At 67.8% G+C, this 57671-nt stretch carries 44 protein-coding genes (2 of these 44 cut by a window edge); 24 read left to right on the top strand and 20 right to left on the bottom strand.

Going from position 1 to position 57671, the window contains the following annotated elements:
- Positions 1-1194, top strand: partial view of an efflux transporter outer membrane subunit gene (locus AC07OX_RS26175; protein ID WP_495260315.1) — the 3' portion only. 306 nt of this gene lie to the left of the window's left edge; 1194 of the gene's 1500 nt are visible here — the last part of the coding sequence; its start codon lies off the left edge, out of view; the stop codon is at positions 1192-1194.
- Positions 1195-1325: 131 nt separating this feature from the next.
- Here the strand turns inward: AC07OX_RS26175 and AC07OX_RS26170 are convergent, their stop codons facing one another.
- Positions 1326-1691, bottom strand: coding sequence for an SPW repeat protein (locus tag AC07OX_RS26170; RefSeq protein WP_062474873.1), 366 nt, complete (start codon positions 1689-1691; stop codon positions 1326-1328).
- Between the two features lie 169 nt (positions 1692-1860).
- Here AC07OX_RS26170 and AC07OX_RS26165 point away from each other — a divergent pair, with 169 nt between their 5' ends.
- The 4 genes from AC07OX_RS26165 to AC07OX_RS26150 all read left to right on the top strand — a co-directional run bounded on the left by AC07OX_RS26165 (position 1861) and on the right by AC07OX_RS26150 (position 6165).
- Complete coding sequence (locus AC07OX_RS26165) at positions 1861-2445, top strand: TetR/AcrR family transcriptional regulator (RefSeq protein WP_495260314.1); 585 nt, start codon at positions 1861-1863, stop codon at positions 2443-2445.
- Between the two features lie 51 nt (positions 2446-2496).
- The gene (locus AC07OX_RS26160) at positions 2497-4776 is read left to right on the top strand and encodes a xanthine dehydrogenase family protein molybdopterin-binding subunit (protein ID WP_495260313.1); all 2280 of its coding nucleotides are present in this window, start codon (positions 2497-2499) and stop codon (positions 4774-4776) included.
- Positions 4777-4804: 28 nt separating this feature from the next.
- The gene (locus AC07OX_RS26155; RefSeq protein WP_495260312.1) at positions 4805-5269 is read left to right on the top strand and encodes a (2Fe-2S)-binding protein; all 465 of its coding nucleotides are present in this window, start codon (positions 4805-4807) and stop codon (positions 5267-5269) included.
- Positions 5270-5433: 164 nt separating this feature from the next.
- Positions 5434-6165 carry a GntR family transcriptional regulator gene (locus AC07OX_RS26150; RefSeq protein ID WP_487848311.1) on the top strand — a complete coding sequence of 244 codons (732 nt, stop codon included), beginning with the start codon at positions 5434-5436 and terminating at the stop codon, positions 6163-6165.
- A 9-nt stretch (positions 6166-6174) separates the two neighbouring features.
- Here AC07OX_RS26150 and AC07OX_RS26145 read toward each other — a convergent pair whose 3' ends face one another.
- Complete coding sequence (locus AC07OX_RS26145; RefSeq protein WP_095746150.1) at positions 6175-7041, bottom strand: MurR/RpiR family transcriptional regulator; 867 nt, start codon at positions 7039-7041, stop codon at positions 6175-6177.
- A 139-nt stretch (positions 7042-7180) separates the two neighbouring features.
- Between AC07OX_RS26145 and AC07OX_RS26140 the strand changes: the two genes are divergently transcribed.
- Genes AC07OX_RS26140 through AC07OX_RS26130 form a run of 3 tightly spaced genes read left to right on the top strand, consistent with a single transcriptional unit; the run spans position 7181 to position 10148 of the window.
- Positions 7181-8515 carry an aspartate aminotransferase family protein gene (locus AC07OX_RS26140; RefSeq protein ID WP_495260311.1) on the top strand — a complete coding sequence of 445 codons (1335 nt, stop codon included), beginning with the start codon at positions 7181-7183 and terminating at the stop codon, positions 8513-8515.
- A gap of 50 nt (positions 8516-8565) precedes the next feature.
- Positions 8566-9483, top strand: coding sequence for a transporter substrate-binding domain-containing protein (locus AC07OX_RS26135; RefSeq protein ID WP_307637586.1), 918 nt, complete (start codon positions 8566-8568; stop codon positions 9481-9483).
- A gap of 14 nt (positions 9484-9497) precedes the next feature.
- Positions 9498-10148: an aspartate/glutamate racemase family protein gene (locus AC07OX_RS26130; protein WP_307637585.1), complete on the top strand. Its 651-nt coding sequence runs from the start codon at positions 9498-9500 to the stop codon at positions 10146-10148.
- Here AC07OX_RS26130 and AC07OX_RS26125 read toward each other — a convergent pair.
- Positions 10140-10997 carry a hypothetical protein gene (locus tag AC07OX_RS26125; RefSeq protein ID WP_495260310.1) on the bottom strand — a complete coding sequence of 286 codons (858 nt, stop codon included), beginning with the start codon at positions 10995-10997 and terminating at the stop codon, positions 10140-10142. The two genes, AC07OX_RS26130 and AC07OX_RS26125, sit on opposite strands and share 9 nt — an antisense overlap.
- Before the next feature lie 182 nt (positions 10998-11179).
- On the opposite strand from AC07OX_RS26125, the gene AC07OX_RS26120 reads away from it, so the two are divergent.
- The gene (locus AC07OX_RS26120) at positions 11180-12004 is read left to right on the top strand and encodes an undecaprenyl-diphosphate phosphatase (RefSeq protein WP_062474913.1); all 825 of its coding nucleotides are present in this window, start codon (positions 11180-11182) and stop codon (positions 12002-12004) included.
- Between the two features lie 10 nt (positions 12005-12014).
- Here AC07OX_RS26120 and AC07OX_RS26115 read toward each other — a convergent pair whose 3' ends face one another.
- Positions 12015-12824: an IclR family transcriptional regulator gene (locus AC07OX_RS26115; RefSeq protein WP_062474916.1), complete on the bottom strand. Its 810-nt coding sequence runs from the start codon at positions 12822-12824 to the stop codon at positions 12015-12017.
- 113 nt (positions 12825-12937) lie between these two features.
- On the opposite strand from AC07OX_RS26115, the gene AC07OX_RS26110 reads away from it, so the two are divergent.
- The 3 genes from AC07OX_RS26110 (at position 12938) to azu (ending at position 16831) form a co-directional block, all read left to right on the top strand.
- On the top strand, positions 12938-13921 hold the full coding sequence (locus tag AC07OX_RS26110; RefSeq protein ID WP_495260309.1) for a Bug family tripartite tricarboxylate transporter substrate binding protein: 984 nt from the start codon (positions 12938-12940) through the stop codon (positions 13919-13921).
- 10 nt (positions 13922-13931) lie between these two features.
- Positions 13932-16280 carry a cytochrome P450/oxidoreductase gene (locus tag AC07OX_RS26105; RefSeq protein ID WP_495260308.1) on the top strand — a complete coding sequence of 783 codons (2349 nt, stop codon included), beginning with the start codon at positions 13932-13934 and terminating at the stop codon, positions 16278-16280.
- Between the two features lie 98 nt (positions 16281-16378).
- Entirely contained in the window at positions 16379-16831 is a 453-nt protein-coding gene (gene azu / locus AC07OX_RS26100) for an azurin (RefSeq protein WP_495260307.1), read from the top strand.
- Here the strand turns inward: azu and AC07OX_RS26095 are convergent.
- The 5 genes from AC07OX_RS26095 to AC07OX_RS26075 form a co-directional block, all read right to left on the bottom strand.
- Complete coding sequence (locus AC07OX_RS26095) at positions 16824-18590, bottom strand: sensor histidine kinase (RefSeq protein ID WP_495260306.1); 1767 nt, start codon at positions 18588-18590, stop codon at positions 16824-16826. The genes azu and AC07OX_RS26095 overlap by 8 nt on opposite strands.
- Positions 18591-18664: 74 nt before the next feature.
- Entirely contained in the window at positions 18665-19378 is a 714-nt protein-coding gene (locus tag AC07OX_RS26090; protein ID WP_095948901.1) for a response regulator transcription factor, read from the bottom strand.
- A 113-nt stretch (positions 19379-19491) separates the two neighbouring features.
- Entirely contained in the window at positions 19492-20304 is an 813-nt protein-coding gene (locus tag AC07OX_RS26085; protein WP_495260305.1) for an SDR family NAD(P)-dependent oxidoreductase, read from the bottom strand.
- A 100-nt stretch (positions 20305-20404) separates the two neighbouring features.
- Positions 20405-20785 (bottom strand): YciI family protein, encoded by a 381-nt coding sequence (locus AC07OX_RS26080; protein ID WP_070062632.1) that lies wholly within the window; start codon positions 20783-20785, stop codon positions 20405-20407.
- Positions 20767-22056: an RNA polymerase sigma factor gene (locus tag AC07OX_RS26075; protein ID WP_495260304.1), complete on the bottom strand. Its 1290-nt coding sequence runs from the start codon at positions 22054-22056 to the stop codon at positions 20767-20769. Before AC07OX_RS26075 ends, AC07OX_RS26080 begins: the two co-directional genes overlap by 19 nt.
- Before the next feature lie 113 nt (positions 22057-22169).
- On the opposite strand from AC07OX_RS26075, the gene AC07OX_RS26070 reads away from it, so the two are divergent.
- A complete protein-coding gene (locus AC07OX_RS26070) occupies positions 22170-22682 on the top strand; it encodes an MOSC domain-containing protein (protein ID WP_495260303.1) in 513 nt (170 codons plus the stop codon).
- A gap of 7 nt (positions 22683-22689) precedes the next feature.
- On the opposite strand, the gene AC07OX_RS26065 is transcribed toward AC07OX_RS26070, so the two are convergent.
- From AC07OX_RS26065 to mutS, 3 genes are all read right to left on the bottom strand, one after another.
- The gene (locus AC07OX_RS26065; protein ID WP_062474937.1) at positions 22690-23490 is read right to left on the bottom strand and encodes an alpha/beta fold hydrolase; all 801 of its coding nucleotides are present in this window, start codon (positions 23488-23490) and stop codon (positions 22690-22692) included.
- A gap of 95 nt (positions 23491-23585) precedes the next feature.
- Positions 23586-24425, bottom strand: coding sequence for a proteasome-type protease (locus AC07OX_RS26060; protein WP_062474940.1), 840 nt, complete (start codon positions 24423-24425; stop codon positions 23586-23588).
- Between the two features lie 28 nt (positions 24426-24453).
- Positions 24454-27120: a DNA mismatch repair protein MutS gene (gene mutS, locus AC07OX_RS26055; protein WP_495260302.1), complete on the bottom strand. Its 2667-nt coding sequence runs from the start codon at positions 27118-27120 to the stop codon at positions 24454-24456.
- 253 nt (positions 27121-27373) lie between these two features.
- Here mutS and AC07OX_RS26050 point away from each other — a divergent pair, with 253 nt between their 5' ends.
- From AC07OX_RS26050 to corA, 3 genes are all read left to right on the top strand, one after another.
- Positions 27374-27562 carry a polysaccharide deacetylase gene (locus AC07OX_RS26050; RefSeq protein WP_354344848.1) on the top strand — a complete coding sequence of 63 codons (189 nt, stop codon included), beginning with the start codon at positions 27374-27376 and terminating at the stop codon, positions 27560-27562.
- A gap of 133 nt (positions 27563-27695) precedes the next feature.
- On the top strand, positions 27696-28265 hold the full coding sequence (locus AC07OX_RS26045) for a hypothetical protein (protein ID WP_260684885.1): 570 nt from the start codon (positions 27696-27698) through the stop codon (positions 28263-28265).
- A 33-nt stretch (positions 28266-28298) separates the two neighbouring features.
- On the top strand, positions 28299-29282 hold the full coding sequence (gene corA / locus AC07OX_RS26040; protein WP_139704480.1) for a magnesium/cobalt transporter CorA: 984 nt from the start codon (positions 28299-28301) through the stop codon (positions 29280-29282).
- 43 nt (positions 29283-29325) lie between these two features.
- Here corA and AC07OX_RS26035 read toward each other — a convergent pair whose 3' ends face one another.
- The 4 genes from AC07OX_RS26035 to AC07OX_RS26020 form a co-directional block, all read right to left on the bottom strand.
- Positions 29326-30168 (bottom strand): siderophore-interacting protein, encoded by an 843-nt coding sequence (locus AC07OX_RS26035; RefSeq protein ID WP_495260301.1) that lies wholly within the window; start codon positions 30166-30168, stop codon positions 29326-29328.
- An 11-nt stretch (positions 30169-30179) separates the two neighbouring features.
- Positions 30180-30767 (bottom strand): PadR family transcriptional regulator, encoded by a 588-nt coding sequence (locus AC07OX_RS26030; RefSeq protein ID WP_495260300.1) that lies wholly within the window; start codon positions 30765-30767, stop codon positions 30180-30182.
- A gap of 129 nt (positions 30768-30896) precedes the next feature.
- The gene (locus tag AC07OX_RS26025) at positions 30897-33209 is read right to left on the bottom strand and encodes a sensor histidine kinase (protein WP_495260299.1); all 2313 of its coding nucleotides are present in this window, start codon (positions 33207-33209) and stop codon (positions 30897-30899) included.
- A gap of 15 nt (positions 33210-33224) precedes the next feature.
- Positions 33225-34052 carry a response regulator transcription factor gene (locus AC07OX_RS26020; protein ID WP_487863370.1) on the bottom strand — a complete coding sequence of 276 codons (828 nt, stop codon included), beginning with the start codon at positions 34050-34052 and terminating at the stop codon, positions 33225-33227.
- A gap of 621 nt (positions 34053-34673) precedes the next feature.
- On the opposite strand from AC07OX_RS26020, the gene AC07OX_RS26015 reads away from it, so the two are divergent.
- The 8 genes from AC07OX_RS26015 to AC07OX_RS25980 all read left to right on the top strand — a co-directional run bounded on the left by AC07OX_RS26015 (position 34674) and on the right by AC07OX_RS25980 (position 50525).
- Positions 34674-41774 carry a tandem-95 repeat protein gene (locus AC07OX_RS26015; protein WP_495260298.1) on the top strand — a complete coding sequence of 2367 codons (7101 nt, stop codon included), beginning with the start codon at positions 34674-34676 and terminating at the stop codon, positions 41772-41774.
- Between the two features lie 61 nt (positions 41775-41835).
- The gene (locus tag AC07OX_RS26010) at positions 41836-43170 is read left to right on the top strand and encodes a TolC family outer membrane protein (RefSeq protein ID WP_495260297.1); all 1335 of its coding nucleotides are present in this window, start codon (positions 41836-41838) and stop codon (positions 43168-43170) included.
- Positions 43167-45359 carry a type I secretion system permease/ATPase gene (locus tag AC07OX_RS26005; protein ID WP_495260296.1) on the top strand — a complete coding sequence of 731 codons (2193 nt, stop codon included), beginning with the start codon at positions 43167-43169 and terminating at the stop codon, positions 45357-45359. The genes AC07OX_RS26010 and AC07OX_RS26005 overlap by 4 nt, the downstream gene beginning before the upstream one ends.
- Complete coding sequence (locus AC07OX_RS26000; protein WP_495260295.1) at positions 45356-46603, top strand: beta-barrel domain-containing protein; 1248 nt, start codon at positions 45356-45358, stop codon at positions 46601-46603. Before AC07OX_RS26005 ends, AC07OX_RS26000 begins: the two co-directional genes overlap by 4 nt.
- Before the next feature lie 65 nt (positions 46604-46668).
- Positions 46669-47112, top strand: a complete 444-nt coding sequence (gene bamE / locus AC07OX_RS25995; RefSeq protein WP_062479197.1) for an outer membrane protein assembly factor BamE domain-containing protein — start codon at positions 46669-46671, stop codon at positions 47110-47112.
- A gap of 23 nt (positions 47113-47135) precedes the next feature.
- Positions 47136-47525, top strand: a complete 390-nt coding sequence (locus AC07OX_RS25990) for a hypothetical protein (RefSeq protein ID WP_143599085.1) — start codon at positions 47136-47138, stop codon at positions 47523-47525.
- A gap of 105 nt (positions 47526-47630) precedes the next feature.
- On the top strand, positions 47631-47801 hold the full coding sequence (locus AC07OX_RS25985) for a hypothetical protein (protein ID WP_495260294.1): 171 nt from the start codon (positions 47631-47633) through the stop codon (positions 47799-47801).
- Positions 47802-48800: 999 nt separating this feature from the next.
- Positions 48801-50525 (top strand): hypothetical protein, encoded by a 1725-nt coding sequence (locus tag AC07OX_RS25980; RefSeq protein ID WP_495260293.1) that lies wholly within the window; start codon positions 48801-48803, stop codon positions 50523-50525.
- A 254-nt stretch (positions 50526-50779) separates the two neighbouring features.
- On the opposite strand, the gene AC07OX_RS25975 is transcribed toward AC07OX_RS25980, so the two are convergent.
- From AC07OX_RS25975 to AC07OX_RS25960, 4 genes are all read right to left on the bottom strand, one after another.
- The gene (locus AC07OX_RS25975; RefSeq protein WP_495260292.1) at positions 50780-53236 is read right to left on the bottom strand and encodes a phospholipase D-like domain-containing protein; all 2457 of its coding nucleotides are present in this window, start codon (positions 53234-53236) and stop codon (positions 50780-50782) included.
- Complete coding sequence (locus tag AC07OX_RS25970; protein ID WP_495260291.1) at positions 53233-54726, bottom strand: hypothetical protein; 1494 nt, start codon at positions 54724-54726, stop codon at positions 53233-53235. Before AC07OX_RS25970 ends, AC07OX_RS25975 begins: the two co-directional genes overlap by 4 nt.
- A gap of 710 nt (positions 54727-55436) precedes the next feature.
- Complete coding sequence (locus tag AC07OX_RS25965; protein ID WP_495260290.1) at positions 55437-56768, bottom strand: sulfatase family protein; 1332 nt, start codon at positions 56766-56768, stop codon at positions 55437-55439.
- A 20-nt stretch (positions 56769-56788) separates the two neighbouring features.
- Positions 56789-57671, bottom strand: the 3' portion of a protein-coding gene (locus AC07OX_RS25960) for a Bug family tripartite tricarboxylate transporter substrate binding protein (protein ID WP_495260409.1). It continues 71 nt past the right edge of the window; the window shows 883 of its 954 coding nt (coding positions 72-954); its start codon lies beyond the right edge, outside the window; it ends in the stop codon at positions 56789-56791.

The following is a 57671-nucleotide window of genomic DNA, read 5'->3' as shown; positions in this document are numbered from 1 at the left end:
CAGGCGCTGGTGCGCGAGCAGCGCGCGGGGCTGTTCCCGTCGGTGTCCTTCGACGGCAGCGGCAAGCGCTCGGGCACGGTGGGTGGCAATGCCTCGGCCAGCCCGTCGAACACCTTCGGCGCCACGCTGGGCGCGAGCTGGACGCCCGACGTGTGGGGCCGCCTGCGCGAGGCCGTGAACAGCGCGCAGGCCAACGCGCAGGCCAGCGAGGCCGACCTGGCCTCGGCGCGGCTGTCGGCCGTCGGCGACCTGGCGACCCACTACTTCTCGCTGCGCGAGGCCGACGCCGAGATCGTGCTGCTCGACGAAACCATCCTCGGCTACCAGCGCGCGTTCGAGATCACGAGCAACCGCTACGCCGCCGGCATTGCCGCGCAGACCGACGTGCTGCAGGCGCAGACCCAGCTGGTGAACGCCAAGGCCGACCGCGTGGGCCTGCAGCGCACGCGCGCCACGCTGGAGCACGCCATCGCGATGCTGGTGGGCGTGGCGCCGGCCGACTTCAGCCTGCCGCCCGCGCGCTGGACGCCCACGGTGCCCGGCGTGCCGACCGGGGTGCCCTCGACGCTGCTGCAGCGCCGGCCCGACATCGCGGCGGCGGAGCGCGTGGTGGCCGCGGCCAATGCGCAGATCGGCGTGGCGCGCTCGGCCTACTACCCGAACATCTCGCTCACGGCCTCGGTCGGCAGCAACGCCAGCCGCGTGAGAGACCTCTTCGGCGCGGCCAACACGCTGTGGGGGCTGGGCCTGTCGGTGGCGCAGGTGGTGTTCGACGCGGGCGCCATCAGCGCCAGCGTCGATGCCGCCAAGGCCGGCCACGAGGCCAGCGTGGCGCGCTACCGGCAGACCGTGCTGGCCGCGTTCCAGGCCGTGGAAGACCAGCTGACCACCGGCGCCACGCTGGCGCAGCAGGAAGGCTTGCGCCGCGAGGCCACGGCAGCGGCCGACAAGACCGAGCAGCAACTGCTCAACCGGTATCGCGCGGGGCAGGTGAGCTACACCGATGTGGTGCAGGCGCAGGCCGCCGCACTGAGCGCGCGGCGCGCGCTCGTGCAGCTTCAGGTCAATCGCCAGGCCGCGGCAATCGCGCTGATCCAGGCCATGGGCGGCGGTTGGCAGGCCGACTGGATGGGGGCGACCCGCCCGGCCGGCAACAGCCCTTCAAACAACAACGCCGCTTCCCGCACACCGTAAGGGGCGGGTGTTGCGGGCGGGCATGGGAACCTGCCTGGCCCGTCGGCCCGACCGGCGCGAACACCGGAACGGGCGTCGTCGCTTCGCGGCGGTGGTCACCGCTCGGCGCTCACAGGATCGCTCTCTCCCCATCAGTGCGCTGGTCGGTCGAGGGCCTCGCCCAGGTAGTCCTTGTCTGTCACCAGGACCCAGAGGGCGAGCACCATGATCACCGCAGCCACGAGGACTGCATTGACCAGCGCCGGCTCGACCATGCGGAAGTCGAGCAACCAGGGCGACACCGCCAGCCAGGCTGCCAGCGCCACTTCGGTCCACTCTTCCCACTGGTGCGGCACGAAGGTCGCGCCCAAGGCCACGGCGCCCAGCACGATGCCGGTCGCCACCATGGTCCACATGGCGAGCGAATTGCCCTGAAAGCCCAGTACCCATGGCGAGACGATCAGCCACACGCCGGCGACGGCGTTGACGGGGTCCTGCCAATGCTTCACATGCTTCATGGTCGTACCTCCTGTCGCAGCACGACGCCACGACACTGGTTGGACTGCCGCGCCGCGCCGTGGTTCCGCCATGCGGCATGGCGCGGGCCGCGCGGGGCTTGCGGATCGGCGCCGCCTTCCTATACTTGAGTGCGCACTCAATTAAACGAACGATGGAGACCGTCCGCGCATGGCCCGACCCCGCAGTGTCGACAAGCACAACGCCATCCTCGAGGCGGCGCTGGTCGAGTTCGGCCGGCGCGGCGTGTGGGCCACGCCGACCTCGGCGATCTCGCGCACCGCGGGCGTGGCCGAGGGCACGCTGTTCACCTACTTCGCGAGCAAGGCGCTGCTGACCGACGCGCTGTACCGCGTGCTGAAGACCGAGCTGGCCGGCGTGATGCTGGCCGACTGGCCCGAAGCGGCCGATCCGCGCACCCAGTTCCACCACATCTGGGACCGCTACGTGCAATGGGGCGTGGCGCACCCCGGCAAGCTGCGCGTGCTGGCGCAGCTCAAGGTGTCGGACGAACTGAGCGACGAGAGCCGTGCCGCCGGCATGGCGCCGTTCGCGCGCCTGGAAGCGGTGGCGCAAGACTGCATGCGGCGCGGCGAAGTCGTCGAGCGGCCGATGGAATTCCTGGGCGCGATGTTGACCGCCATGGCCGAGACCACCGTCGGCTACATCGCGCAGGCTGGTGATGAACAAGAGGCCTTCGACTACGCCGAAGCCGGCTTCGAGATTTTCTGGCGAGGCATCGCCGTGCCGTCCTGACGACGACCACACCTCTGAACGACAAGACCCCCACCGAAGAAAGACCACGCCATGCCCACACTCAAACGCCGCCACTTCGTGCTCGGCACCCTCGGGGCCGCCGGCGCCCTGGTCGTCGGCTGGGCCGTCACGCCGGCGGCGTCGCGCCTCGTGCCGGGCAATCCACTGCCGGCTGGCAACGGGCAGGTCGCGCTCAACGGCTGGGTCAAGGTGGGCAGCGATGACACCGTCACGCTGGTGATGACGCAGTCGGAAATGGGGCAGGGCACCCACACCGGCCTGGCGATGCTGCTGGCCGAAGAAATGGACGCTTCGGTGTCGCAGGTGCGGCTCGAGCAGGCCGGCTTCGACGCCATCTACAACAACCAGGCCATGATCCTCGACGCGCTGCCCTTCAAGCCCGGCGACGAGGGCTTCGGCAAGCGCGCGGCGCACCAGGTCGTGGGCAAGCTGCTGCGCACGATCCCGGGGCTCTCGGGCACGGGCGGCTCGTCAAGCGTCACCGACCAGTGGGGCCCGGTGCGCGAGGCCGGCGCGTCGGCGCGCCTCATGCTGGTGGGCGCGGCGGCGGCGCAGTGGCAGGTGCCCGCCAGCGAATGCCGCACCGAGGCCGGCCGCGTGCTGCACCCGGCCTCCAACCGCAGCGCCCGCTTCGGTGAGCTGGCCGCGAAGGCCGCGCAGCAGCCGCTGCCCACGGCGGTGAAGCTCAAGGCGCAAGCCGACTTCCGCGTCATCGGCCAGCCGCAGCGGCGCATCGACAACGCCGGCAAGCTCGACGGCACCGCCACCTACGGCATCGACGTGCTGCCGCCGGGCCTGCTGTACGCCAGCATCGCCATGTGCCCGACGCTGGCCGGCCGCGTCGCGCGCTTCGATGCCAAGGCCGCCGAGGCGCTGCCCGGCGTGCGCAAGGTGATGGCGCTGGAACCGGTGGCCGCGAGCCTCGTGGGCACCGGCAGCACGGCGGGCGGCGTGGCGGTGATCGCCGACACGCCGTACCACGCGATGCGCGCGCTGAAGCAGGTCGACATCGAATGGGACCACGGCCCGGCCGCGAGCCTGTCGAGCGCCGAGATGATCGACCGCCTCGCGCGCACGCTCGACGCCGATGCGGGCAATGCGCGCCTGGATACCGGCGGCGTGGCGGCGGCGCTGAAGTCCGCCGCGCGCACGATCGAGGTCGAGTACCGCGTGCCCTTCCTGGCGCACGCCACCATGGAGCCGATGAACTGCACCGTGCAGTTCAAGGACGGCGCCGCCACCGTCTGGGCGCCCACGCAGGCGCCGGGCTTCGCGCGCGCGGCGGTCGCCAAGGCGCTGGGCATCGATGCCGACAAGGTCACGCTGCACGTCACCTACCTGGGCGGCGGTTTCGGACGGCGCTACTTCATCGACTTTCTGGTGCAGGCTGCGCAGCTCGCGCGCGAGGCCGGCGGCGCGCCGGTGCAACTGATCTGGTCGCGCGAGGAAGACATGACGCACGACTTCTACCGCCCGGCCTACGTGGCGCTGTGCAAGGCCGGCTTCGACGCGGCGGGCGCGCTGGTCGCGTGGCAGACCACCAGCGCCGGCTCCAGCCTGGGTGCGCCGTCGTTCATGGACAACTCGACCGACGGCGCCTGGAACACCGCCTACGATTTCCCGCAGGCCCGCGTGGCGCACGTGCCGGTCGAATCGGCCGTCACCACCGGCATCTGGCGCTCGGTGGCGCATTCGCAGAACGGCTTCTTCGTCGAGAGCTTCATCGACGAATGCGCCGTGGCTGCCGGCAAGGACCCGGTGGCCTTCCGCGCCGGCCTGTTCGCCAAGGACGCGCGCCACCTGGCCGTGCTGAAGCGCGTGGCCGAACTCTCGAAGTGGGGCGAGCCGCTGGCCGACGGACCCGACGGCACGAAGCGCGCGCGCGGCGTGGCCATTCACCGCGCCTTCGGCAGCATCGTGGCGCAGGTGGCCGAGGTGTCGGTGACGCCCGAGCGGCAGATCCGCGTGCACCGCGTGGTGTGCGTGATCGACTGCGGCCTGCCGGTCAATCCGAACCTGATCCGCCAGCAGATGGAAGGCGGCATCGTGTTCGGCCTGTCGGCGGCGCTGCGCGGCGAGATCACCGTGGCGCGCGGCCAGGTGCAGCAGAGCAACTTCCACGACTACACGCCGCTGCGCATCGACGAGTGCCCGGCCATCGAGGTCGACATCCTCGCCGGCACCGGCGCCGAGGTGCCGCCCGGCGGTGTCGGCGAGCCGGGCACGCCGCCCATCGCGCCCGCCGTGGCCAACGCCGTGTTCGCGCTGACCGGCCAGCGCCTGCGCAGCCTGCCTTTGCGGCTGGCCTGACCCCCGAGAACAGCAAGAAAGACACCCCATGACCACCACCACGCTGAAGATCAACGGCCAGACCGCCACCGTGAGCGCCGAGCCCGACACCCCGCTGTTGTGGGTGCTGCGCGGCGAGATGAAGCTCGTCGGCACCAAGTTCGGCTGCGGCAAGGCGCTGTGCGGCGCCTGCACCGTGCACCTGGATGGCCAGGCCGTGCGTTCCTGCGTCACCCCGCTCGAGGCCGTGGGCGCCCGCGAGGTCACCACCATCGAGGGCCTGAAAGGCCGGGAGGCCGACGCCCTGCGCCAGGCCTGGACCGAGGTCGACGTGGTGCAGTGCGGCTATTGCCAGAGCGGCCAGCTCATGTCGGCCTGCGCGCTGCTCAAAGCCACGCCCAAACCCAGCGACGACCAGGTCTCGGATGCCATGCGCGGCAACATTTGCCGCTGCGGCACCTACCCCCGGATTCGCGCCGCGATCCACCTGGCGGCAGAAACAGCGGGGCGGTAACGCAGAAACCGGGGTGGTTGTTTACAGAAGTTAATAATTTTTCCGTAATTCTCGAAAAAGTCGCCAGAACGGTATTTTTACGGAAATTGGGGATATGAAGCTTCGATACGCCGCCGTACCATCCGCGCGGCCCGCTTCCGGCCGTCCCCTGTTTCCGACTTTCGATGACCCCCCCAGATCCCTCGCGGACGCGCGTTCTGTCCGTGGCCGACACGCTGCGCACCCGCATCTTCGACGGTGCGATCGCCCCCGGCGCCCACCTGATGGAGATTTCGCTCGCCAACGAGCTTGGCGTGTCGCGCACCCCTGTGCGCGGCGCCATGGCGCGTCTGGCCGACGAGGGGTTGCTGGTCTACCACCCGCAGCGGGGTTTCCAGGTGCGCCGCTTCGACGCCAAGGACGTGTTCGACGCCTTCAGCGTGCGCGCCACGCTCGAAGGCATGGGCTGCCGCCTGCTCAGCGAGCGCGGCTTGGACGACGAGGCGCTGGCCGAACTGACGGCCATGGTCGACGAGCAGCATGCGCTGCTGCACGACTGCGGCGAATGGACCGACGAGCGGGCCGACCAGTGGCAGGACCTGAACCAGGCCTTCCACCACAAGCTGCTGTCGCTGGCCGACAACCGCTGGCTCAGCGAGGCCGTGCAGCGCGCCTGCCAGCTGCCGGTGATCTTCGACAGCCGCTCGCGCCCGCACAGGCACGACGCCGCGATGCTGCTGTACCGCCACAGCCAGGCCCTGCAGGCGCTCGAAGAGCACCGCTGCATCGTCGAGGCGCTGGGCCGACAGGAGGCCTCGGGCGCCGAAGCCGCGATGCGCGAGCACATCAACGCCAACCGTGACCTGCTGGTGCTCTACCTGCGCCAGAGCGCCGGCCGCACCCGCGCGCTGGCCTGATCCTTTTCCCTATCCGCCGCGCGCCACCGGCGCCATGAGGTAGGCCCCCGACTCGAACAGCTGCGCCTCGGCCTGGTCGATGCGCCGGATCACCGGCTTGCCCGCGCGGCTCGCGAGCAGCTCGACCAGCGCTTCCGTCACGGCCACGCCGGCGGCGACCGAGGGGAAGAACGAGGGGCTGTGGATGGTGAAGAGCAGCGTCTCGTCCGCCAGCAGCGACAGCGGCGAGGTCACGCTGTCGGTGATCGCCACGATGCGGCAACCCGCCGCCTTCGCCGCCTCGGCCACCTGCAAAGCCTCGCGCGAGTAGGGCGCAAAGCTCGCCACCACCAGCGCGTCGCCCTTGGCGAAGGCGCGTTGCTGCATCTCGAGCGAGCCGCCCTGGCCGTCCACCAGGTGCACGCTGGTGCGAAAGAGCCGGTACACGTACACGAACGAGAACGCGATCGGAAAGCAGGCGCGAAAGCCCGCCGCGTGCACGGCCGGCGCCTTCTCCAGCAGCGCGCAGGCCTTGAGCAGCGCCGGCCCGCTCTGCTGGTGCGTGAGCTCCAGGTTGCGCCGCTGCACCTCGAACATCTCGCCCGCCAGGCCCTGGTCGGCGACGCGGCCCACCAGCTGCTTGGCGCGCCCGCCGTAGGTCTCGGTGCCCAGGCCCATGTCGGCGGCGAAGGCCTCCTTCAGCTGCGGCCAGCCCTCGAAGCCCAGGTGCTGGGCGAAGCGCACCAGCGTGGCCGGCGTGCTCTGCGCGCGCGTGCCGACGTTGCGCATCGAGCCCGTGACCACTTCGTTCGGGTGGTCGAGCACGTAGCGCGCGACCTGCTGCAGGGCGGGGCTCAGTTCGTTGAAACGCTGGCGGATCAGTTCTTTGGCGCCCATGGCGGTGTCTCTTTTCGTGCGGTGTCTGGAACGAATGTACCGGAGCAGGGAAATCCCGGGAGTTGACGGAACAAATGTTCCAAACAATAATTCGGCCGAAACGTTAGTTCCAAACACAGGCCCCCGCTTTCCTCCCGCCATGACGCACGTCTTCCACCGCCACCTTCGCCAGACCCCGCCCGTTGCCGCCAGCGCGCAGGGCATGTTCATCCGCGACGCCGAAGGGCGCGAATACCTCGATGCCTCGGGCGGCGCGGCCGTGTCTTCGCTCGGCCATGGCCATCCCGAGGTCATGGCGGCCATGCACGCGCAGATCGACACACTGGCCTACGCCCACACCAGCTTCTTCACGAGCGAGGTGGCCGAGCAGCTGGCCGACGAGCTCATCGGTGGCGCCCCCGAAGGCATGAGCCACGTGTACCTCGTGAGCGGCGGTTCCGAGGCGGTGGAGTCGGCGCTGAAGATGGCGCGCCAGTACTTCGTGGAGATCGGCCAGCCGCAGCGCACGCACTTCATCGCGCGCCGCCAGAGCTACCACGGCAACACGCTGGGCGCGCTCGCGGTGGGCGGCAACGCCTGGCGGCGCGAGCCCTTCGCGCCGATCCTCGTGCCGGCGACGCACGTCGCGCCGTGCTACCCGTACCGCGAGCAGCGCGCCGATGAAAGCGCGGAGCAGTACGGCCTGCGCCTGGCGGCCGAGCTCGAAGCGGCCATCGTCGCGCAGGGCGCCGACCGCGTGATCGCTTTCGTGGCCGAGACCGTGGGCGGCGCCACCGCCGGCGTGCTCACGCCGGTGCCGGGCTATTTCAAGGCCGTGCGTGCCGTGTGCGACAAGTACGGCGTGCTGCTGATCCTCGACGAGGTGATGTGCGGCATGGGCCGCACCGGCTCGCTGCATGCCTGCGAGCAGGAGGGCGTGGGGCCCGACCTGATGACCATCGCCAAGGGCCTGGGCGGCGGCTACCAGCCGATCGGCGCGGTGCTGGCGCAGCGCCGCATCGTCGAGGCCATGTCCAAGGGCAGCGGCTTCTTCCAGCACGGCCACACCTACCTGGGCCATCCGATGGCCTGCGCGGCGGCGCTTGCGGTGCAGCAGGTGATCCGCCGTGACGGCCTGGTCGCCAAGGTGCGCGACGACGGCATGGCCTTCGGCGCGATGCTGGCCGAGGCGCTGGGCGATCACCCGCACGTGGGCGACATCCGCGGGCGCGGCTTCTTCTGGGGTGTCGAGCTGGTGGCCGACTGCGCGAGCAAGCAGCCCTTCGATCCGGCCCTGGCCGTCAACGCGCGCCTCAAGAAGGACGCGATGGCGCGCGGCCTGCTGTGCTACCCCTTCGGCGGCACGGTGGACGGGCGCCAGGGCGATCACGTGCTGCTGGCGCCGCCGTACATCGCGACACGCGACCACCTGCACGAAATCGTCGCGCGGCTCACGGCCTCGGTCGACGCGGTCACGCGCGGCGTGACGCGCTGAGCGTTCGAGCCGTTCCCTTTTTCTTCAACCGCCGTTCCGAGGAGCGTTCCATGCCCCAGCTTCGCCCGTCGCTTTCCATCGCCGCCGCCGCCTTCGCGCTGGCCCTTGCCGCCCTGGCACCGACCGCTCCCGCGCAGGCGCAGCCCGCCAACGACACGCTCGCCAAGATCAAGGCCAGCGGCGCCATCACCTTCGGCTACCGCGAGGCCTCGTTCGGCTTCTCGTACCTGGACGCCAACCTCAAGCCCGTGGGCTACAGCATCGAGATCTGCAATCGCATCGTCGACGCGGTGAAGACCGAGCTGAAGCTGCCGGCCCTCGACATCAAGTACCAGGCCGTGACCTCGGCCAACCGCATTCCGCTGGTGCAGAACGGCACGGTGGACATCGAGTGCGGCTCCACCACCAACCTGGTCGAGCGCCAGTCGCAGGTGGCCTTTTCGCCGGACATCTTCCGCTACAACGTGCGCACCTTGGTGAAGGCCGATTCGGGCATCAAGAGCATCGCCGACCTGCAGGGCAAGACGGTGGTCACCACCGCCGGCACCACGTCGTTCCGCCTGCTGCGCGCGGCCGACAAGGGCCGCAGCCTCGAGGTGAACCAGCTCTCGGGCAAGGACCACACCGACTCGTTCCTGCTGGTCGAGAGCGGCCGCGCGCAGGCCTTCGTGCTCGACGACATCCTGCTCGCGGGCCAGATCGCCAACGCGCGCAACCCGAAGGACTTCGTCATCACCGGCGAGAGCCTGCGCACCGAGAACCAGTCGCTGATGTTCCGCAAGGACGACCCGGCCTTCAAGGCGCTGGTGGACCGCGTGGTGTCGGGCATGATGAAGTCCGGCGAGATGGAAAAGCTCTACAGCAAGTGGTTCATGTCGCCGATTCCGCCCAAGGGCATCAACATCAACTACCCGCTCAATGCCGAGACGAAGGAGGCCTTTGCCAACCCGTCGTCCAAGGGCATCTGATCTCACCTGACTTCATGACACGCATCGCCCTCATCCACGCGCTCTCGCACTCCGTCGCGCCCATCAACGAAGCCTTCGCACGCGACTGGCCCGAGGCCGTGCGCATGAACCTGCTGGACGACAGCCTGTCGGCCGACCTCGCGCGCGACGGCAAGGGGCTCGACGCAGCGATGCACGAGCGCTTCCAGCGCCTGGCGCAGTACGCGGTGGACACGGGCGCGCGCGGCATCCTCTTCACCTGCTCGGCCTTCGGGCCGTGCATCGAGGCGGTGGCGCAGCGGCACGCGGGCATTCCGGTGCTCAAGCCCAACGAGGCCATGATCGAGGAGGCTGTGCAGGGCGAAGGCCGGCTGGGCCTGATCGCGACCTTCGCGCGCACGCTGGAATCGATGCCGCCGGAGTTTCCTGCGGGCATGGCGCTCGAACTCGCACTGGCCGAGGGCGCGCTGGCCGCGCTCGATGCGGGCGACACGCAGCGCCACGACGCACTCATCGCCGAACAGGCCGCGGCGCTGCGTGCGCGCGGCTGCACGCGCATCGCCCTGGCTCAGTTCAGCATGGCGCGGGCACGTGGTGCCTGCGAAGCGGCCAGCGGCCTGCCGGTGCTGACGACGGTCGACAGCGCGGTGCGCGCGCTGCGCCGGCGTGCTTCAGCTTCAGTGTGAGCCGCCGTTGCCGACGACCGTGACCAGCGTGGTCATCGCCACCTGCGCGGCCTCGCCGCGTGCGAGCGGGCGGCCCGGGCCGGCGTTGCCGCTGTCGGTTTCCAGGCCCTGTGCCAGGCGGCGGTAGATGTCCGACGAGGGCATGGTCGCCGCCGTGCCGAGTGCGTCGCAGTAGGTGTCGGTGAGCACGGAGGCCAGCCGTTCGCGCTCGGCGTCGCACAGCACGGGCGCCTCGGCGGCGAAGACCGACGCCACGCAGTGCATCAGGTAGGCCTGGGTCTCGAGCGAGAAGGCCTGCTGGCGCACGTAGTCTTCCACTGCGTGCCAGAAGAGGGTGTCGGAGGTGCGGCGCCAGCTTTCGAGCACCTTGCGCGACTTGGCGACCAGGTCGGCGTGCGCGTCGTGCGGCTCGCTCGGGCGTAGCGCCAGGCCCTGCAGCGTGAGCGCGGCCACCGGGCCGGCCGCGCCGAGCAGGAAGCTCCAGAACTTCCAGCGCGCGAACCATTTCTTGTCATGGGCCGGGCCCAGCGGCTCCAGCAGGCGGAAGTCGATGCACAGGGCGGCGTTGGCCTGCAGGCCGGAGGCCATGCGGTCGGCCTCCACATGGCCCTGCGCGACGATGCAGGCGCTGGCGCCGCAGCGGTCGATGTCGGCCAGGCGTTGCGTCAGCTGGCGCAGCTCGTGGGCCGAGGCGCCGGTGGCTTCGGCCACGCGCAGCATGCCGTGGCACTGCTCCCGCTCCAGTTGGCAGGGGCTCTTGAGACGGTCTTCGACATGGTCGTCGAGCGTCGAGGGGCGTTCTTCTGCGACGCAGTCCTCGAGTTCACTCCCGCTGGTGAACGTTGACATGGATGCTCCTTCGGGCGCAGATGAATAACTGTTATCAATATGTATTAACGCGCCGAGGTCGAACATCACCTGAACTAGGTATTTCCGTGGGCGGGCTGCCTTGTGTTCCACCGGCGGAACGGCGCCTGAACAGGGCCTGACCGATGGCCTCGCCATAATTGCCGCTCTTTCAAGGAGTACGCGTGGATATCGTTTTGCTGGTCAAGGCCGCTGTCATGGGCATCGTGGAGGGTCTGACCGAATTCCTGCCGATCTCGTCGACCGGCCACCTCATTCTTGCGGGCTCGCTGCTGGGCTTCGACGACGCCAAGGCCAAGGTGTTCGACATCGCCATCCAGACCGGCGCGATCTTCGCGGTGATCCTGGTCTACTGGCAGAAGATCCATTCGACCGTGGTGGCGCTGCCGCGCCAGCCCAAGGCGCGCCGGCTGGCGCTGAACATCGTCATCGGCTTCCTGCCCGCGGTGGTGCTGGGCCTCTTGTTCGGCAAGATGATCAAGGCGCACCTGTTCATTCCGACCGTGGTGGCCAGCACCTTCATCATCGGCGGCTTCATCATCCTGTGGGCCGAGAAGCGCCCGCCCGGTTCGGTGCGCGTCGAGCACGTGGACGACATGACGCCCTGGGACGCGCTCAAGGTCGGCCTGGTGCAATGCTTCGCGATGATCCCCGGCACCAGCCGCAGCGGCTCGACCATCATCGGCGGCATGCTGCTGGGCCTGTCGCGCCAGGCAGCGACCGATTTCTCGTTCTTCCTGGCGATTCCGACGCTGATCGGCGCGGGCGCCTACAGCCTCTACAAGGAGCGCGCGCTGCTGTCGGTGGCCGACATTCCGATGTTCACGGTGGGTCTGGCCTTCTCGTTCATCAGCGCATGGCTGTGCGTGCGCTGGCTGCTGAAGTACATCAGCACCCACAACTTCATTCCGTTCGCGTGGTATCGCATCGCCTTCGGCATCGTGGTGCTGGCCACGGCGTGGACCGGCGCCGTGGTCTGGGCGGAATAAGCCAGCAGCCTCAGGCCGCCGCGCCCAGCAGCGCGCCGGCGGCCTTCGCCTCCCGCCGCACGGCGATGGCGATCGGCCCGTCGATCGACGGGTCGAACCCGCCCGTGGCACCCAGCGCGGTGATCACGGCGCACACCCTTCCCGCGTAGTCGTACACCGGCGCCGCCACGGCGCTGATGCCGCGCAGGTAGGTGTCCCGCACGATGGCGCAGTGCGCCTGCTGCACCTCGCGGCGCAACGCGCCGATGGGGTCGTCGGCATCGAGCAGCGCGCGCATGTCCTCGGTGGCGTCGGCCAGTTCCTGCTCGGCCAGCGCCACCACGCGCGACTCGTCGAGCAGGCCCAGGAAGGCGCGCCCGGTGGCCGACCACAGCATCGACATCACCGAGCCGGCGCGCACGTTCACCGTCACCGGCAGGCCCGGCTCCTCGAAGCGCACGATGGTCGGGCCCTTGTTACCCATCACCGCGACGAAGCAGGTCACCTCCAACGATTCGCGCAGGCGGATCAGGCAGGGCTCGGCCGCGCGGATCGGGTCGGCCTGGCGCATGGCGGCCAGGCCGATCTGGATCGCCTCGGGGCCCAGGTAGTAATGCTGCGAGGCGGTGTCCTGGCGCACCAGGCTTTCTTCCATCAGGCTCGCGAGGTAGCGGTGCACCTTGGCCGGGCTCTCGCCCACATGGGTGGCCAGGGCGGTGAGGCTGCTGCGCCCGCCCAGGTGCGCCAGGCCCTTGAGCACGGCCATGCCGGTCTCGGCGGACTGCACGCGCTGGCGGCGCTCGCGGGGAGGGGAAGAGGGTGCTTCGGCGGGGGAGGTCATGTCGTCCTCATCTTAGGTGGCGGCCTCGGTGGCCGGGTAAACCCGTGGTCTAGTGATTACGCAATGCGTATGATAATTACGCAATACACAATTTTTACCCCGGAGACACCCCGATGAAGAAGCACTTCGCCCGCGGCCTTGCGGTCCTGTCCCTGGCTGCCCTGGCCTCCGCCGCCAGCGCCCAGACCACACCCAGTGCCTTCCCCGCCAAGCCGATCCGCTGGCTCGTGCCCTACGCAGCGGGCGGCGGCTCCGACTTCCTCGCGCGCACCGTCGCCCAGACGCTGTCGACGCAGGTCGGCCAGCCGGTGCTGGTGGACAACAAGCCGGGCGGCAACACCGCGCTGGCCGCCGCCGAAACCGCGCGCGCCCCGGCCGACGGCTACACCGTGCTCTCGGCCGACAACGGCACGCTGGTGTTCAACCCGGCGCTGTACAAGTCGCTGAGCTACAGCCCCACCAAGGACCTGGCGCCCGTCACGCTGATGGGCAAGTTCCCGATGATCCTGGTGGTTGGCGCCAACTCGGGCTTTGCCACCGCCAAGGACTTCATCGCCCAGGCCAAGGCCAAGCCGGGCGGCATCAACTACGCCTCGGCCGGCGCGGGCAGCCCGCACCACCTGGCGATGGAACTGCTGAAGGTCGAGGCCAAGCTCTTCATGGTCCACGTGCCGTACCGCGGCGCGGCGCCCGCGCTGGCCGACGTGGTCGGCGGGCAGCTGCCGGCCATGATGGTCGACATGGCCGCCGGCGCCGGCTTCATCAAGGGCGGCAAGGTGCGCGCGCTGGCCGTGGCCAACCCCACGCGCCTGCCGCAGCTGCCCGACGTGCCCACCTTCGCCGAGCTCGGCTACAAGAACGTCGAGGCCGCCGCGCTGGTCGGCGTGGTGGTGCCCGCGGCCACGCCGGCCGACGTGGTGAACACGCTCAACCGCCAGCTGGTGGCCGCCATCCACGAGCCCTCGGTGAACAAGCGCATGGTCGACTTCGGCGTCGAGCCCGTGGGCAACACGCCCGCGCAGTACACCGAGCTGCTCAAGGCCGAGACCGCGCGCTGGCACAAGCTGATCCGCGACCTGAAGATCACGCTCGACTGAGTCTGCTGCCATGTCCGACACCGCCATGCCTTCGCGCACCTCCGGTTGCCCCGTCGCGCACGGGGCGCTCTCCGCCGAGCGCACGCCCACCGGCTGCCCCGTGAGCCAGCGCGCCGCCGAGTTCGATCCCTTCGAGGACGGCTACCAGCAGGACCCGCCCGAGTACGTGCGCTGGGCGCGCGAGCAGGAGCCGATCTTCTACAGCCCCAAGCTGGGCTACTGGGTGATCACGCGCTACGACGATATCAAGGCGGTGTTCCGCGACAACCTCACCTTCAGCCCGTCGAATGCGCTGGAGAAGATCACGCCCACCGGCGAAGAAGCCAACGCCGTGCTCGCAAGCTACGGCTTTGCGCTCAACCGCACGCTGGTGAACGAGGACGAGCCGGCCCACATGCCGCGCCGTCGCGCGCTCATGGACCCGTTCACGCCCGAGGCGCTGAAACACCACGAGCCGCTGGTGCGCGAACTGGCGCGCAGCTATGTCGATCGCTTCATCGACGACGGCCGCGCCGACCTCGTCGACCAGATGCTGTGGGAAATCCCGCTCACCGTGGCACTGCACTTTCTCGGCGTGCCCGAGGAAGACATGGACACGCTGCGCCAATATTCCATCGCGCACACCGTCAACACCTGGGGCCGCCCCAAGCCCGAAGAGCAGGTCGCCGTGGCGCACGCCGTCGGCAACTTCTGGCAGTACGCCGGCAAGGTGCTCGACAAGATGCGCCAGGACCCCGACGCACCCGGCTGGATGCAGTACGGCATCCGCAAGCAGATGCAGCACCCCGAGGTCGTCACCGACTCGTACCTGCACTCGATGATGATGGCCGGCATCGTGGCCGCGCACGAGACCACCGCCAACGCCACCGCCAACGCGGTGAAGCTGCTGCTGCAGCACCCGCAGGTATGGCAGGAGCTGTGCGACGACCCGGGCCTCATTCCCAACGCGGTGGAAGAGTGCCTGCGCCACAACGGCTCGGTGGCCGCCTGGCGCCGGCTCGTCACCAAGGACACGCAGGTCGGCGGCGTCGACCTGCCCGCGGGCTCGCGCCTCTTGATCGTCACCTCGTCGGCCAACCACGACGAAGGCCACTTCGCCGATGCCGACCTGTTCGACATCCGCCGCGACAACGCCAGCGACCACCTGACCTTCGGCTACGGCTCGCACCAGTGCATGGGCAAGAACCTGGCGCGCATGGAGATGCAGATCTTCCTGGAGGAGTTCACGCGCCGGCTGCCGCACATGCGCCTGTCGGAGCAACGCTTCAGCTACGTGCCCAACACCTCGTTCCGTGGGCCCGAGCACCTGTGGGTCGAGTGGGACCCACGCGCCAATCCGGAGCGCGCCAACGCGGGCCTGCGCAACGTGCAGGTGCCCGTGCGCATCGGCGAACCGTCGGCGCACGCCATCGCGCGGCCCGTGGTGGTCGAGCGCGTGACGCCGGTGGCCGACGGCATCGTGCGCCTGCGCTTGGTGTCGCCCGACGGCAAGCCGCTGCCGCGCTGGACGCCGGGTTCGCACATCGACGTGGAATGCGGCTCGCCCGAGCTGTCGCGCCAGTACTCGCTGTGCGGCGACCCCGACGAAGCCCACGCGCTGGAGATCGCCGTACTGCACGAGCCCGACGGTCGCGGCGGTTCGGCCTGGGTGCATGCGAACGTGAAGGCGGGCGACCGCCTGCGCATCCGCGGCCCGCGCAACCACTTCCGGCTCGACGAGTCGCTGTCGAAGGCGATCTTCATCGCCGGTGGCATCGGCATCACGCCCGTGAGCGCGATGGCGCGGCGCGCCAAGGCGCTGGGCATGGACTACGAACTGCACTACAGCGGCCGCAGCCGCGCGAGCATGGCCTTCGTCGACGAGCTGGCCGCGCTGCACGGCGAGCGCCTGCATGTGCACGCGGCCGACGAAGGCCGGCGCAACGACCTGCACGCGCTGCTGGCCACGCCCGTGCCCGGCGCGCAGGTGTATGCCTGCGGCCCGCTGCGCATGCTCGAAGCGCTCGAAGACTGCTGCGCCGCGTGGCCCGAGGGCGCGCTGCGCGTGGAGCATTTCGAATCGACGCTGGCCACGCTCGACCCGTCGAAGGAACATGCCTTCGAGGTGGAGCTGAAAGACTCCGGCCTCGTGATCACCGTGCCGCCCGACCAGACCTTGCTGACGGCCCTGCGCACGGCCAACGTCGATGTGCAGAGCGACTGCGAGGAAGGCCTGTGCGGTTCGTGCGAAGTGCGCGTGCTGGCTGGCAAGGTCGATCACCGCGACGTGGTGCTCACGCGCAGCGAGCGCGATGCGAACACGAAGATGATGGCCTGCTGTTCGCGTGCGTGCGAAGGGCGGTTGGTGCTCGAGCTTTGAGGCTTTTCGCCGCGCATTGATTCATCGCAAGTGTTTCGCGGCACGCCCACCGCACAGTGGGGCGTGCCGAATCGGCACCTCACCGAAGGAACCATGTGATGAAGACGAGAACCACCGCGGCCCTGCTTTTCACGGCGCTGCTCGCCGGCCCCGTGCTGGCCGCCACCTGCGACATCGAGATCGAAGGCAACGACGCGATGCAGTTCAGCAAGAGCGCCATCGCCGTGCCGGCCAGCTGCAAGCAGTTCACCGTGAAGCTCAAGCACGTCGGCAAGCTGCCCAAGGCCGCGATGGGCCACAACTGGGTGCTGAGCAAGGCCGCCGACGCGCAGGGCGTGGCGGCGGACGGCATCGGCGCGGGGCTGGACAAGGCCTACGTGAAGCCGGGCGATGCCCGCGTCATCGCGCATTCGAAGGTCATCGGCGGCGGCGAGACCGATGCCGTGAGCTTCGACGTGAGCAAGCTCAAGGCGGGGGACAGCTATGCGTGGTTCTGCTCGTTCCCGGGGCACGCGTCGCTCATGAAGGGCACGCTGGCGCTGGTCAAGTAGGCGCCGCGCCGCCCAAGGGCATCCGCAGCACCACCTGCGTCTCGCCGGGGCGCGACTGCAGCTGCAGCTGCGCGCCCAGGCGGCGCGCCCGCGTCCGCAGGTTGCGCAGCCCCGCGCCGCCGCTCACGCCGTCCACCGCGAAGCCGCGGCCGTCGTCGCGCACGCTGAGCTGCAGCTCGGCGCCCGCGCGCGCCACCGTCACGTCCACGCGCCGGCCCGCGCTGTGCTTGAGCACGTTGGTCAGCGCCTCCTGCAGGAAGCGCATCAGGTCCAGGCTCTGCGAGGGCGCGAGTTCGAGCGTGTCGATGCCCGAGACCTTCCAGCGGCAGTCGATGCCGTTGGCGTCGAGCAGCTGCGCGCTGCGGTAGCGCAGCGGCGCCAGCAGCTCGCCGAGCGCGCGCGCCCCGTCGTCGCGGCCGGTGGCGTCGATGATCAGCCGCAGGTCGTCGCGCAGGCTCTTGAGCATCGCCAGCAGCTGCGGCGCGCTGAGGTGCTCCGGCGTGCGTTCCAGCGTCGCGATGCTGCCCACCAGCATGCCGCCCAGGCCGTCGTGCAGGTCGCTCACCAGGGCCACGCGCTCGCCGATGCGCGCGTGCGCGAGTTCCAGCGCGTGCTGCTGCGCGAGCGTGGACGCGAGCTCGGCCTTGGCGGCGTTCACTTCCTCGATCAGCTCGGTGTTGAAGTTCTCGATGCGCCGCAGGCTCTGCACGAAGCGCCCGGCCTGCGTCAGCGCCATGCCCAAGAGCAGCACGTACGAGGACATGGTCGTGTAGTAGATGTTGCTGTCGATCACCTGCGTGAACACCAGCAGGTCGTGCGCGCCCGTGAGCGCCGACACCGCCATGAACGGCGTGAGCGAACGCATCGGGCTGCCCCGGTGGCGCAGTGCGTGGAAGATGCCGCTGCTGTTCACGACGATGATCGTGAGGCCGCCCACCAGGGTCCAGATCGCACGGTGGGTGGGCAGGTTCGCGGTGCCCGCGAACCACAGGTCGAGCACGCCGACGGCCGCCACCGCGAACGCCGCGATCTCCAGGCGCGGCAGGCGCCGCCCGGCGAAGCGCAGCACGAACACGCCATACGACACGCTGAAGAACAGCAGCAGCGAGGTGTTCAGCGCCTGCCAGCTGTGGTTGCTGGCAAAGGGCCACGGGCTGGTGGCGATCTGGTTGTAGCCGAACAGCAGCCACAGCACCGACATCGCCGCGAACCAGCCGTAGGCCGTCTCGCGCCGGCGCAGCAGCCACCACGCCGCGAAGAAGGCCGACACCGCCGCGCTGGTCGCCAGGCCGAACACCTGCAGGTCGCGCCGCATGAGCTGCTCGCGGCCGAACTCGGCCTGCATGGCCGCGGGCGTGCCCAGGCTCACCGGCCCCAGCCCGGCCTGGTAGGCCGACAGGCCCGACACGCGCACCAGCAGCGTGTTGGTGCCGGCGCGCAATTGCGGCGCGTCCAGCAGCCAGTAGCGCGGCGAGTTCCACGCGCGCGTGAGCGGCTCGACCAGGCTGCGGTCGCGCCAGATCGTCGTGCCGTTGAGCGAGACCTCGCCGGCCATGTTCAGGTAGTGCAGCAGCAGCCCGGTCTCGGTCACCGGCGCGGGCTGCTCCCAGGTCAGCCGGTACCAGACCACGCCGTCGAAGCCGGGCCAGCGCGTGGCCCAGCTGTCGGGCAGGGCGACGGGCGTCCAGCCGTCGGCGGGCGGCGTCGTGTCGTCCCAGCCGGTGCCGCGTGCGGCTTCGGCGCGAAGTTCGGGAACCACCGGTGTTTGTGCGTGCGCGCTGCCCGTCGGGAGCAGCAGCCACAGGGCCCACAGCAGCAGGCCCGCGAAGACCGTCAGCGCAGCAGGCCCTGCCTTCGGCCTTGGTAGACCGCCTCGGTGCGCGAGTTGACGGCCAGCTTGCGGTAGATGTTCTTGGTGTGGCATTCCACGGTCAGTCTGGAGATCGACAGCGCCTCCGCCATGTCGCGGTTGCTCATCCCTTGCGACACGAGCTCGAGGATTTTGCGCTCGCGCGGCGTCAGCATGACGGGCGTGGTGGCGGGCGTCAGCGACGGGTCGTCGGGCGGCGAGGGCAGGCCGGGCAGCTGGGTCGCGACCCAGCCGAGGATGCGGCGGGCGATGGCCGGGTCGATCGGCGCGCCGCCTTGCTCGATGCTGCGCAGCGCGATGCTGAGCTCGAGGTCGTCGCGTTCCTTCAGCAGGTAGCCGATGGCGCCGGCGCGCAGCGCCGCGAAGATCACGGCCTCGGTGCGCCAGGCCGAGATCACCACGGCGGGCACCAGCCGGTGGTGCACGTGCATCCACTCGATCAGGTCGACGCCGCTGCCGTCGGGCAGGCCGATGTCGACCAGCGCCACGCCGAAATGCTGCTGCTCCAGCAGCGAGCGGGCCGAGGTCAGGCTGTCGGCCCAGGCGATCTGGGGCTCGTCGCATCCGAGCGTCGACAGCACGTACGCCAGGCGCTCGCGCATCGCCGGATCGTCTTCGACCACCAGCGCGGGGCTCAGCGAGACCACTTCAACGTCTTCCAGGAGAGGGGCAGACATAGGACGACATTTTTGAGCCGTGGTGTACGTGGTGCAACGTTTTTTCTTAAATGAAACGACTGTTTCTAAAGTTCCTATTTGTATCTTGATGTTAATTCAAAGCGACCACAACCCTAATCGAGGATGACCCCTCCGCTCAGGTTGACTATTGCGCCCGTCATGGCCCCGGCCAGCGGCGAGGCCAGGAACACCGCGGTGCCCGCGAGCTGGTCCAGCGAGGGCAGGCGTTCGACCAGCAGCCCCTCGGGCCGCGCGGCCAGCATCTGCTCGACCGTGAGGCCCATGCGCTCGGCCGCCGGGCGAAACACCTCGCCGCTGTGCGAGCCCGCGGCCACCGCCTCGGGAATCGCGTGCGAGCGGATGCAGGCCGTGCGGATGCGAAAGACCGCCAGCTCGCCCGCCATGTGACGCGCGAGCCCCTCCACGCCGGCGCAGGCCACGGCATGTCCGAGGTACCCGGGGCCGGGTAGGCGCGAGGCGGGCGTCGACACCGACAGGATCACGCCGCCGCCGCGCGCCGCCATGTGCGGCGCCACGGCCTTGGCGGTGAGGAAGTTGGCGCGCGTGTAGGCGTGGATGGGGAGGAAGAAGTCCTCCAGCGACAGCTCGGCCAGCGGCCGGCCCTGCACGTGGAAGACGCCGACGGCGTTGAACGCGAGGTCGATGCCGCCAGCCTGCTCGGCGACCTCGGCCGCGTGGCGCAGCATCGCGGCTTCGTCCAGCGCGTCGACCACCGCGGCCTGCGCATGGCCGCCGGCTTGGGTGATGTCTCGCACCACCGCATCGAGCTTGTCGCGGCTGCGGCCGGTGATGAACACGCGGGCGCCTTCGCGTGCAAAGGCGCGGGCGACGGCGCCGCCAAGGGCACCGCTGCCGCCGTGGATCACGGCGCAGCGGTCTTGCAAGGACTGGACATTCGAGGGCATGAGAGCTTCTCCTTGGCGTGAATGGCGACCCGCGACATGCGGGCGCTCGTTCCAAGGACGGCGCAGGCCCAGCTGATCCGACAGCGCAGTGGAGTTTTTTTCAGACCTGCGGGATGCGCGGTGCGATCACGCCCGGGTCGTACCAGGTCACCGGGCGGATCTCGAACACGCCGCCCTCGAAGTCCAGCCGCCGCGCCGCATGCCGCGCGTCTTCGAGCGACTCGCACTCGACGATGTAGATGCCCATCAGCTGCTCCTTGGTCTCGGCGAACGGCCCGTCGGTCACCAGCGGATGCGCGGCGCCGGCGTGCCGCACGGTGGTGGCGGTGTCGGGCATCAGGCGCAGCACGGTGCCGAGCCGGCCGGCGGCCTGCAGCTCGTCGCGCAGGTCGGTGTGGCGCTCGAGCATCTCGTCTTCGACCTCGGGTGCCCAGCCGGCCGCCGCAGCTTCGGAACCGTAGATCAGGATGGAATAGAGCATCGTGCGTCCTTTGCTTGAAGGGAGTCGGAAGAGGCGCCCGCGCCGAGACGGTCGAGCAGCAGGCGGATGTGTGCGGCCTCGGCGGCGGTGCGGGCCAGCGCGAGCGCGTCGGCAAAAGCGCGGCGTGCTTCGTCGGCGCGGCCCAACTGCGTCAGCAGCCCGCCGCGCAGGCCGTGGAAGTGGAAGTACGCCGACAGCGGCTCCGCCAGCCCGTCGACCATCGCGAGCGCCACCCCGGGCCCGCGCACCTTGGCCACGGCCACCGCGCGGTTGAGCGTGACGACGGGCGAGGGCTGCAGCTTTTCGAGCCCGGCGTAGAGCCGGTCGATCTCGGCCCAGTCGGTGTCGGCGGCACATGCGGCCTGCGCGTGCGTGGCCGCGATGGCCGCCTGCAGCTGGTACGGCCCGATGCGGCGCTGGCGCAGCGCGGCGTCGAGCAGGGCCAGGCCTTCGTCGATCGCCGCGCGGTGCCAGCGCGTGCGGTCCTGGTTTTCGAGCAGCACGACCATGCCGCCCGCGTCCAGCCGCGCGTCGGCCCGCGCGTGCTGCAACAGCAGCAGGGCGCACAGGCCGGCGGTTTCGGGCGCGTCGGGGAACAGGTCGCACAGCAGGCGCGCGAGGCGGATCGCCTCTTCGCACAGCGCCACGCGCACATGGGCCGTGCCGCCGCTGGCCGCGTAGCCTTCGTTGAACAGCAGGTAGACCACCGCGCCCACGGCCGCCAGCCGCTCGCCGCGTTCGCGCACACCGGGCGCATCGAAGGGCAGGCCGGCCGCGGCCACGCGCTGCTTGGCACGCGTGATGCGCTGCTCCATGGCGCGCTCGCCGACCAGGAAGGCGCGCGCGATCTCCGCCACCGACAGGCCCGAGACGATGCGCAGCGCCAGCGCGATCTGCTGCGCGAGCGGCAGCGCGGGGTGGCAGCAGACGAACAGCAGGCGCAGCACATCGTCGCGGTAGTGCGACTGGTCGAGCTGTTCGGCGAGGTCGGGGTCGAGGGTCATGTCCGCGTCGCCGTCGTCTTCTTCGGGCAGCGGATCGCGCCGCCGCAGTTCGTCGAGCGCCGCGTTGCGCCCCACGAGGATCAACCATGCCAGCGGATCGTCGGGCGGGCCCTGCTCGGGCCAGTGCCGCAGCGCACGCAGGCTGGCTTCCTGGAAGCCTTCCTCGGCCGTGTCCAGGTCGCGGAAGTAGCGCAGCAGCGCCGCCACCGCGCGCGGGCGCGCGGCGATCAGCGTGGTGGCGATCCAGCTCAGTTCGGTGGTGGTCATCGTCGGCGCGGTGCGTGTCGCTTCGAAGAAGGTCGGTTCAACCCCAAGGACGCGCCAGTATGCGGCGGGCCGACAGCAGCGCGCAAAAAAAGTCCGCGTGGACAATGCGGCGCATGTCCGACCTCCACGCCCTGACCCGGCAGTTCCCGCATCCCGGCCGGCTCGACGCCATCCTGCTGCGCCCCGCGCGGCGCACGCCAGTTCAATCGGCGGAGGAGGTGCAGGCGATCGAAGCGCTGGGCCTGGCCGGCGACCGCAGCAGTGCCGGGCGCGGCGGTGGCAAGCGGCAGGTCACGCTGATCCAGGCGGAGCACCTTCCGGTTGTCGCGGCGCTCGCGCGGCGCGTGGAAGGTGTCGACGCCGGCCTGCTGCGCCGCAACCTCGTCGTGTCGGGCCTCAACCTGCTGGCGGCGCGCTCGCTGTTTCGCGACCAGCCGCTGGTGCTGGCACTCGGGCCCGAGGTGCTGCTGGAGATCACCGGGCCTTGCGAGCCCTGCTCGCGCATGGAAGAACTGCTCGGCCCCGGTGGCTACAACGCCATGCGCGGGCATGGCGGCGTGACGGCGCGGGTGCTGCGTGGCGGTGTGCTGCGCGTCGGCGACACGGTCGCCTGCCGCACCGCCTGAACACCACCTACATCAGGTTGCGCAGAGAGGCTTCGATGGCCGCCGCCGTGGCCAGCGGCTTTTCCATTGGAAACAGGTGGCTGCCGTCGAGCATCGTGATGCGGCCCTTGGTGACCTGCTCGGTCATCGCCATGCCCACCTGCTTCATCTCGACCGACTGGCGCCCGCCGATGAAGGCCACCTTGCACTTGATCGGGTGGCGGCGCAGCAGCCCGCCCAGCGTGTGGGGCAGGGTGTTGTAGATGGCGGTTTCCACGTCGCGGTCGAAGCTCAGGGCGCGCGTGTCTTCGCTGTCGAAGGTGCCGTGGTCGATGTAGTCGTGCAGCACCTGCTCGTCCCACTTCGCGAACGCCTTCTTGCTGCGGAAGTGCTCGAACACCGCCTCGCGATGCTCCCAGCTGTTGCGGCGCTTGCGGCTGGTGGCGCCGGGCGAAATGCTCTTCATGAGCGGCGTGCGCTTGACCACGTTGAGCGTGTTCGCGCGCCAGCCGCCGAGGATCGGCGAATCGATCAGCAGCACGCCGCGCGCCAGCTCGGGGTGGCGCGCCGCGCACATCAGGCTCAGGAAGCCGCCCAGCGAATGGCCGATGAGGAACACCGGGCCGCCCGCGCGGTCGGCGCGCAGCTTGGCGAAGTCGGCCAGCTGCTGCACCAGGTGCGGCCAGTTGTCGGTGACGGGGTACTTCGGGTCGTGCCCGAATTTCTCGATGGCGTCGACCTCGAAGCCCCGGTTGCGAAGGCTGTCGAGAACGACGCGGTAGGTGCTCGCCGGAAAGCTGTTGCCGTGCGAAAAGATGACAGGTGGCATTACAGAGGCCGCCGCCGGGCCGCCCCAAGGCGGCCGAGCCTCCCCCTCGGGGGGTGGAGAAGTACACGAAGTGACAAGCCGGGGGGCACCATGTTCTAGATGAGCTTTTCGTCGGGGGTCGAGATCTTGCGCAGCGGGCTGTGGCGCGTGGCCGGCATCCGCAGCGGGTGTTCGGTGGCGCTGTCGTCCCACACTGGGTCTTCGATGCTGTCGAACACCTCGCGCAGCTTCTGGCCCCAGCTGTTGTGCATCATGCGGTAGTAGGGGTTGTCGGCGTCGATGCAGATCACGCGGTCGGTCTCGAGCTTGTTGGCCTCGTACACCACCAGGTCGAGCGGCAGGCCGACCGACAGGTTCGACTTCATGGTCGAGTCCATCGACACCAGCGCGCACTTGGCGGCTTCGTCCAGCGGCGTCTCGGGCGTGAGCACGCGGTCGAGCACGGGCTTGCCGTACTTCGACTCGCCGACCTGGAAGTAGGGCGTCTCGGTGGTCGCTTCGATGAAATTGCCTGCGGCGTAGACCAGGAACAGGCGCATGCCTTCGCCCTTGACCTGCCCGCCGAAGATGAACGACACGTTGAAATCGAGGCCCGCATGCTTGAGCGCCTCGGCATCGCGGTCGTACACATGGCGCACGGCCGAGCCCAGCACGCGCGCGGCGTCGAACATGCTCTTGGCGTTCCAGATGGTGATGGGTTCGCCCTGCGTGCCGTCTTCGCGCGTTTCGCGCAGCTCTTCGATCTGCAGGATTTCGCGCACCGACTGCGAGATGCTCAGGTTGCCCGACGACAGCAGCACCATGACGCGGTCGCCCGGCTGCTCGTAGACGATCATCTTGCGGAAGGTGCTGATGTGGTCCACCCCCGCGTTCGTGCGCGAGTCGGAGAGAAACACCAGGCCGGCGTTGAGTTTGATGCCTACGCAATAAGTCATGGGTTCGCCTTGCAGGAACTGGGCCCGCTCATGCGGTACTGCGTTCACGTGCGTTCAGTTTCTGGAGGGCATAGAGCGCGTCGAGGGCTTCGCGCGGGCTCATGGCGTCCGGGTCGAGGGCAGCCAGCGCGGATTCTACGGCGCTGGCCATGGGGGTTTCGGTGGCTGGCGGCGGCGCGAACAGGTCGACCTGCGCACGCGTTTGCGCATGCTGCGACTCGAGTGCGTCGAGCGCCTGCCGCGCGTGGTTGACCACCGCCGCGGGCATGCCCGCGAGGCGCGCCACCTGGATGCCGTAGCTCTTGCTGGCCGGGCCCGGCTGCATCTCGTGCAGGAACACGATGTCGCGGCCCGACTCGGTCGCGCTCACATGCATGTTCACGGCGCCGTGGTGCGTGGCCGGAAACTCGGTGAGCTCGAAGTAGTGGGTGGCGAACAGCGTGAAGGCCTTGCTGCGGTCGTGCAGCTGCGCCGCGATGCCGGCCGCCAGCGCCAGGCCGTCGAAGGTGCTGGTGCCGCGGCCGATCTCGTCCATCAGCACCAGCGATTGCGCCGTGGCGCTGTGCAGGATCTGCGCGGCCTCGGTCATCTCGAGCATGAAGGTCGACTGTGCGTTGGCCAGGTCGTCGGCCGCGCCGATGCGCGTGTGAATCGCGTCGATCGGCCCGAGCCGGCAGGCCGTGGCCGGCACGTGCGAACCGATGGACGCCAGCAGCACCACGATGGCCACCTGCCGCATGTAGGTCGACTTACCGCCCATGTTCGGGCCGGTGATGATCTGCATGCGCTGCTGCGGCCCCATCTGCGTGTCGTTGGCGATGAAGCTGCCCGACGACTTCTCGGCCAGCCGCGCCTCCACCACCGGGTGGCGGCCCTGCTGGATCTCGATGCACGGGTGCGACACGAAGGTCGGTGCGCGCCAGTTCAGCGTGTGCGAGCGTTCGGCCAGCGCGCACAGCGCGTCGAGCGCGGCAATGCCGCCGGCCAGCTGCGTGAGTGCGGGTACCGAGGGCTGCAGCGCGTCGAGCAGCTGCTCGTACAGCCACTTCTCGCGCGCCAGCGCACGGTCTTGCGCGCTCAGCGCCTTGTCTTCGAACGCCTTGAGTTCGGGCGTGATGAAACGCTCGGCGTTCTTCAGCGTCTGGCGGCGGCGGTAGTTGTCGGGCACCTTCGAGAGCGCGCTTTGCGTCACCTCGATGTAGAAGCCGTGCACGCGGTTGAACTGCACGCGCAGGTTGCTGATGCCGGTGCGCTCGCGCTCGCTGATCTCGAGCTTGAGCAAAAAGTCGTCGCAGTTCTCGCTGATCTCGCGCAGCTCGTCGAGCTCGGCGTCGTGGCCCGTGGCGATCACGCCGCCGTCGCGCACCAGCGCCGACGGGTCGGGCTTGATCGCGCGCACCAGCAGGTCGGCGCAGCCCGGCGGCGGCGCAAGGCGTTCAGTGATCTGCGCCAGCAGCGCGGCGGCGCCCGGCAGCAGCGGCGCCAGCTGCTCGGCCTTCGCCAGCGCGAGCTGCAGCGCCACCAGTTCGCGCGGGCGCACCTGGCGCAGCGCGATGCGCGCCGCGATGCGTTCCACGTCGCTGGTGTTCTTCAGCTGCTCGCGCAGCGTGCGCCAGGGCGCGGCGGTGGCGCCGGGCCCGGGGGACTGCAGCGCACCGATGGCGTCGAGCCGCCCCTGGGCTTCGCTGCGGTCGCGGCGCGGCGAGAGCAGCCAGCGCTTGAGCAGGCGGCTGCCCATGCCCGTCATGCAGGTGTCGAGCAGCGAGAACATCGTGGGCGAGTCTTCGCCGCGCAGCGTCTGCACCAGCTCCAGGTTGCGGCGCGTGGTGGGCGGCAGCTCGATCAGGTCGCCGTCGCGTTCCACCGACAGGCGCTGCACGTGCGACAGCGCGCGGCCTTGCGTGTGCTCGGCATAACCCAGCAGCGCGGCGGCAGCGGCGTGCGCGTTGCCCAGCGATTCGGCGTTCCAGGCCGCGAGGCTGTGGCTGCCCATCTGCTCGCTGAGCTTGCGCTCGCCCAGGCCGGGATCGAACTGCCAGGCCGGACGCAGCGACAGCGTGAACGGCACGGCCGCGCGCGCGGCCTTCAGGCGCTGCTCGAAGGCGGGCGTGACCTCGGCGCTGTACAGCAGCTCGCTCGGCGCGATGCGTGCGATCCAGGCTTCGAGCGCATCGGCCGGACACTCGGCCAGCCGCAGCTCGGCACCTGTCACGCTGAGCCAGGCGAGGCCGCAGAAATTGCGCGTGCCCGCATGCACGGCGAGCAGCAGCGAATCGCTCTTGTCGTTGAGCAGTTCCGAGTCGGTCAGCGTGCCGGGCGTGACCACCCGCACCACCTTGCGCTCGACCGGCCCCTTGCTGGCGCCGACCTCGCCCACCTGCTCGCAGATGGCGACCGATTCGCCCAGCTTGATGAGCCGCGCCAGGTAGGTGTCGACCGAGTGGAAGGGCACGCCGCACATCAGCACCGGCTGCCCGGCCGACTGGCCGCGCTGGGTGAGCGTGATGTCGAGCAGGCGCGAGGCCTTTTCGGCGTCGGCCCAGAACAGTTCGTAGAAATCGCCCATCCGGTAGAACAGCAGGGTGTCCGGATGGTCGGCTTTGAGGCCCAGGTACTGCGCCATCATGGGCGTGTGCCCGGCGAAATCGCCAGCCGAGGGGGCTTGATCTTTGGTGCTTTTCACCGGTAAGGTCATTGAATCCGTGGAGAAGAAAAGAGGGTGCGCGCTGCGCATCCCGGGGATCGGGTCATTATCGGGGACGGCCATCGGCGTGCGCGCCGGCCTCCCCGCACCGACGCCCCCGCCGCGTCCACTTTGGCCGCATTCCCCTGAATCCAGACAGCTCCCCCGTGCGTAGTCATGCGCATGCGCATGACTACGCGGGCGCACGCGACCTTCATCGATGGAGACCCCAGTGAGTTACGAGGACATCCGGAAACGATTTCATGTGCCTGCCCGCAAGGGCGCCAGGGTGCTGGTGCACGGGCAGCCCGGCACCGTGACCACCGTGCGGGGGCTCACGCTGCGCGTGCGGCTGGACGGCATGAGCTGGTCGCGGCCGTACCTGCCGGACGAGCTGCAATGGTTGCCGGCCCCAGCGCCCGAGCCGCAGGGGCAGGGCGGCCCCGAGCACTGACGTGCCCGGGCGGCCTGCATCGCCGCTCCTAAAATCCCTCGGCGCAAACCCCGCGTGAAGAACAAAGGTGCCCATGGCCCCGTCGGATGAAATCAAAGGCCCTGCAGCGGACGCGCTCCCGGACACCGCCACCTTGCCCGCTGACCTCGCGGCGCTGTACCTGTGCATGTCGCCGGCCCAGCTGGCGGACCTGCGCAAGTCGAAACGGCCCGAAGGGCGACCGGGCACGGGCAACAGCGGCCCGTCCGTCATCCGGCCCGTCGAAGGCACGGGCGGCGCCAAGGACCCGGCGCTCTACCAGCTCGGCACGCTGCGCGAGTTTGCCAAGGCGAACGCCGCGCCCTCGGCCTTCGACACCGCGCTGAACACCGGCCTGCCGGGCTGGTTCGGCGCCAAGCTGCCTTTCTTCGCCGAGCGCGAACCCCGCATCAAGCGCGGCAAGCGCGTGCTCATCGGCGGCGCCTGGGACCGGGCCGATCCGCTGCGCGAGCAGCGCTTCGTCGCGCTCGCCAAGGGCCGTATCCGCTTCACGTCGCTGACGTGTGCCGAAGCCGCGGCGAGCCTGTGGGCCGACGTGGCCAGCCACCGCGCGTTCGCCGACCAGGGGTTGGCCCTGCTCGCGCGCGAGACGCAGGCCATCGAGGCCTCGCTGGCCGACACGGCCCGCCTGGCCGCGACCGCACCGACCGATGCGGCGGCCTGACCTCCCTTCAAGTTCGACGATGGAAGTGCTCCGATGCTGATCAACTGCGTGGCCTATGAAAACGGCGCCAAGCTCGCCGACATTCCCGTCGAGGACATCAGCGACTACATCTCCCGCGCAGGCTGCTTCGTCTGGGTGGCGCTGAGCGACGCCACGCCCGAAGAGCTGGCCCAGATGCAGGACGAGTTCGACCTGCACCCGCTGGCCGTCGAAGACGCCCAGCACGGCCACCAGCGGCCCAAGGTGGAGGAGTACGGCGACTCGCTGTTCGTCGTGATGCACCTGGTCGAGCCCTCGACCGAAGCCGAAGGCGAGCACAGCGTGAACGTGGGCGAGGTCAACGTGTTCGTCGGCCGCAACTACGTGCTGTCGGTGCGCAACCGCAGCCAGCAGGGCTTCCTGGGCGTGCGCGAGCGCTGCGAGCGCGAGCCCGACCTGCTGCGCAACGGCGCGGGCTTCGTGCTCTATGCGCTGATGGACGCGGTGGTCGACCGCTACTTTCCGGTGATCGACGCGCTCGAAGTGGAACTCGAATCCATCGAGCAGCAGATCTTTGCCCAGGGCGGCGCGGCGCGCGACAAGATCAAGCAGCTGTACGACCTGAAGCGCCGCAGCCTCATCCTCAAGCGCGCGGTGGCGCCGCTGGTGGAGGCGGCGGGCAAGCTGCACGGCGGGCGCGTGCCGCAGATCTGCGTGGGCACGCAGGAATATTTCCGCGACGTGGGCGACCACCTGGTGCGCATCAATGGCTCGATCGACGCGGTGCGCGACACCATCGCCACGGCGGTGCAGGTGAACCTCTCGATGGTCACCATCGAGGAGAGTGAAGTGACCAAGCGGCTCGCCGCCTGGGCCAGCATCTTCGCGGTGTGCACCGCCTTCGCGGGCATCTGGGGCATGAACTTCGAGCACATGCCGGAGCTGAAATTCCGCTATGGCTATGCGATGGCGCTGGGGTTGATCGTCAGCACCTGCGGCTACCTCTACTACCGGTTCAAGCGCGTCGGCTGGCTCTAGCGCGAAGCCCGGCCCCGGGCTTCGCGACTGAGTCGCGCCTTCCTTATTCGTCGTGCGTGTCGTGCGTCGCCACGGCACCGCGACGCCAGTAACCCGAGGCCCGAACCCACTTCGGGTTCGCACCGCGCTCGCCCACGAGGTGCGCGCGCAGCGCCTTCGCGATCGCCGATTCGCAACCGACCCAGGCGTGGAAGTCGCCGTCCGGCAGCGCCATGGTTTTCAGCGTGTCGACCAGCACGGGGCTCAGGCCCGGCGCGGCGCCTTCGCGGTGCACCCAGCGCAGCGTGAGCTCGGCCTGCGTCTCCAAAGGAATCTCGTCGGCTGCGCTGTCGACTTCCGCCAGCACCACCACACGCGCGCCGGCCGGCAGTTCGGCCAAGCGGCGCGAGATGGCGGGCAGGGCGGTGTCGTCGCCGATCAGCAGGTGCCAGTCGAATTCGGTCGGCACGATGAACGAGCCGCGCGGGCCGCCCACGCCGACGATGTCGCCGGGCTTGGCCTGCTCGGCCCACTGCGTGGCGGGGCCGGCGTCGTGCAGCGCGAAATCGATCTCCAGCGTATTGGCTTGCGCGTCGTGGTGGCGCGGCGTGTAGTCGCGCATGGCGGGGCGTCCGCCTTCGGGCCACACGGGGCCGTCGGGGCCGGCGGTCGGCAGCGTGAGCTGGCCGGTGGCGGCATCGGGAAAGAACAGCTTCGCGTGGTCGTCGAAGCCGGGGCTGGTGAAGCCCTGGAGCGCGTCGCCGGTCAGCGTGATGCGGATCAGGTGCGGCGTCACGCGCTGCACGGTCTTCACCGTGAGTTGGCGAAAACGCAGTTCGTGGCGCACGCGGCGGGGCGTGCGGTCGGGCGTGTTGGAGGAGGGCGCAGTGGTTGTGAAGTCGGTCATGTCAGAGTGGTTCAGATGCGTTCGAGCTGTTGTGCGGCGCTGTCGAGCACCGCGGCGAATTCGTGGGCTTGTTGTTCGGTGAGGGGCGCGCCGCCAAGGCGCAGGCGCATCGCGAGCTTGAGGTTCTCGATGGCGCGGGTGACTTGCGGGGGCCGTCCGGCGCGCGGGCCGGCGCCGTCCACGCCGCCCGCCATGCGGGCCATCATGGCGTCGGCCGTCTCGCGGTTGGCGGCCAGGAACTCCTGGCCGCTCGGCGTGATGCTGTAGCGCTTGCGGCCGCCGACGTCGGCGGTTTCCACGCTCAGGTAGCCCAGCTCTTCCAGCAGCGTGAGCGTGGGGTAGACCACGCCGGGGCTCGGCACGTAGGTGCCGCCCAGGCGGTCTTCGATGGCTTTGATGAGTTCGTAGCCGTGCGAGGGCTTGTCGGCAATGAGCTGCAGCAGCACGAAGCGCAGCCCGCCGTGGCCGAACACCCGGCCCGCGCCGCCGCCGCGTCCGCCGCGCATCCCGCGGCCGCCGCCGGCCAGGCCGTCTTCGTGTTCGCCGCGCGGGGCGTGGCGGTGGTGATGGTGGTGCGGAGCGTGGTGAAGGTGGCGCATGGGGATGATTTTCTTGAGTGGGTCGAGACTATTCTAGATATATCGAAATAGAAAACAAAAGCCCACCCGTCGGGCGACCCTGCCGGCCGCATGGGTTCTGGCGGCGGCGCCCCTTCGGGCGAGGGCGGGCTACAGCGGGCGCAAAGGCGCCGCGCGCGCAATCAGCCGGATCTGCTCGAAGTCCAGCCGGTCCAGCGCCTGGCGAAGCGTCAGCACCATCGGCTGGCTGTGCGCCTCCGTGGCCAGCCGGTTCACCCACTCGTGCAGGTCGCTCCAGCGGCCGTCGCGGGCGAGCACTTCGAGTTCGTCCTTCTGCGCCGGCGACAGCGGCGTCAACACCGGCAGCAGCCGGCCGCGCGCCCGGGGCCTGGCACGCGGGCGCGGCGCGGCGATGGGTTCCGATGGCGGCGGTGCAGGCGCATCCGACGAAGGCGCCGGCTCGGTCGACAGCGAGAAGACCACCCGCGTCCCCGCGCCCATGCCGCTGTGAATGGCGAGCCGCCCGCCCATCCGCTGCACGATGCGCTGCGCAATCACCAGCCCGAGCCCGCCGCCCGCCATGCTGGGCGCGTTGTCGGCCAGCAGGCGCGTCATGCGCTCGAGCGTGTCGGCGTCGATGCCCGTGCCGCTGTCGGTCACTTCGAAATGCAGCTGCCACGCGCCGTCGCTCGGCTGTGCCTGCAAGCGCAGCCCGATGGCGCCGTTGCGCGTGAACCTGGCCGCGTTCGACAGCAGGTTCAGCACCACCTGCTGCAGCCGCTTGCCGTCCAGGCGGACCAGGGCCGGCAGCTCGCCGTCGATCGTGAGTTCGAAGCTGTTGTGCTGGCGCTGCGCGAGCGCGTGCGCGTACTGCGCGACGTTGTCGACCAGCGTGCGCAACTGCACCGGCTGCGCCTCGACGGCCAGCGGCGCCAGCTCGCCCTTGGCGTAGTCGACCAGGTCATCGATCAGCTCCAGCTGGTAGGCCGCGCTGCGCTCGATGGTGGCGAGCCGCGCGGGCGCCGGCGTGTCGCTGCCGTCCTGCATCAGCTTCAGGTTGCCCAGGATGGTGGCCACCGGCGCGCGCAGGTCGTGGCTGATGTAGGCCAGCAGCTCTTTCTGTTCGCGCGTGCGCTGCTCGGCCTGGCCCAGCGCCTCGCTCAGCGCGCGGGTCTTGCGCACCACTTCTTCTTCGAGCCGCTGCTGTTCCTGGGCCTGCCACTGCAGCAGCGTCTGCTGCGCGGCGTTGCGCTGGCGCGTCTCCTGGAACGACCACGCCGTGATCGCGAACGCGCCCACCAGCATGCCCGGGAACGCCAGCGCATAGTGGTCGAAGTCGGACATCGAGCGCTCCGCGAACATCAGCGCCGACATGCGCATCAGCGCGCCCACGCAGATCACGAGCATCACCATCAGCGACAGCCGCCCGCCCGGCCCGGCGCGCCGCTGGTAGATGAAGGTGCAGACCGTCAGCGCGAGCACGATCAGTGGCGCGTTCACGATGCCGATGGCCGCGAAGGTCGCGTAGGGGCCGAACAAAGTGCCCAGCAGCACGACGATCTCGACGCCGGCCAGCACGAACAGCAGCGGGCGCCCGGGCACGCGCACCGGGCTCTGGCGGCCGCGCTCGTGAAAGTACAGCAGCAGGCACAGCGCCGTGGCCGCCACCATCACGCTGTGCCCGCGGTAGCTCCAGTCGGTGCTGTTCGGCCACAGCGCGATGCGCGCATAGCCCCGGTAGGTGGCCTCGTACAGCGCCAGCAGCGCGAAGCTCCCCGCCTGGAACGCGAGCATCGGCGCGCGCGAAATCCACCACAGCGCGGCCGAGTACACCGCGAAGGCCAGCAGCCCGCCGATCAGCAAGCCGCTGAGCAGCGCATGGTTGCGTTCGATGTGATGCCACGCCTCGTCGGTGTGCAGCTCCAGCACCAGCTTGATCTGGCCCGTGCTCATCACGCGCGTCAGCACCTGCACCGACTCGCCCGGCTGCAGGTCGATCTGCAACTGCGGAATGCGGTCGTGGCGGTGCGTGCTGTCCATCGGGTCGGACACGCCGGCCTGCGCGTGCGTCCATGCGGGTTGGCCATTGCGCGTGCGCAGCAGATGAAAGTCGACATGCCGCAGCCACGTCACGTTGAGCCCGAACCGCGCCGTGCGCACCTCCTGCGCATCGTTGACCAGCGACAGGCGCAGCCACACCGCCGAGGTCGAGAACCCGCGCATCAGCTGGTCGGGCGTGGCGGGCACGAACCCGTTCGCACCGCCGCTGGGCAAGGCGAGCACCTCGCGCGCCGACAGGCGGGCCGTGGGGTCTTCCAGCACTTCGACGGTCTGTTCGACGGAGACATTGCCCCGGGTCAGCGCGCTGAACCTGACGGCCTCCGCCGCGCTGGCCGCGAAGCCCCACAACCACAAGGCGAGGCCGAGCAGCAAGCCGCTTGCCCACCAGGGGCGTGTGCGCACCGGATGCATCGCGCGTCAGGTGCCGGAACGTTCGACACCGGCCTGGCGACAGGCCGAGGGCGTGCAGTCGAAGTACTCGCGAAACGCCGTCGCGAAGTTCGCGGCGCTCGAGAACCCCACCGCCGCGGCGATCTCTTCGATGCGCATGGCCGATTCGAGCAGCAGGCGCTGCGCCTCGTGCAGCCGCGCTTCGCGCACGAACTCGAACACCGTGCGGTTCGTCAGCTCCTTGAACACGCGCGACAGGCGCTTTTCGTGCGTGCCCACGCGCGCCGCCAGCTCGCGCAGCGGCAGCACGCGGCTCAGGTCGGCCAGGATGAGTCGCTCCGCCGCCTGCATGAGCGCGCGGTCCATGCCCGAGCCCGGCGCGCCGCCGTCGTTCGCGGCGGGGCTGTCGGGCGGGGGCGCCACCTGCGGGGCAGGGGCGGTGCGCGCCCTGCGGGATTCCGCCAGCGCCAGGTGAATCTCGACGCGGGCCATCACCTCGGCCGGGTCGAAGGGCTTCACGATGTAGTCGACCGCGCCGGCGCGCAGGCCCGTCAGGCGCTCTTCCAGGCTGGCCGACGAGGTCACGAAGATCACCGGAATGTCCGCCGTGGCCGGGTCGGCCTTCAGCAGGCGGCAGGCGGCAAACCCGTCGGTGCCGCCCAGGCGCACGTCCAGCAGCACCAGATCCATCTGCAGCGTTGTCGCCCGCCGGTAGCCCTCCATCGCATCGAAGGCGAGCGTGATGCGGTAGCCCGTGCCCCGCAGCGTTTCCAGCAAGAGCTTGAGTTCGTCAACGTTGTCGTCGACAACCAGCAGATGAGCTCTCCGGGGCTCCGGAGGTGACCAATAGGACATGGAAAGAGGGGGCGCCGGCACTGCGTTGGAACGCCCTGTGACCGAAACAATGTAACCAAGAAATTAATTTGGTAATCATTGTCACAAGAAATGCAAATTCATCCAATGACCGGTCTTCATTCCTGATCGATCCGCCCGCCATTGACGCGCGAGGCCTTAAAAAAGGTGCCGCGGCGAGGGGGTCTGTCAGAGGGAAAACGGGGTGCTGGACAGGGCCCGATCGGTATTGCAGGAAATAGCCGGGCCGATTCCGTCCATCAAAAGAATTGGACGCTCCGGCAAAAGCCCGTAAGCCAAAAGACCGCCAGCGCTCGCTTTCCCAACTTGCGAATTGCTGATTTTCTTTCGCCAATCGTGTGAAGTATTCGACATTCACACACGTTTGTGAACAGTTGTACGCCACGGCAAACGCCACGGCCCCTCCGGCAAAAGCCCGGACACCCCCCCGAACCAAGAATCCCGCCCCATGCAAGCGCAAGCCTGCGTGACCCGCACACCGGGTCGCGCCGGCGAGTCCTCGAGAGCCACCCGCGGCCTTCGAGATTTCCCAACGTGCGACCCGGGCTGTTCGCTGAAAGCGAGGGCTCGCCCGAGGTCCGGAGTCAAGGAGAAAGACCAATCATGGAAGCTGTTTACAAGTCTGGTGGCGCGTCATCCCGCAAAGCGACGGCGGAAGCCCCTCTGGTTCTGGATCGCCCGTCGATCGTCACGCTGAAGATCGCGCCCGAGAGCGTGCTCAAGTTCGAGCGCCGCGGCGACGACCTCGTGCTCGTGCTGCGCGACGGCCAGGAAGTCGCCGTGCGCGGCTTCTTCGCCGAGTACCCCGACGCCGGCCGCAACGACCTCGTGCTCGAAGACGGCGCCGGCGTGCAGTGGTGGGGCCAGTACACCGCGCCCTGGAAAGACTTCCACTTCACCGAGATCGAATGGAACGACGCCGGCGGCGCCTTGCTGCCCGACGGCGTGCCGGGCTGGCTGCTGGGCGCGCTTGGCGTGCTGGGCGTCGGTGCCGCCGCGAGCGGTGGTGGCGGCGGCGGCGGCCCGGCCTTCATCCCGCCGTTGCTTCCCGCGCAGAACCGCGGCCCCGAAGGCAAGGCCGACCCTGTCGTCACCGATCAGGACAAGCCCGTGACCGGACAAGTGCACGCGACCGACCCGGACCGTGACACGCTGACCTACACCGTCGCCAAGGGCCCCGAGCACGGCACCGTCACCGTCGATCCGTCCACCGGCCAGTTCGTCTACACGCCCAAGCCCGGCTACGAAGGGCCCGACAGCTTCGAGGTGACTGTCAGCGACGGCAAGGGCGGCACCACCACCGTCAAGGTGCCCGTGACCGTCTCGCCCGTGAACGATGCACCCACCGCGCCCGACTACACCGAGACCACGGCCGAAGACACGCCCGTGAGCGGCCGCGTGACCGGCAGCGACATCGACAGCGGCGACACGCTGACCTACACGAAGGGCAGCGACCCGGCGCACGGTACGGTGACGGTCAACCCGGACGGCACGTATGTCTACACGCCGAACCCCAATTTCAATGGGACCGACAGCTTCACCGTGACGGTGAGCGACGGCCATGGCGGGACGACGACGAGCACGGTGACCGTGACGGTCGATCCGGTGAACGATGCGCCGACGGCGCCGAACTACACCGAGACCACGAACGAAGACACGCCGGTCAGCGGCAAGGTGGTTGGCAGTGACGTGGACGGCGACACGCTCACGTACGTGAAGGGCAGCGACCCTGCACATGGCACCGTCACGGTCAACGCGGACGGCACCTACACCTACACCCCGGGTGCCAACTTCCACGGTACGGACAGCTTCACCGTGACGGTGAGTGATGGCCTCGGCGGCACGACGACCAGCACCATCACCGTCACCGTCGATCCGGTCAACGACGCCCCCACGGCGCCCAACTACACCCAGACCACGAACGAAGACATGCCCGTCAACGGCAAGGTGACAGGCGCTGATGTGGACGGCGATGCGCTGACCTACACGAAGGGCAGCAATCCTTCGAATGGCTCGGTGGTCGTCAACCCCGACGGCACCTACACGTACACGCCGAACCCGAACTTCAACGGCACCGACACGTTCACCGTCACGGTGAGCGATGGCCATGGCGGTACGACGACCAGCACCATCACGGTCACCGTCGACCCGGTCAACGACGCCCCCACGGCGCCCAACTACAACCAGACCACGAACGAGGACACGCCTGTCAACGGCAAGGTCATCGGCAGCGACGTCGACGGTGACGCATTGACCTACACCAAGGGCAGCAATCCTTCGAACGGCTCTGTCACGGTCAATCCCGATGGCACGTACGTCTACACGCCGAACCCGAACTTCAACGGCACCGATACGTTCACCGTCACGGTGAGCGATGGCCATGGCGGTACGACGACCAGCACCGTGACGGTCACGATCGACCCGGTGAATGACGCCCCGACGGCGCCCAACTACAACCAGACCACGAACGAGGACACGCCCGTCAACGGCAAGGTCATCGGCAGCGACGTCGATGGCGACACGTTGACCTACACCAAGGGCAGCAATCCTTCGAACGGCTCTGTCACGGTCAATCCGGATGGCACATACACCTACACGCCGAACCCGGACTTCCATGGGGCGGACAGCTTCACGGTAACGGTGAGCGATGGTCACGGCGGTACGACGACGAGCACGGTGACCGTGACGGTCGACCCGGTGAACGATGCACCGACGGTGCCTGACTACACCAAGACCACGGATGAAGACACGCCCGTGAGCGGCCAGGTCGTTGGCAGCGACGTCGATGGCGACACGCTGACCTACGTGAAGGGCAGCGATCCAGCGCACGGCACGGTCACGGTCAACGCCGATGGCACGTACACCTACGTCCCTGGTGCCAACTTCCACGGCACCGACAGCTTCACCGTCACGGTGAGCGACGGCCATGGCGGCACCACCACCAGCACGGTGAACGTGACCATCAATCCGGTCAACGACGCACCGACGGCGCCCAACTACAACAAGACCACGAACGAAGACACGCCGGTCAACGGCCAGGTCGTCGGCAGCGACGTCGACGGCGACGCGCTGACCTACACCAAGGGCAGTGATCCGGCGCATGGCACGGTCATCGTCAATGCCGACGGCACGTACACCTACGTCCCTGGTGCCAACTTCCACGGCACGGACAGCTTCACCGTCACGGTGAGCGACGGCCATGGCGGCACGACGACCAGCACCGTTACCGTCACTGTCGATCCGGTGAACGATGCACCGACAGTCCCCAACTACACCGAGACGACGAACGAAGACACGCCTGTCAGCGGCCAGGTCGTCGGCAGCGACGTCGACGGCGATGCACTGACGTACACCAAGGGCAGCGATCCAGCGCACGGCACGGTGACGGTCAACGCCGATGGCACCTACACCTACATCCCCGGCGCGAACTTCAACGGCACCGACAGCTTCACGGTGACGGTCAGCGACGGTCACGGCGGCACCACCACCAGCACCGTCAACGTGACCGTCAACCCGGTCAACGATGCACCGACGGTGCCCAACTACGTCGAGACCACGAACGAAGACACCCCCGTCAGCGGGCAAGTGGTCGGCAGCGACGTCGACGGCGACACGCTCACGTACGTGAAGGGCAGCGATCCAGCGCACGGCACCGTCACGGTCAATCCCGACGGCACCTACACCTACGTCCCTGGCGCCAACTTCAACGGCACCGACAGCTTCACGGTGACGGTCAGCGACGGCCACGGTGGCACGACCACCAGCACGGTGAACGTGACCATCAACCCGGTCAACGACGCACCGACGGCGCCCAACTACACCGAGACCACGAACGAAGACACGCCGGTCAGCGGCCAGGTCGTCGGCAGCGACGTCGATGGCGACACGTTGACCTACACCAAGGGCAGCGATCCCACGCACGGCACGGTGACGGTCAACGCGGATGGCACCTACACCTACGTCCCCAGCGCGAACTTCAACGGCACCGACAGCTTCACGGTGACGGTGAGCGATGGCCACGGTGGTACGACCACCAGCACGGTGAACGTGACCGTCAACCCAATCAACGACGCACCGACAGCGCCCAACTACACCGAGACCACGAACGAAGACACGCCGGTCAGTGGCCAAGTGATCGGCAGCGACGTGGACGGCGACGCGCTGACGTATGCGCTGGGCAACGGCCCTGCGCATGGCACCGTCACGGTCAACGCAGACGGCACCTACACGTACGTCCCCAGCGCGAACTTCAACGGCACCGACACGTTCACCGTCACCGTGAGCGACGGCCACGGCGGAACGACCACCAGCACGGTGACGGTCACGATCGACCCGGTGAACGACGCGCCGACGGTGCCCAACTACGCCCAAACGACGGACGAAGACACACCCGTCAGCGGCCAGGTCGTCGGTAGCGACGTCGACGGCGACACGCTGACCTACGCGAAGGGCAGCGACCCCGCGAACGGCACGGTCACGGTCAACGCGGACGGCACCTATACCTACACCCCGAACGCCAACTTCAACGGCACCGACAGCTTCACCGTCACGGTCAGCGACGGCCACGGCGGCACGACCACCAGCACCGTCACCGTGACGATCGACCCCGTCAACGACGCCCCGGTGTTCGTCGACGGCGGCGGCACGCCGGTCGACACGGCCACCGGCTACGTCTTCGGCTACGACGAGAACCGCCCCGCGGGCACCGTGCTCGGCACGGTCCACGCCACCGACATCGACAGCGCGAACGTCACCTACAGCATCCTCTCGGGCAACGACCAGGGCTACTTCGCCATCGACCCGGTCACGGGCGAGATCAGCCTCACGCCGGCAGGCGCTGCGGCTTTCGTCAACGACTACGAAGCAGGCGCCAACGCGCACTCGCTGGTGATCGGTGCGACCGATGGCACGGCCACGACCACCATCCCCGTCACGCTCAACGAGCAGAACATCAACGACGCACCGACGGTGCCCGACTACGCCAAGACCACGGACGAAGACACACCCGTCAGCGGCAGTGTGGTCGGCAGCGACGTCGACGGCGACACGCTGACCTACGCCAAAGGCAGCGACCCATCGCACGGCACGGTCACCGTCAACGCCGACGGCACCTACACGTACACGCCCAGCGCCGACTTCAACGGCACCGACAGCTTCACCGTCACGGTCAGCGACGGCCACGGCGGCACGACCACCAGCACCGTCACCGTGACCATCAACCCCGTCAACGACGCCCCGGTGTTCGTCGACGGTGGCGGCACGCCGGTCGACAGCGCCACCGGCTACGTCTTCGGCTACGACGAGAACCGCACTGCGGGCACCGTGCTCGGCACGGTCCGCGCCACCGACATCGACAGCGCAACCGTCACCTACAGCATCCTCTCGGGCAACGACAACGGCTACTTCGCCATCGATCCGGCCACCGGCGCGATCAGCCTCACGGCGGCAGGCGCAGCGGCCTTCGTCAACGACTACGAAGCTGGCGCCAACGCGCACGCGCTGGTGGTCGGTGCGAGCGACGGCACCGTCACGACGAACATCCCCGTCACGCTCAACGAGCAGAACGTCAACGAGGCACCAGAGGCGCTCGACGACACCAAGACCACGGACGAAGACACGCCGGTCAGCGGTCAGATCGTCGGCAGCGACGTCGACGGCGACACGCTCACCTACACCAAGGGCAGCAACCCGTCGAACGGCACGGTGACGGTGAATCCCAACGGCACCTACACCTACGTTCCCAACGCCAACTTCAACGGCACCGACAGCTTCACCGTCACGGTGAGTGACGGCCACGGCGGCACGACCACCAGCACGGTGACCGTGACCGTCAACCCGGTGAACGACCCGCCGACGGCCACGGCGACCGACGCCGGCATCGTCTCCGAAGGCAGCCTGCCCGGCGGCATTCCGGCGGCGGGCGAGCCGTCGGTGCAATCGACCGGCAAGATCTCCATCGCGGACCCCGACAGCCTGGCGGGCGACCTGTCGGTGTCGCTCAGCGGCCCGGCCGGCGTCACCTCCGGCGGCCAGCCGGTGTCGTGGACCTGGGACGCGGGCACGCACACGCTCACGGGCAGCGTCACCGTCGACGGCGTCACCACCGAGGTGATGACCGTGGCGGTGGGCAATGTCACCGCCACGGGCGCGGGCCTGTTCGAGGCGGGCTACACCGTCACGCTGAAGGCGCCGATCGACCATCCGGCGGGCAACGGCGAGGGCCTGTCGAACCTGCACTTCGAGGCCGTGGTGAGCGATGGCCAGCTCAGCGGCGCGCCGGTGGGCTTCAACGTGCCAGTCAAGGACGATGCGCCGGTGCTCGTGAACGGCGAGCAGTCCGTCGACGTGGCACCGATCAACACGAACCTGATGGTGATCCTGGACCTCTCCGGGAGCATGGAGGAGGAGACGCCGACGCGGCTCTCCCGTGCGAAGGCGGCCGTCCAGAACCTGATCGACGGCTACGACCTGTACGGCGAGGTGCGGGTGCAACTCGTCACCTTCAGCACGACCGGGCAGGCACAACAAGCCTGGATGACGGCAGCCGACGCCAAGGCGCTGGTGCAGGACCTGCAGGCCAGTGGCAGCACCAACTACGACGCTGCCCTGGCTTCGGCGATGAGCGGTTTCTCGGCTGGCGGCAAGCTGCAGGGTGCCCAGAACGTGTCCTACTTCCTCACGGACGGCGAGCCGACGCGTGGGGACGGCAATCCCGACCAGCTCGGGAACAGCAGCAGCAGCAACGCGGCTGACAAGGGCATCCAGGCAGCGGAAGAAGCGATCTGGAAGACCTTCCTCACCACCAACAAGATCAATTCGTTCGCACTGGGCCTGGGTTCCAGCCTGGGCCCGACGGAGCAGGCCTACATCGACCCCATCGCCTACAACGGCAACACCGGCACGAACACCAACGGCAAGATCGTCACCGACACGAGCCAGCTGAACGACATGCTGCAAGGCACGATCAGCGTGCCGCCCACGGTCAGCAACCTGCTGACCGGCGGCCTCGGCGGTTCGTCGGGCTTCGGTGCCGACGGCGGCCATGTGTCCACGCTGACCATCGACGGCACCACCTACGCCTTCAACAGCAGCACGGGCCTGATGACGAAGACCGGCCCGGCCACCGGCAGCGACTACAGCTACAACCAGGCGACGCACCAGGTCACCATTGCCACCGACAAGGGCGGCAAGCTGGTGGTGGACTTCGACACGGGCGAGTTCAGCTACCAGGTGGCACCCAAAACCACCACCTCGCACAACTACGACGAGACCCTCAGCTACCAGGTGGTCGACCGCGACGGCGATGCGAGCAACGTGGCCACGCAGACGCTGCACGTCAACTACACGCCTGCAGCGGGTGCGGCGGCGCTGTACACCTCGCCCGATTCGCTGGGCCTGGCCGGCGTCGACGAGGTGACGGTGTCGATCGAGCAGCAGCAACCGCACGATGCGCCGCATTTCCCCTTTGGCGACAGCCCGACGTGGGGAGGGCTGCAGCTGTCCGACATGCTGCAGGCCTACACCGCGGCCGAGTCGCTGCATGCACTGCTGCAGGCCGCGTTCCCACCGGCCTTCGGGGGCACGCAGGCGTCTCCCACGGCGCTGCCCTTCGCGACGTCGCCCGATTCGCTCGCGGCCTACGCACCGCCCGTGGCGCCATCGCTCACCGACGAGCTTCACATGGGCCTCGCGCTTCACCACTGACCGACCGGCGTGCCGGCGCCGCTTGCGGCGCCGGCACCTGGTGGTCTGCACGTCTTCACGCATGCTTGCTTCCCGTCATCTTTCGTCTGCTGCCGCGGGCCTTTTCTTCCTGCTCGTCGGATCGGCGGCGCTTGCGCAAGCGAGCACCGCCGCCCCGCTGGGCATGGTCGAGGCCGTGCGCCTGGCCGCCACCTCGCACCCGACCGTGCGCAACGCCGTCGGCCAGGCGCTGCAGGCGGGCGAGGGCATTGCCGCCGCGCGCTCGGGCTACTACCCGCAGGTCAGCGCCGGCGTCAGCGCACGCACGGGCAACCGCCAGCTCCAGGCCGACGGTCGCCGCCAGGTGCACCAGGCCTCGCTGTCGGTGACGCAGCTGCTGTACGACTTCGGCAAGGTGTCGAGCGCCGTGAGCGAGGCCGAAGCCTCGGCCACGGCCGCGCGCGCCAAGCTGCTGGTGGCGGTCGACGACGTTGCGCGCGACACCGCGCAGGCATGGATCGAAGTGCATCGCCAGCAGGCGCTCGGCGAGATCGCGCAGGCCCAGGTGAAGGGCGTGCAGTCGCTGGCCGGCCTCGTGGGCGAGCGCCAGGCCAAGGGCGCCACCAGCCAGTCCGACGTGGCGCAAGCGCAGTCGCGCCTGGAGGCCGCGCGCGCCCAGCAACTCAACACCGCGTCGCAGGCCGAGCGCTGGCGCCTCAGCCTCATGCACCTGACCCAGGGTCGCGCGCCGGCCGACATCGCCGGCGAAGCGCCCGCGCCGCTCGCGAGCGCCTGCGCCGCGCTGCCGCAGACGGCCTTGCCCGCACCGACCGTGCAGATGGCGCAGGCCGAGCGCGACATGGCCCAGGCCGCGCTGCGCGGTGCCGATGCGCAGCTGCTGCCCACGCTGTCGCTCAACGCCGCCGTCAACCGGGGGCTCGAATCGGGTGGGCGGCCCGCCGGCCAGTCCGCCAACGAAAGCACGTTCACCGTCAACTTCACCGCGCCGCTGTACGAAGGCGGGCGCAGCCAGGCCCGCCAGCGCGCCGCCGCGCACGCCGTCGAGGCGGCCGAGGCCGCGCTGGGCTATGCCGAACTCAGCGTGCGCCAGCGCCTCGAAGACGCGCGCGTGCAGTCGCAAGGCCACGCGCTGCGCCTGCCCGTGCTCGCCGCGCGCGTGCACAGCACGCAGCGCACGCGCGACCTGTACCGCGAGCAGTACCTGCAGCTGGGCACGCGCTCGCTGCTCGACCTGCTCAATGCCGAGCAGGAGTTCCACGGCGCGCGCTTCGAGCAGGCCGAGAGCGCGCACGAGGTGCAGCGCCTCGCGGTCGAGTGCCTGTACCAGTCGGGCCGCCTGCGCGAGGCCTTCGGGCTGGTCGATGCGGGCGAGCTCGTCGCCGGAGGCCAGCCATGACCGCCACCACGATGCCCGAACTGTCCGCCGCGCGCGGCCCCGAGCTGCTCGCCGGCTGGGTCGACGCCGTGCTGGCCGTGGCCGCCCACTACCACCTCGACACCTCGCGCGAGCGCATCCGCGGCGCCGCCGCATGGAGCGACCACGAAGACATCGGCGAGCGCGTGCGCCAGATGGCCCGCCAGGCCGGTCTCACCGTGCGCCAGGTCGCGCCGCGCCTGGACACCCTGAGCCCCTGGCGCCTGCCCGTGGTGCTGCAGCTGCGCGACGGGCAGGTGGCCGTGGTCACCGCCATCTCGGCGCAGGGCCTGCGCGTGATGCTCGGTGGCGACCAGGGCGCGGAAACCGTCTGCACCGTGGACGAGCTGCAACCCGCGCTCGAAGCCATGGCCGTGCTGCGGCCCGCGCAATCGGCGCCCGACTCGCGCGTGGACGCCTACATCCGCCCGGTGGAGCCGCACTGGCTGCGCCAGATCGTGCTGGCCGACTGGCGGCCCTACGCCCACATCCTCGTTGCGTCGCTGGCCTACAACCTCATGGCGCTGGCCGGCACGCTGTTCTCCATGCAGGTGTACGACCGCGTCGTGCCCGCGCAGTCGTTGCCCACGCTGCATGTGCTGTTCGGCGGCGTGCTGCTGTCGATCGCGTTCAGCTGGGTCATGCGCGGCGCGCGCATGCGCATCACCGACGTGGTGGGCAAGCGCGCCGACCTGCGCATTTCGGACCGCGTGTTCGGCCACGCGCTGCGCGTGCGCGGCTCGGCGCGCCCGCGCGCCACCGGCACCTTCATCTCGCAGCTGCGCGAGCTGGAGCCCGTGCGCGAAATGCTCACGTCGACCACCGTGGCGGCCGTGGCCGACCTGCCGTTCTTCTTCGTGTTCTGCGTGCTCTTCTGGTTCATTGCCGGCTGGCTCGTGCTGGTGCCGTTGGCCGCGTGCGTGCTGCTGATCGTGCCCAGCCTGCTGGCACAGCCGCGCCTGCGCGCGCTGGCCCAGACGGGCATGCGCGAGTCGTCGCTGCGCAACGCCATGCTGGTCGAGGCCGTGCAGGGCATCGACGACATCAAGGGGCTGCAGGCCGAGCCGCGCTTCCAGAACCAGTGGAACCACTACAACGCCGTCAACGCCGACTCGGGCCTGCAACTGCGCGCGCTGCTCAACACCCTGAGCAACTGGACCCAGACCGTGCAGGGCGCCGCCTTCGCCTTCGTCGTGTTCTTCGGCGCGCCGCTCGTGATGGACGGCCACATGAGCACCGGCGTGCTCGTGGCCGCATCGATCCTGTCGACCCGCATGCTCGCGCCGCTGGCCGGCGTGACGCAGGTGCTCAACCGCTGGCAGCAGGCCAAGGTGGCCGGCGAGGCGCTCGACCAGCTCATGAAGCTCCCGGTCGACCACCCGCCCCACGAGACCCGCGTGCACCGGCCCGCCGTGCAGGGCGACTACACGCTGCGCGACGCCGTCTTCAGCCACGACGGCCAGACCACCGCGTTGCACGTGAAGGCGCTGCACATCGGCGCCGGCGAACGCATTGCCGTGCTCGGACGCAACGGCGCGGGCAAGTCGACGCTGCTGCAGGCGCTGTCGGGCCTCATCGAGCCGCGCGCGGGCAGTGTGCTGCTCGACGGCGTGTCGATGGCCCACATCGACCCCGCCGACGTGCGCCGCGACGTTGGCCTGCTTGCACAAGATGCGCGCCTGTTCCACGGCACCCTGCGCGAGAACCTGCAGATGGGCACGCCCCACGCCACCGACGCCGAACTGGTGGCGGCCCTGCAGGCCACCGGCGCCTGGGCCTTCGTGCGCCGCCTGCCCACCGGGCTGGACCATCCGCTGCTCGAAGGTGGGCGCGGCCTTTCGGGCGGACAGCGCCAGAGCCTGCTGCTCGCGCGGCTCATGCTGCGCCGCCCCGGCGTGCTGCTGCTCGACGAGCCCACCGCCTCGCTCGACGAAGTGGCCGAGCGCGAAGTGATCGAACACCTGCGTGCGCTGCCCGCCGGCCGCACGCTGGTGCTGGCCACGCACCGCCCGGCCGTGCTCGAGGCGGTCGACCGCATCCTCGTGGTGGACGGCGGCGCCATCGTGCTCGACGGGCCGCGCGAGCAGGTGATGGCGCGGCTGCGCCAGGGCGCGGTCGCCTCGCGCGAGGCGATGGCCTCCGCAGGCCGTGGCAAGGAGGGGCAGGCATGAACGCCGTGACATTGACCAAGGCGCAGGTGCAGGCCGCCGCGCAGGCACCGGCCGTATCCACCGCCACCGTGTGGGGCCCCGGCGGCGCCGACGACTTCGACGAAGCCCGCGCCAGCGGCTCCGCGCGCGTCGTGTGGTTCATCGCGCTCTTTCTGCTCGCCTTCTTCGTGTGGGCCTGGGTCTTCGAGATCGACGAAGTGTCCAGCGGCATGGGCAAGGTGATTCCCAGCTCGCGCGAGCAGCGCATCCAGTCGCTCGAAGGCGGCATCCTGGCCGAGCTGCGCGTGCAGGAAGGCCAGATCGTCGAGAAGGGCCAGGTGCTCGCGCAGCTCGACCCCACGCGCGGCGAATCGAACGTGGAAGAAACCGCCGCGCGCTACCGCGCCGCCCTGGCCAGCAGCGTGCGCCTGCGCGCCGAGGTGCAAGGGCAGGGCAGCCTGCAGTTCCCCGCCGAGCTGAAGGCCTACGCCCAACTGGTCGATTCCGAAAGCGCGCTCTTCCGCTCGCGCCAGGGCAGCCTGCGCGACACCGTGTCCGGCCTGGGCCAGGCGCTTTCGCTCGTGCGCAAGGAGCTCGACATCACCCGCTCGCTGCAGGTGAGCGGCGCGGCCAGCAACGTCGAGCTCATCCGCCTGCAACGCCAGGCCGCCGACCTGGAGCTGAAGATTGCCGAGGCGCGCGCCAACTACATGGTGCGCAGCCGCGAAGAGCTGGCCAAGGCCGATGCCGAGGTGAAGTCGTTGTCGTCCGTGGTGCGCGGGCGCGCCGACTCGCTCGAGCGGCTCACCTTGAACTCGCCCGTGCGCGGCATCGTCAAGAGCTTGCAGGTCACCACCATCGGCGGCGTCGTGCCGCCCAACGGCTCGCTGCTGACCTTGGTGCCGCTGGACGACCAGCTGCTGGTCGAGGCGCGCATCTCGCCGCGCGACATCGCCTTCATGCGGCCCGGGCAGGAGGCGCAGATCAAGATCACCGCCTACGACTACGCCGTGTACGGCGGCCTCAAGGGCCGCGTGGTGACCATCGCGCCCGACACCCAGCGCGACGAGGTCAAGCCCGAGATCGTGTACTACCCCGTGCTCGTGCGCACCGACTCCGACGCGCTCACTGACAAGGCCGGCCGCCGCATGCCCATCGTGCCCGGCATGGTGACCACCGCCGACATCCGCACCGGCCGCAAGACCGTGTGGGACTACCTGACCAAGCCACTGAACAAGGCGCGCGAAGCCATGCGCGAGCGCTGACCCGCGCGCGCTCATTTCCCCACGAAACCCATCCGACACCCATCCGACCCAAGAGGACGCTAGCCATGAAAACCACCCCGCACGCATCCCCCGCCGCTGCCGCCTTCGTGCTCGCCGCCGCGCTGCTCGGCGCCGCCGCTCCTGCGGTGGCCCGCGACAACCCCGTGGACCCCGTGAGCAACCCCGACAAGCTGGACTACCGCGACGTCGAGGCGCGCCGCCCCGACTTCAAGGAGCCCTTTTTGCGCGACGGCGTCGTGTCGCGGCCCGAGCGCTTTCGCGAGATCAAGCCCGGCCTCAACCAGGCCCAGGTGCTCGCCGTGCTCGGACAGGCCCTGAAGCAACAGCGCGGCGCGCTCGGCACCGAGTGGGACTACCACTTCAAGTTCCAGATGCCCCAGTCGGCCAACTACCTCGTGTGCCAGTACAAGGTCGTGTTCGACGACAGCCAGGCCGTGCGCAGCGCCGTGTGGCGCCGCCGCCAATGCCTGGACCTGCTGCCGCGCTGAGCCGCGACGCCGGCCCGCAGCCCATGCCTCGCGATTCCAAGCGCGCGCCCCGTCCCTACGAGGCCTTCGTGTACGGCAACTCCGCCGACGAGCCCACGCGGCTGGCCGAGCGTTGCCTGGAGGTGATCGAGGGCACGCTGAAAAGCGTCGACCGCGTCGTGGCCTGCCTGCGCGCGGCCGAGCTGGAACACGGCATCGGCATCGCGGCCATGACGCGCGCGCAGATCGCCGATGCCGCCGAATGGCACCGCGCCAAGCTGCAGGGCCTGCTGGCCGTGAAGCTGCAGCTCACCAACCGCGGCGGCGACATTCATCTGGTGGACGACCTGCACCTGGTCGTGCGGCTCAAGTCGCGCCTCACCGCGCCCGGCGGCTTTCTGCCGGAGCTGTACCACCTCATGCCTCATGGCTGACGTGGACGACGCGGCCCTCGCGGTGGATGCGGTCCGCTGCATGGGGCTTTGTCTTCTTCCGGCGTTGAACGACGACGCCCGCACGGCCGCCCCGGGAGGCACGCCGTGATCCGCCGCACCAAGCGCTTTCGCAAGAACCTCTACCGGTTGAGCGACGTGGCGCTGTGGCTGCTCCTTGCGCTCTTCCTTGCGCTGGCAGCCGACGCGCTGCCGGCGCGAGGGGGCAGCCAGGACCACCACGACAGCGAAGCCGAGCGCGCCACGCACGCGCACTAGCTGGCGGCCGGCCCCGAGCCGAACCTTGCTTCGCCTCGTCTCGCCTCCGGCGAAGCGGAAAAACCGGGGCACCTCAGATATCTCGTCGATTCGAGAAATCGTCGACGAATTCTTTTCTCTTGCGCGGCTTCGCTTCTCTACAGTGAATGCCCCCGCGACAAGACGGCCTGCTGTAGCGGCCGACGAACCCCGTGAAAGGAACGCCTTCTTCCCAGACATTCATTGATTGATCGAGCGATTGATTCGTGCGAGCGAATGAACCGTCTTGCCTCACGGCGGGTGTCGATGCCTCTTTGTGAAGCAGCGACACGAATGTGAGGCACAAAAGGCGACGGCCAGGGTGCGTGAACACCCTGGCCGTCTAACCAAGAGACGTGCCCAACTTTCGAAAGGAAGCACACCAAATGGCTGATTCAATTATGGCCGGGCGTTCCACGCCCAAACCTCCCCGCCGCACACGCGGCGCGACCCCTTCGTCCACCCCCACAGGCGAAGACGCCCGAGACCTCCTCGAAATCAAACTGGCCCAGCTGAACTCCTTGCTGTGGTGCTGCTACGGCGACGGCAATGGCTGGTTCGAAGAAGCCGGGGAGAAACACCGGGATCACATGCTGTGGATTGCGGCGGATCTGGCTAGGGAGGCGGAGAGGTTGTTGGGGGAGAGTGGGAGGGGGTAGGGATTGGTTGCTTGGCCGTCGCGTCTTTGTGACCGGTGGCCGGTCACTTTCTCATTTCGCTCAATGTAGCAAGGGCAGAGTAGCGTCGGCTCCTCGATCGAGATTTGATCGCTTTGCAGCGGTTGTTGTCTTCCGGGTGGTCTCAGTTCGAGGGCGGCTTTCCAACCGAGGGGCGAATAGCTCACCGTCGCACGGGCACTACACTAGTTAGAACCCGACTTGTAAAAAATCAAAGGGCTTCGAGCCCGCATTCAACCCAATGCTCCCCGCGATCTTGCTATCAGTTCAATGGCGTAAGCGGCTTCGGCATGGATCCGCTCTAGTGGCGACTACTGTTTGCCTGGCATTTGTTCTTTCGACGGGACCGCAGATTCAAAACTATCTGCTTTCTCTCCTAAATAGCGATGTTCCTTCAATCTACGACTCTGTCTATCAGCGTCAGTTGGTTGCATTTCCTTCGCTTGGATCTTGGGTGGGCGCGGCGTTTCAGTGGCAGATCCTTGCTGTCGCGCTTGTCGTCAGTTGGTTCGCACTTCTAAGCGTCAACTCTCGGGTCATCGCTTGGCATACTGCATGGTCCGCGGCCGTGAGCCTGAGTGCATTCGATGTTTTCATCGCACTCTTGAATAGTCAGATGACTGTGAAGTGGGTGGTTGAAAACTTCGCGTCGAACATCATTGGCGGTGTGTTTTGCGGTGGATTAGTTCTCGGAATATTTAAGGCCGCTGACTTTGTACATAACCACGCACCGATCGGCTTGCTCGGACGACTCTTGCTTGCGCCGGCCATAGTCGTCACCTGCGGCCTCACATATTGCTGCGTCGCGTACTACGTCTTTGGGCTGTTCTACGCGCCCTTAACTGCCTACTTTGATATTTCCTTGTCTCCACCTGCTAGTGGAGCTCTCGTGTCTGAAGACGAACGTGGCAGCAAGGAGTCGCCCAGACCTTTCTCTTTCGTTCCAGACTCTCGCATTCGGGGAAACATCAATTGGATAAGCCCGCCTGGCGGCTTCGCTATTCGGTCAACCATCACTACCGAAAAAATGTCGCGATTTAGGCTTTTCGCGGTGTCTGGATGTACGTCGGCATCGGATCTTGAAAAGCTGGGACCAGTGCCAAAGGCTTGGTTGGACGTCACAGATATGCGCGATCTGGAATTTCTTGGTGATTCCGGTATGACGGACTTCATGAGCCTCATTCCGCCAGAGCGCGCGTCCAAGTTCCGATTGAATATGGATGAAGCATCAATGTTCAATCTCGACGATGATGTTGAACAGAAAGGCATCAAGATCACCCAGTTCGTTGGCAAAGCGGCGTCGCTTGAAATAGAGTCGCCTAAGGAGTTGAAGCTTTTCGTTGGAACACCGCTGATGACTACGAATGAAAAGAAGGTCACCCTGTCGCCTCGAACTGTCCGATTGAAGATCGGACAGCGAAAGTACGAAATTCGTGTCTTGCCACCGAATTCGATCCTTGATGCCTCACAGCACCTCGAGTGCGGGTTCGTGCCCGACCTTAAGCCCTTGAAGGAAGGGGGAGTTAATTTCGAAATTTCCGAACCGATCTTTGGCTTCCTAGCGATTTTTGAACAGCCTGCAGATTCAAGTGAATTTTCGACCGAGGACATCGGCGTTCGAGTGAGTGCGGAAGGTGGATGGATAGCTCTTAGAGGTTTGCAACCCAAGGACTTGCAACATCGACAATTGGGTCGTCTTGGCATGGTCCAGGTGCGCGGCAACATCAGCGATCTGTCTATCGATGAAGCCTCGTTGTCACCGAGGCAAGTCGAGACGTATACGGCAGTTGGAGATTTCGAGGGAGAGATTGCGCAAGGCAAGCTTCGCGTGAGGGGCCAAGCGAAAAAGCTGTGGAAAGATCAGTACCGGCTGAGCGCTACTAAATGGGAAAAACTGGGCTGGGAGCCCAAGATTTTCTTGGTAACGTCCCTCATCTCATTGTTTGGGTTGCTGGGTACTGTCGTGCTAAGCGCTCTCCGCTCAGACCGGCGATTCCTCTGGTATGTCTGGCTGCCGGCGCGTCATTGAATAGGGTTGCCGCCAAGATTGCCGATCCTGGATGCCTCGGCGAGTAGTGCGCGCCGGACGACTTGGCACCGATAAGTCAGCAGAGATGTACCTGAGCCTTCACGGCAAAGTTGGTAGTCGCCCCTGAACGTCAGCAGCGGGGCATGAAGCAGGCCTTGAAGATGGCAACGTCAGGTGACAGCAATCCGTCTGACGCGGTCGTTCGCCGCATCGGTGACCACCCTTTGAATCTTCCCTGCTCGAACCGCACGCTCCTAATCCAGTTCTATCTCCTCTTCCTCGGCATCGTCAACGGCTTGTTCACCAAAGACTTGGGCCGCCGCGGACATCTGAGAGTGAAGGTCCAGGATCGCTCCTTGCGAGACACCCAGACGCTCGGCGTACCGAGCACCGAGCGCATCGAGCACCTTCATCACGGGTGCGCTCATGAGGTCATCGGCATCCAGGATCGTCGAGCCGTAGATCTCCTCGGCTCGACGATGGGCGTGTACGGCCACCTGGGTCGGTAGATTGCGCTCATCCTGTGCAAGGGCTAATGCCGCTACGGTCCAAAAGCAAGTGGCAAAGCACTCCAGGATGTCCGCTGGGATTGCTATGCTGGCTTGGTCAGGCACCTTCACTTGCCGGATCATCGGCACGCCGCCGACTTGGGTGGCGAACAGGGTGAAAAGTACTTGCCCGGCCAGCCGCGGCCAGCTGGCATCGCCTCGCGCTACAAGTACTGGCGGGCGCTCGCCAGGCGCGATGGTTGTGTGACGCACCCGCTTCTTGCTTCCCGAAGCGAGGACGACCGTCAAAAGCAGGCGCACTCGTAGGAGATCGCGTGTCGTGAGCTCGCGCTCTCCTGCGGCCGCGGCGATGCGCTTGTTGAACTTGCTTACGGAATCCAGGATGGCTCTTTCTGTGTCTGCGGCACGCATGACTGCGACAGGTGGAGGCGCATTCGGTGGTTGAGGTCGTGCGGCTTCCTGCGCGATCTCGAGTCCCTCTTCGAGGGCTTCCCCGCCATCGGTGATCTCGTCACCCATCCCGAGCGGCATTTCGCCCGATGCATTGTCGACTTCGTCAATCTGCAGCTGGCCAGCATCGACGCCAATCAAGGTGTTCAGTAAGGCACGCACTTCATTGGTATGGCTGGATGCCAATGAGTTTGAAGGCGCGAGGTCTTGAGCCTGCGCCCCTGCGGGTGCGCGAGTGCGCATGAAATCGTCGTAGGTCATCAAGGGGTTCTCCATACCCTGATTGCGCCCGCCTCGCGCGCGACCGCCGGCCGCCGTACGCCTCGCCAACTGGCGCTCTCCAGCATCGATCAATTCAAGAGCCTCGTAGAGGTACAGGCCCTCGATGTCGCCACCGTCCAGCATTGCCAACCCGTCCTTAATCTGCTTGTTCTTGGCCGGACGCAAGTTGTCCATCAAGGCCTGCTCGTTGTGGACGACGCCTATGGAGGAAACTTGATCATCCGCTCGCACTCTAGCGAATCGAGGTGACGTCGCCAGCTTCAGCACGTAGCTTCGAACACTTTGGCCGCCCGTGGGCGGCAGTGCAACGAGGAGCTCCTGCTTTGCGTCCAGCAGTTCAACGATTGCATCGGCAACATCGAAGTGCGCTGACGGCGTCCAGGACAGCTGCAATCCGAGCACGTGAAAGCGCCCAGGCTGCCGCGCGGTCGCTTCCTCAAGCGGGATAACTTCGCCTCGCTCATAAGCTGCAATCTCGCTCTCATCTACAGCGGGAACGTCGAGCACCCTCTCTAGTTCAAGTGCCGTCAGCGCAGCGCCGGGCGGCATGCGCTTGTAGAGCGCCGCCTCAACGTTCATTCCGGCACGCTCACTAGTACCAAGTGCCGCTATCGTGCAGTTCGGGCTTCCGAATAGAACATGATCAGCCTTCTTGGTCTGCGCGATGACGACCTTGGCATGCGCAAAGCGGCTGCGAGGCTGCGCCAAGGGACTGATTTCATGTAAAGCGGCCTTCAGGCTTTGCGTACCTGGGAACAGACCCCGCTGCGTGTCGACTATCAGTGCGGTCTTGCGCGGCTTCAACGTGCGCTGCAAGAAGTGCGCAGCGCTGAGATCTGGGTCCCAGTAAGGACTTGCGATGATCAATCTTTGAACTGGGTCGTTCGCAACTAGCTCCACGAATCGGTGTCCGATTCCAGTGGCTTCGCCACTGGTCAGCAGCTGTGCGGGCGGCGAAGCGTCGGCTGGTTCTGAATCGCGCAACCAGGGAGATCGCGTTCGAGCCCATTCCAGCTGCTTGCGAGCGGCGTTTTCGGCAGGATGGACGAACTGCTCGAGAAATTCGAGCGCTTGTCGCATGATGGGCGCCAAGCGATGGTCGTCGGCGCGCATGCGCAGTTCCCCGACCACCTCAAGGTTGCCTGCCAAACCGCTCATGGTCAAGTTGGCTGAGGCCACGAGCAACCGGGCCGAGTGGCCTCCCAATTGCAGTGTGAGCTTTGGGTGAAACAAGGCTGGACCGTCAGCTCCAACAAGCGAATAGCGAATGCCCGCCATTTGAGGCGAACGCTCGATTTCGTCCAGGGCGAGTGTGAGCATGCGCGAATCGGCGAGCACGATGTTGTTCATGCAGCCCGCATCCCGCAGCCGTAGCAACACGATCTGTTCGTACGCCGGAAAGTCTATGCAGAACGAGGAGGTGATTGTCGTGTGGAAGCCCGTTTCCTTGAATGCATTGAAAAGCTTCATGCGTACCCCGCCACGCGCATCCCTGCGTTCGTGATGCCATCGTTGTCCAGCAGATGGATGTCATGCAAGAACCGAATGGCCGGTCCCAAGCGTGGGTTAGTGAGAACGGGTCCAGCCTTCTTGCGAAAGCGCAGAAGTCCTTCGTCCATCTCGAACAGAAACGTGTAGTCGCCGGCACGCATCTTCTGGAATGCGACGCTTAGGTGCCGATCGAGCACCCGCTTCTTAATGAGCTGGGCAAGCGTCTGCTCGATCGGTAGGTCCCTTCTCGTCCAAACGAAATGCGGCTCCGTGGAGATCGTCTGCGACGTATCGTGCTTTGCAGGCGCCAGCACCTTCGCGATCTGGTCGCACTCAGGCCGCAGTCGCTTAGAGAGCACCGCGAGCAGCCGCAGCGCCTGGTAGGCGATGTCCGCAGTGAAGGGAACCTCGATTCGAACGCCCAGGAGCGTCTCCACGAGAAGCCACTCGGCATCGGGCTCATCACTCCAAGCGTTGTCGCTCACGGTTACGCTGTCCTCGAGTTCAGCCCATGTGGATGGCGCCCGCTCGGGCACGCCGAGCAGGCGTCCGACGACTTCACTCAGAAGCGCTTCCAATGCGATTCCGCCGGGAAACTCGCTCAGGACATCCAACACGAACCGCAACAGGGATTCGTGGCAAACGTGGAGCATGTCGTTGGCGTGATAGATCCGCCATCTGTAGCGATGCTCAGCATCAGCGCCGGTCAACCCGGGCAGGGGGGTGCCTTCATAGTCGTAGCCCGAATAAGAGGTCCAGCGGACGTCGTCGGGCCCGGGGAATCGCTGTAATTCATGTGCCGTGTGCAGCACCAGACGCAGGGTGGCGCGCCGGCGAGCTGCCCGCGATTTGGCTGGCGCATCAGCCGCGAAGAGAATCTGCTCGTACATCTGCCTCTCGGCAGACTCGTCCCCAATGGCGGATGGTGCCATCCCGGCCATCTGTGCGAGGCCCTCCAGGGTCACGCTGCCGTCTTGAACGGCCTGAAGAAACTGGTAACCAAACGCCTTGATCTCGGTGGCGAAGGTGAGGGCCAGGTCCTGGCCAATGGCCCGACTCGGAAGCGGTATGTTGTGTCCGTCCGCCTCTTCGATCAAACCCAGTTCAAGCAGCTGTGAAGAGTAGGCAGCGCCAAAGGCGCCGAACTTCTGCTTGAGGTACTGGGAGTTGTTCTGGCGGTCGGTGTTCTCCGAGAAGTGGACACGATCACCCTTGAGCTGATTGAGTTTTCGCGTGGCCCAGCGCGTTCCTGCAACGCCGCCATCCTGCGTGTTGTATTGAGCGATGAGCGCATAGAGGGCTTCGCCGCGGCGCAGGAACCGGCACCACTCCTCGACATCGGCCGAGTGCTGGGCACGCGCGTATTCGGCGGTTAGCCATGTATGCAGCGCGTAGTAACGCATTCGCAATGTCACGTTGCTGATACCAGGCAAAAGCCATTGGTACAAAGCGATGCTCGTGTTCTGCATCCCCAACGGATCCAGTCCTTGACTTTCGTCTTGCTCAGTCCAAGCCGGAACTCCCTCTTCTACGTCTGCCATCTACAACCTCCTGTTCAATCTCAGTGCTGTGAAACTTCAACCGTCGCATTGGAACCAAGGACTGAGGCTTTGTGAAGAGTTTGAGGGCCCTGCGTCTCCTCGCCTTACAGGCACGCGCGTTGGCGAAGGGGCGGCGGGTGAGGCAGGCAACGTGATCGGATTTGAAGCCGGCGACTACGGTGCCACCAAAACGTGCTTTGACTGCGCGAAGCCTAACTCAAGGTTTCCACCGACAGCTGGAGGGCGACACACGGAGCCCTCGGTTAGTCTGCGAACGAGAAGGCCCTGCGTGTCCGATGGGCCAGTGGCGTGCACGGTACGAATCAGATACAGCGTCAGCCTCTCGATGTTTCAACGCGACGTGTGCGACCACGGAGAAGTCGCTGCGGAGATCGGTGCTGCGGCACACCGTGATCGCAAGAGGCGAGAGATGCCCTATGGCTGCTTGGGCCCCAAAAAGTCGTTCGATGCTGAAGAGTGAAGGACCGCTTTGCGGGGCGGATTCAACCGGTCGATGCAACCAACATCTGCTATCAGCTTGCAGCGGCCACCTAAGCGCTGCTGTTGGCAGCACTTTGGGGATGAGGACTTCTCGGCAACCAACGCTTTTTCAGCGATGGATTTCCGGCACTCGCGTTTCACCTCTGCGGCATATCCTTAACCGAATACCCAAGGCTCACCGTCGCATCCTCCGGAATCGCAGGCATCGTCGCATTCCACGCCTGCCACTGCGCCCGCATCGCCTCCAGCCGCTGCGGCTCCTTCTTCCCCAAGTTCGCGCGCTCACGCTCATCGGCCGGAATGTTGAACAGGTACTCGTTGCCGTCGACCTTCAGGTACTTCCATTCGCCGTCGCGCATGGCTTCCTGGCCGCGGTGGTTCATGCGCCAGTGCAGCGGGCGGCGGAAGGTGTGGGTGGCGTCCTTCAGCACGGGCATGAGCGACACGCCATCGAGCGGGTACGCCGCGTCGGCCTTCACGCCGGCGGCGTCGAGCATGGTGGCCGACCAGTCCATGGTCATGCACAGCTGGGTGCTCTCGCCGCCCTTGGCGATCATCTTCGGCCAGTGCGCAATCCATGGCACGCGGATGCCGCCTTCGGTCAGGTCCATCTTGCCGCCGACGAGCGGCCAGTTATCCGAGAAGCGCTCGCCGCCGTTGTCGCTGGTGAACACGACGAGGGTGTTGTCGGCCATGCCGTGCTTTTCGAGCGCGGCCATGATCCAGCCGATGCCCTCGTCCATGTGATGGATCATGCGGCGGTACACGTGGATGTTGCCGCCCGACAGGTCGAACAGGTTGTCCTTCACGAGCGGCGCCTTGTCGGCGTCGTCGCGGGTTTCCCACGGCCAGTGAGGGGCGGTGTAGTGCAGGCTCAGGAAGAAGGGCGCCTCTTGCGTGGCCATGCGCTCGACGTAGTCGACGGCGCGCTTGGACAGCACATCGGTCAGGTAGCCCTCGTCGTCCTTGTGCTCTTCTTCGCCGTACCAGAGGTCGTGGCGGCCGGCTGAATCGCAGTGGGTGAAGTAGTCGACACCGCCCGACATGGGGCCGAAGAACTCTTCATACCCCGAGCGCAGCGGGCCGAAGCTGGGCGGGTAGCCCAGGTGCCACTTGCCGATGAGCGCGGTCTTGTAGCCGCTGTCTTTCAGCAGCGACGGCAGGGTGGGGTGCTCGGTGGGCAGGCCCAGCGTGGTGCTGCCGCGGCTTCGGCTGTTGATGGGCTCTTCCGCCGCGCCGCGCAGGCGGTACTGATACCGCGCGGTGATCATCGCGAAGCGCGTGGGCGAGCACACGGGCGAATTCGAATAGCCCTGCGTGAGCTTCAAACCGTTGGCGGCCAGGCCGTCGAGCACGGGCGACACGCGGCCAAAAGGCGCCTCGCGGCCGCCGTAGCAGCCGAGGTCGGCATAGCCGAGGTCGTCGGCCACGATGAAGATGATGTTGGGGCGGGTGCTGCGTGTCGTCATAGATCGCTGGAGGATTTCAATCAGGGTTGGTAGCCAGACTTTTGGACCACGGGCGCCCACTGCGCCTTGTAGGCCTTGAGCATCGCGGCGGTCTGCGCCTGGGTGCTCACCACCGGCGTCATGCCGGCGTCCTTGAACTTGCGTTGGGTGTCGGGGTCTTGCATCACGGCGTGGATGGTGATGGCCAGGCGTTCGACTTTCTCCTTGGGCATGCTGGCCGGCGCGAAGAAGGTGTTCCAGCCGGTGGCGGCGAGGTCGAGGCCGGCTTCCTTGAAGGTCGGAATGGCGGGCGCGAAGGGCGAGCGCTTTTCGCCCGACAGCGCCAGGATGCGCAGCTTGCCGGCGGTGTGCTGCGGCAGCACGACGTCTTCGGTGTCGACGGCAATGGGCACCTGGCCGCCGATCAAATCATTCAGCAGCGGGGCGGAGCCGCGATAGCCAATCACCTGGGTCTGCACCTTGGCCTTCTCGCCCACCATGAGGCCGAAGAAGTGCGGCAGGCTGCCGGTGGCGGGCACGCCCACGTTGGCCTGTTGGGGGTTGGCGCGCATCCATGCGAGCAGGTGGTTCAGCTCGCGCACGGGCAGGGTGGGCGACACGGCCAGCGCAAAGTCGTAGGCGTTGACGTGCGACACGGGCACGAAGTCGCGCTCGGCGTCGTAGCCGTTGTCCTTGAAGACGAGCGGCGCCACCACCATCACGGCGGGGTTGGCGAGCATCAGCACGTTCTGGTTGGCGGGCGTGGCCTTGGCCTGCTGCGCGGCCAGGCGGCCGCCCGCGCCGGGCTTGTTGTCGACGATCACGGGCACGCCGAGCTGGGCCGCGAGCTTGTCGCCCACGATGCGCGCCACGCGGTCGGTGGCGCCGCCGGGCGCGTAGCCGACGACGATGCGCAGCGGGCTG

The organism is Variovorax sp. GW821-FHT09D07 (genome assembly GCF_059416345.1).
The sequence above is the reverse complement of the archived record's forward strand: the minus strand, read 5'-3'. Positions and strand labels throughout refer to the sequence as shown.

What these genes read in the sequence shown, in the direction of transcription:
- AC07OX_RS26170 (WP_062474873.1), bottom strand. Translation starts at nt 1,691, where the DNA reads ATGAAGCATGTGAAGCATTGGCAGGACCCCGTCAACGCCGTCGCCGGC.
- AC07OX_RS26165 (WP_495260314.1), top strand. Translation starts at nt 1,861, where the DNA reads ATGGCCCGACCCCGCAGTGTCGACAAGCACAACGCCATCCTCGAGGCG.
- AC07OX_RS26160 (WP_495260313.1), top strand. Translation starts at nt 2,497, where the DNA reads ATGCCCACACTCAAACGCCGCCACTTCGTGCTCGGCACCCTCGGGGCC.
- AC07OX_RS26155 (WP_495260312.1), top strand. Translation starts at nt 4,805, where the DNA reads ATGACCACCACCACGCTGAAGATCAACGGCCAGACCGCCACCGTGAGC.
- AC07OX_RS26150 (WP_487848311.1), top strand. Translation starts at nt 5,434, where the DNA reads ATGACCCCCCCAGATCCCTCGCGGACGCGCGTTCTGTCCGTGGCCGAC.
- AC07OX_RS26145 (WP_095746150.1), bottom strand. Translation starts at nt 7,041, where the DNA reads ATGGGCGCCAAAGAACTGATCCGCCAGCGTTTCAACGAACTGAGCCCC.
- AC07OX_RS26140 (WP_495260311.1), top strand. Translation starts at nt 7,181, where the DNA reads ATGACGCACGTCTTCCACCGCCACCTTCGCCAGACCCCGCCCGTTGCC.
- AC07OX_RS26135 (WP_307637586.1), top strand. Translation starts at nt 8,566, where the DNA reads ATGCCCCAGCTTCGCCCGTCGCTTTCCATCGCCGCCGCCGCCTTCGCG.
- AC07OX_RS26130 (WP_307637585.1), top strand. Translation starts at nt 9,498, where the DNA reads ATGACACGCATCGCCCTCATCCACGCGCTCTCGCACTCCGTCGCGCCC.
- AC07OX_RS26125 (WP_495260310.1), bottom strand. Translation starts at nt 10,997, where the DNA reads ATGTCAACGTTCACCAGCGGGAGTGAACTCGAGGACTGCGTCGCAGAA.
- AC07OX_RS26115 (WP_062474916.1), bottom strand. Translation starts at nt 12,824, where the DNA reads ATGACCTCCCCCGCCGAAGCACCCTCTTCCCCTCCCCGCGAGCGCCGC.
- AC07OX_RS26110 (WP_495260309.1), top strand. Translation starts at nt 12,938, where the DNA reads ATGAAGAAGCACTTCGCCCGCGGCCTTGCGGTCCTGTCCCTGGCTGCC.
- AC07OX_RS26105 (WP_495260308.1), top strand. Translation starts at nt 13,932, where the DNA reads ATGTCCGACACCGCCATGCCTTCGCGCACCTCCGGTTGCCCCGTCGCG.
- azu (WP_495260307.1), top strand. Translation starts at nt 16,379, where the DNA reads ATGAAGACGAGAACCACCGCGGCCCTGCTTTTCACGGCGCTGCTCGCC.
- AC07OX_RS26090 (WP_095948901.1), bottom strand. Translation starts at nt 19,378, where the DNA reads ATGTCTGCCCCTCTCCTGGAAGACGTTGAAGTGGTCTCGCTGAGCCCC.
- AC07OX_RS26085 (WP_495260305.1), bottom strand. Translation starts at nt 20,304, where the DNA reads ATGCCCTCGAATGTCCAGTCCTTGCAAGACCGCTGCGCCGTGATCCAC.
- AC07OX_RS26080 (WP_070062632.1), bottom strand. Translation starts at nt 20,785, where the DNA reads ATGCTCTATTCCATCCTGATCTACGGTTCCGAAGCTGCGGCGGCCGGC.
- AC07OX_RS26075 (WP_495260304.1), bottom strand. Translation starts at nt 22,056, where the DNA reads ATGACCACCACCGAACTGAGCTGGATCGCCACCACGCTGATCGCCGCG.
- AC07OX_RS26070 (WP_495260303.1), top strand. Translation starts at nt 22,170, where the DNA reads ATGTCCGACCTCCACGCCCTGACCCGGCAGTTCCCGCATCCCGGCCGG.
- AC07OX_RS26065 (WP_062474937.1), bottom strand. Translation starts at nt 23,490, where the DNA reads ATGCCACCTGTCATCTTTTCGCACGGCAACAGCTTTCCGGCGAGCACC.
- AC07OX_RS26060 (WP_062474940.1), bottom strand. Translation starts at nt 24,425, where the DNA reads ATGACTTATTGCGTAGGCATCAAACTCAACGCCGGCCTGGTGTTTCTC.
- mutS (WP_495260302.1), bottom strand. Translation starts at nt 27,120, where the DNA reads ATGACCTTACCGGTGAAAAGCACCAAAGATCAAGCCCCCTCGGCTGGC.
- corA (WP_139704480.1), top strand. Translation starts at nt 28,299, where the DNA reads ATGCTGATCAACTGCGTGGCCTATGAAAACGGCGCCAAGCTCGCCGAC.
- AC07OX_RS26035 (WP_495260301.1), bottom strand. Translation starts at nt 30,168, where the DNA reads ATGACCGACTTCACAACCACTGCGCCCTCCTCCAACACGCCCGACCGC.
- AC07OX_RS26030 (WP_495260300.1), bottom strand. Translation starts at nt 30,767, where the DNA reads ATGCGCCACCTTCACCACGCTCCGCACCACCATCACCACCGCCACGCC.
- AC07OX_RS26020 (WP_487863370.1), bottom strand. Translation starts at nt 34,052, where the DNA reads ATGTCCTATTGGTCACCTCCGGAGCCCCGGAGAGCTCATCTGCTGGTT.
- AC07OX_RS26015 (WP_495260298.1), top strand. Translation starts at nt 34,674, where the DNA reads ATGGAAGCTGTTTACAAGTCTGGTGGCGCGTCATCCCGCAAAGCGACG.
- AC07OX_RS26010 (WP_495260297.1), top strand. Translation starts at nt 41,836, where the DNA reads ATGCTTGCTTCCCGTCATCTTTCGTCTGCTGCCGCGGGCCTTTTCTTC.
- AC07OX_RS26005 (WP_495260296.1), top strand. Translation starts at nt 43,167, where the DNA reads ATGACCGCCACCACGATGCCCGAACTGTCCGCCGCGCGCGGCCCCGAG.
- AC07OX_RS26000 (WP_495260295.1), top strand. Translation starts at nt 45,356, where the DNA reads ATGAACGCCGTGACATTGACCAAGGCGCAGGTGCAGGCCGCCGCGCAG.
- bamE (WP_062479197.1), top strand. Translation starts at nt 46,669, where the DNA reads ATGAAAACCACCCCGCACGCATCCCCCGCCGCTGCCGCCTTCGTGCTC.
- AC07OX_RS25990 (WP_143599085.1), top strand. Translation starts at nt 47,136, where the DNA reads ATGCCTCGCGATTCCAAGCGCGCGCCCCGTCCCTACGAGGCCTTCGTG.
- AC07OX_RS25975 (WP_495260292.1), bottom strand. Translation starts at nt 53,236, where the DNA reads ATGAAGCTTTTCAATGCATTCAAGGAAACGGGCTTCCACACGACAATC.
- AC07OX_RS25970 (WP_495260291.1), bottom strand. Translation starts at nt 54,726, where the DNA reads ATGCAGAACACGAGCATCGCTTTGTACCAATGGCTTTTGCCTGGTATC.
- AC07OX_RS25965 (WP_495260290.1), bottom strand. Translation starts at nt 56,768, where the DNA reads ATGACGACACGCAGCACCCGCCCCAACATCATCTTCATCGTGGCCGAC.